This window comes from Streptomyces sp. NPDC030165, from assembly GCF_055573595.1.
The window spans coordinates 204087-260723 of record NZ_JBVIBD010000013.1; the positions used below are offsets into that span (position 1 = coordinate 204087).

A 56637-nucleotide genomic window follows, 5' to 3' on the forward strand; every position below is an offset into this window, starting at 1 on the left:
TGCCCCGTCCCGAGCCCCCGGTGCACGCCCCCGCACCACCCCCTCGGAAAGATCCCCGCCGAACCGGAACCGGGGACCCGCCCGCCACCGTCCCCAACGGCACCGGCATAGTGGGGACCTGCGCCCGGCTTTCCGGTGCATGACAAAACAGCAGATGCGGGCACGTCCGGGGCAAGAACGGCACGATCACCTTCGGCGCGGTACGGCCGCCCGGGGCCGGACGCGTGCCCACGGCAAGCCTGAACAGACCAGGGGGAGTTCACCCATGCGATCCATACGTCGGCCGGTCCTGGCCGCGGCCGCCCTCACCACCGTGGTGGCGCTGACCGCCACCGGCTGCGGGCCCGAGGGCAACCAGGCGGACGGCAAGCCCAGCCAGTCCGCGGAACAGGGCAGCGCGGGCGGGGGTGGCTTCACGATCCCCCAGGACATCCAGGACAAGCTCAAGGAACACGGCGTCGACCTGGACAAGTGGAAGAACGGCGAGTGGAAGAACTGGGACAAGGACAAGTGGCTCCGCGAGGCCAGTGAGTTCATCAACCCGATCATCAAGGGCCTGTGGGACCCGGACCGGGCGAGCAAGGCCAAGCCGCCGAAGGAGCCCACGCCCAAGGACATCTCGGGCGACCAGGGGCGGACCGACCCGGAGCCGCGGGCGGTGCAGGCCAAGGCCGTGAAACCGCCGTTCGGCCAGAACGCGCCCGGCCTCGGCAAGATCTTCTTCGACACCCCCGAGGGCCACGCGGTCTGCTCCGGCGCGGTGGTCAAGGACCCGGCGCACCCGGGCAAGTCCAACCTGGTCTGGACGGCGGGCCACTGCGTGCACGCCGGCAAGACCGGTGGCTGGTACCGCAACATGGTCTTCGCCCCGTCGTTCAACGACAGCGGCAAGTCCGCGGCCCAGCTGGAGAACGCCTCGCGTGAGCAGATGTTCCCCAAGGGCGTGTGGTGGGCCGACGGCGCGTCGACCTCCAACCAGTGGATCAGCCAGGGCGGTCCGCAGGGCAACAGCGTGCCGATGGCGCCGTACGACTTCGCCATCATGCACGTGACGCCGGAGAAGGGCGCGGGCAGCAAGTCCCTCGAAGAGGTCGCCGGCGGCGCCTACTCGGTGGACTTCAACGCCTCGGCGATCCCGGACATCTCCAGCCTCACCGCCCAGGGCTACCCGGCCGAGGCGCCGTTCGACGGCGCGACGCTCCAGCAGTGCACCGACAAGCCGGGCCGGCTCTCGCTGGACGCCAAGAAGCCGACCATGTACCGCATCGGCTGCCTGATGACCGCCGGTTCCTCCGGTGGCCCCTGGTTCGCCAAGGGCTCGGACGGCAAGCCGGCGCTGGTGTCCAACACCTCGATCGGCCCGCGTCCGGCCGGCTGGCTGGCCGGCCCGCACCTCGGCCCTGAGGCCAAGAGCATGTACGGCGCGATGAGCAAGAAGTTCGCGTCGAAGTAGGCGGCGTGAGCGGCGTGAGCGGCGGGCACCTGGTACGCGCCGGGTGAGCGCGCGGGCGGCCCCGTATCCGTACGGCGGGTACGGGGCCGGTCCCGCCGCCGCTCACGCAAGCAGAGCATGGCGAAGGCCCGCTCCCGGACTCCGGGGGCGGGCCTTCGTACTGCTTCGGTACTGCGGGGAGCCTGGGCCTACGGCCGTGGCATCACGCCGCAGGCACGTACGGCTGTCACGCCGCTGCCACGTACGGCTTGAGCTCGGCGGCCAGTTCCTCGTGCACCCGCGCCTTGAGGACCGTGCCCTCCGCGATGTGCTCCTCGGAGATCACCTCGCCCTCTGCGTGGGCCCGCGAGACCAGCGCACCCTGGGTGTACGGCACCAGCGCCTCGATCTCGACCTGCGGCCGCGGCAGCTCCTCGTCGATCAGCGCGAGCAGCTCGTCGATGCCCTGGCCCGTACGGGCCGAGACCAGCAGCGCGTGCTTCTCGTTGCGCAGCAGCCGCTGGAGGACCAGCGGGTCGGCGGCGTCCGCCTTGTTGACGACGACGATCTCCGGTACGTGGGTGGCGCCCACGTCGCGGATCACCTCGCGCACCGCCGCCAGCTGCTCCTCCGGCACCGGGTGCGAACCGTCGACCACGTGGAGGATGAGGTCGGAGTCGCCGACCTCCTCCATCGTGGAACGGAACGCCTCGACGAGGTGGTGCGGCAGGTGCCGGACGAAGCCGACGGTGTCGGCGAGGGTGTAGAGCCGCCCGCTGGGCGTCTCGGCCCGGCGCACGGTCGGGTCCAGGGTGGCGAACAGCGCGTTCTCCACCAGGACGCCGGCCCCGGTCAGGCGGTTGAGCAGGGAGGACTTGCCCGCGTTGGTGTAACCGGCGATGGCCACCGAGGGGACCTTGTGACGGCGGCGTTCCTGCCGCTTGATGTCGCGGCCGGTCTTCATCTCCGCGATCTCCCGGCGCATCTTCGCCATCTTCTCGCGGATCCGCCGCCGGTCCGTCTCGATCTTGGTCTCACCGGGACCACGCGTGGCCATACCGCCGCCCGCGGAACCGGAGCCACCGCCACCCATCTGCCGGGACAGCGACTGGCCCCAGCCGCGCAGCCTGGGCAGCATGTACTGCATCTGCGCCAGCGAGACCTGCGCCTTGCCCTCGCGGGACTTGGCGTGCTGCGCGAAGATGTCGAGGATCAGGGCCGTACGGTCGACGACCTTCACCTTGACGACGTCTTCCAGGTGGATCAGCTGGCCGGGGCTCAGCTCACCGTCGCAGACCACCGTGTCGGCGCCGGACTCCAGGACGATGTCGCGCAGCTCCAGGGCCTTGCCGGAGCCGATGTACGTGGCCGGGTCGGGCTTGTCGCGGCGCTGGATGACACCGTCGAGCACGAGCGCGCCGGCGGTCTCGGCCAGCGCGGCCAGCTCGGCGAGCGAGTTCTCCGCGTCCTGCGCCGTGCCCGTGGTCCAGACACCGACCAGCACGACGCGCTCCAGGCGCAGCTGGCGGTACTCGACCTCGGTGACGTCTTCGAGCTCGGTGGACAGCCCGGCCACCCGGCGCAGGGCGGCACGCTCGGTGCGGTCGTACTGCTCGCCGTCACGCTCCCCGTCGATCTCGTAACTCCAGGCGACGTCCTCTTCCATCAGGGCGTCGGCCCGGCGGCTCTCGGGGAGGCGCTGTCGGTCCTGTGGAAGGGAAGAAGAGGAGGTCATTTGATCCTTTGCGTCGTTGGGACGTCCCGTACGGGGCCGCGTGGCCCCGGGACTCTCGATCGTGACAACGTCCGGGCCGCCCGGGAGATTCCCGGCGGCGGCCCCGTCATCGGCCAGACGATGTTCGCACGACCGCTGGTCACCGTCACGTGGGTTTTCCGTGCGCGCGGCGTACAGCGGTGGACCGGGGCTTTCCGGCCCGAGCGGCATGCTTCCCGGCCTGCTCACCCGCGGGCTTTCGCGCCCGGCTTGCCCGGAGACTTCCCCGCGGGCTTCCCGCCCGGCTTACCCGCGGGCTTGCCACCCGGCTTGTGCGCCGGCTTGCCCGCGGGCTTCGCGCCCGGCTTGTGCGCCGGTGGCTGCGGGGTCCGGTAGTGGCTCTTCCAGTCCGGGTGCCCCGGCATCGGCGGCGTCTTCGCGTCGTACAGCCAGCTGCGGAAGAAGCCGCCGAGGTCCTGGCCCGAGACACGGGAGGCCAGCGCGACGAAGTCGGCGGTGCCCGCGACGCCGTCGCGGTGCCGGGCCACCCAGGCGCGCTCCAGCCGGTCGAAGGCCGCGTGGCCGATCCTGGCGCGCAGCGCGTACAGCACGAGGGCGCTGCCGTCGTACATGACCGGGCGGAAGATGCCGGTCTTGTTGCCGGGCGTGGGGACCTTCGGTGCCCCCGGCGGGCCGCCCTCGGCGCGCATCCGGTCCGAGACGCTGTAGGCGCGCCGCGTCCGCTCGTCCATGGACATCTTGGAGTGCTCGTGCGCGTACAGCTCTTCGTACCAGGTGGCGTGCGACTCGTTGAGCCAGGCGTCCGACCAGGTGCGCGGGGAGACGCTGTTGCCGAACCACTGGTGCGCCAGCTCATGGACCATGATCGCTTCGACGTACCAGCGAGGGTACTGCCCCGTGGTGAACAGCCGCTCCTCGAAGAGGGACAGCGTCTGGGTCTCCAGCTCGAAGCCGGTCTCGGCCTGGGCGAGCAGCACACCGTACGTCTCGAAGGGGTAGCGGCCGACCTTGCTCTCCATCCAGGCGAGCTGGCCGGGCGTCTTGGCCAGCCACGGTTCCAGGCGCTTGCGGTCGGCGGCCGGTACGACGTCGCGCAGCGGCAGGCCGTGCGGCCCGGTGCGGCGGACGACGGCGGAGCGCCCGATGGACACCTGCGCCACCTCGGTGGCCATGGGGTGGGCGGACCGGTACACCCAGGTGGTGGTGGCCGGGGCCGCCGCTGTCCGCCGTACACCCTGTCCTGTCGGTACCACGCTCCTGACCGGCACGGCACCCGGGTAGCGCGCCACCCGCGACCCGTTGGCGACGACCGTCAGGTCCTTGGGCGCGGTGACGCGGAAGGTGTAGAGCGCCTTGTCCGAGGGGTGGTCGTTGCCCGGGAAGACGCGGTGCGCGGCGTCGACCTGGTTGGCCATCACCAGCCCGTCCTTCGTACGCAGCCAGCCGACCTCCTTGGCCTTGCCGCCCTTGGGGGTCCGCGGGTCACTGGTGTGCCGGACGACGATCCGCACCGGGGTGCCGGCGCGCACGGTGCGGTGCGGCGTGACGATCAGGTCCTCGCCGCGGCTGACGTGGGGCGCGGGCCGGCCGTCGACCTCGACGGAGCGGACGATGCCGTGCGCGAAGTCGAGGTTGATGTGCTTCAGGCGGGCGGTGGCCCGTGCGGTGATCTTCGTGACGGCGTCGAGCGGCCGGTCATTGTGTCCGGAGTACCTCAGAGCGATGTCGTACGCGCGGACGTCGTAGCCGGGGTTGCCGAGGTGCGGATAGAGCCGGTCGCCGATGCCGAGCGGTGTGGCGTCCGGCAGGCCGGCGGCGACCAGTGAGGCGGCGGCGAGCAGGCCGAGCGCGCTCCGGCGGCGGGCAGCGGCCCCGGAGGGGCGGCGCGGACGGTTGCGGGACGGGACGCCTTCGGAACCCGGTCCGGGGCCGGGGGCGGGGTGGGACGAGGAAAGCGGCATGACAAACCGCTATCAGCGCGGCGTCCCCGCCCGTGGCCGACGCGACAGTACGGCACCCGAACGAGGGGATCTGTGCGTCCGTCGAGGCCGGACGGGCGCGGGTGGGCGCCGCATCGCGTGGGAACCGGACCCACGGCCACTCAGGACCGCGCCGCGACCCTCGGCTGCGCCCGCCCCGCCCGCAGCACGTCGAAGACGCCCGGCACCTGCCGCATCGCCCTCATCAGGGACGGCAGTTTGGCCGCGTCCGGCAGGTGGAGCGTGTACGTGTGCCGTACACGCTGCTCGCGGGGCGGTTCGACGGCCGCGGCGACCACGGCCGCGCCCTCGGCGGCGATGGCCTCGGTGAGGTCGGCGAGCAGATGCGGCCTGCTGAACGCTTCCGCGAGGAGGGTGACCCGGCAGCCCTGCGCGCGGTTTCCCGCGCCGCGCCAGCGTGCGCCGACCGGCTGCCGACCGGACGCGGCCATCCGGGCCACCACGGGGCACAGGGCCCGGTGCACGGTGACGATGCCGCCCCGTACGGCGAAGCCGGTGACGTTGTCCGGTGGTACGGGGGTGCAGCAGCCCGCGAGCCGCACGGTCGCGCCGGGGAGGTCGGTGGCCAGGGCGGTGGTGTCGCCGCCGTGGCGCCCGGTCGCCGCGGCGGCCCCGGCGCCCCGCGTCTCGCCGGCACCGCTCGGTGCGCCCGCCTCCACCTGGCCCTCCCCCGTTCCCGTGTCCGCCCCGGGGTGGGCGGTCAGCCAGCGGGAGATGGCGAGCCGGGCCGCCGGGGTACGGGTGTGGTCGAGCCAGTCCGGCGAGGGGCCGGCGGCGGAGTCGGGGGCCATGAGCAGGTGCAGGCTGTCGCCGTCGCACAGGATGGTGGAGAGCGTCGCCAGGCGCCCGTTGACGCGCGCGCCGATGCAGTGGTGGGCCCCTTCGCCGTACAGCGCGTACGCGGCGTCCACGCAGCTCGCGCCGGCGGGAAGGCCTACGGTGCCGGTGCCCGCCGCACCCGTGCCCGCACGCTCCGCGGTGACCGTGCCGCTCCCGTCGCCGAACCCGCCCTCCGCGCAGAAGACCGTGATCTCCCGGTCCTGGGCCAGGTCGGCGCGCAGCGAGGTCCAGAACGTGTCCGGGTCGGGGGTGGCGCGCTGCCACTCCAGGAGGCGGCACAGCCAGCCGGGCTGGGTCGGGTCGACGCGCTCGCCGTCCTCGGCCGGCTGCGCGCCCTGCGCGCCGTCCGGCACCGCCGCGGACGGGTCGGAGCCGTCCGCGGGGGCGTACGGGTTGCCCAGCGCGATCACCCCGGCCTCCGCGACGCGGTGCATGCGGTGGGTACGGATGAGCGTTTCGGCAATCGCGCCGTCCGCGTCGGAGACGGCGGTGTGCAGCGACTGGTAGAGGTTGAACTTCGGCGCGGCGATGAAGTCCTTGAACTCCGAGACGACCGGGGTGAAGCAGGTGTGCAGCTCGCCGAGGACCGCGTAGCAGTCGGCGTCCTCGGCGACGAGCACCAGCAGCCGGCCGAGGTCCGCGCCGGTGACCGTGCCGCGCGCCAGGCGCACCCGGTGCACGGAGACGAAGTGCCGGGGCCGGATGAGGACTTCGGCGTCGATGTCGGCCTCGTGCAGGACGGTGCGCACCCGTTCCGCGATGGCGTCGAGCGGGCCCGGGCGGCCGGCGTGGCCGAGGACCAGGGCGCGGGTGGTGGCGTACTCCTCCGGGTGCAGGATCGCGAAAACCAGGTCCTCCAGCTCGGTCTTGAGCGCCTGCACACCCAGCCGTTCGGCGAGCGGGATCAGCACGTCGCGCGTGACCTTGGCGATCCGGGCCTGCTTCTCGGGGCGCATCACACCGAGGGTGCGCATGTTGTGCAGCCGGTCGGCGAGCTTGATGGACATCACGCGGACGTCGTTGCCGGTGGCGACCAGCATCTTGCGGAAGGTCTCGGGTTCGGCCGCGGCGCCGTAGTCGACCTTCTCCAGCTTGGTCACGCCGTCGACCAGGTAGCAGACCTCCTTGCCGAACTCCCGGCCCACCTGGTCGAGCGTCACCTCCGTGTCCTCGACGGTGTCGTGGAGGAGGGAGGCGGTCAAGGTCGTGGTCTCGGCGCCCAGTTCGGCCAGGATCAGGGTCACCGCGAGCGGGTGGGTGATGTACGGTTCGCCGCTCTTGCGCAGCTGCCCGCGGTGTGAGGACTCGGCGAGCGCGTAGGCCCGGCTCAGGGTGTCCAGGTCGGCGTCCGGGTGGTGGGCGCGGTGCACCTTGGCGACGTGCTCCAGGGCGTCCGGCAGGCCGTCGCGGGGTGCCGGCCCGAGCAGCGCGGCCCGGCCGATGCGGCGCAGCCCGCGCAGCTCCAGGCGGGGGCGGCCGCGTTTGCGGTGGGAGGCTTCTCCCAGGTCGGACGGACCGGCCTGGGCAGGCGCGACGGGGTTACCAGGGTTCGTGGCCTCTGCGCTCATGGGCACCTCCGGCGGCGTCGACCGGCGGTTGGGCGCCCGCAGTCAGTCGCCCGGGCCGGTGCTTGATGCTACCGAGCCCATCACGCAGCGCTGTCCCGCTCTCGCCCAGCGTGAACCGGATCACCCATTCGAGCGAAGTCTCAGCCGAGGGCCGTGACCAGCCACGCGGGGTCCATGACACCCTGCGCGACGATCACCGCGGGGCCGGTCATCTCGACCGTGCCGTCCGGCTGCTCGGTGATGGTCAGGCTGCCGCCCAGCACGTCGACGGCGTACGTGACGGGGGTGCCGGTGACCGCGGGGTCGGTGCCGTCCCGGCGGGCGGTGGCGACGGCGACGGCGCAGGCGCCCGTACCGCAGGAGCGGGTCTCGCCGGCGCCGCGCTCGTGGACCCGCATCGCCACGTGGCGCGGGCCGCGGTCGGCGACGAACTCGATGTTGACGCCGTCCGGGTAGACGGCGGCTGGGCCGAACGGCGGGACGTCGCGCAGCTCTCCGGCGTGGTCGAGGTCCTCGACGAAGGCGACGGCGTGCGGGTTGCCCATGTTCACGTTGCGGGCGGGCCAGCTGCGGTCGCCGACGGTGACCGTCACGCCGTCCGGGAGCAGCTCGGCGCGGCCCATGGAGATCGTGACCTCGCCGGTCGCGGCCAGGCGCGCCGTCCGTACGCCGGCGCGGGTGGCGATGGCCAGCTCGCCCTCCTTGGCCAGGCCGGCGTGCTGGAGGTAGCGGGCGAAGACGCGGATGCCGTTGCCGCACATCTCGGCGACGGAGCCGTCGCCGTTGCGGTAGTCCATGAACCACTCGGCCTCGCCGGCCATGGCGCGGGCCTCGGGGTCGGCGGCGGAGCGCACCACGCGCAGCAGGCCGTCGCCGCCGATACCGGCCCGGCGGTCGCAGATCCGCGCGACGGCGTCCGCGGACAGCTCCAGGACGCCGTCCGGGTCGGGGACGATCACGAAGTCGTTCTCCGTGCCGTGCCCCTTGAGGAAGGCGATGCCCCGGCCGGAGCCGCCCGCGGCGGTCGTGGCGGCGCTCACTGCGGCCCCCGTGGCCTCTACGGTCCCCTGTGCGTCGGTCATGCCTGCATCGTACGGCGCACCAGTGACAGCCCGTGTCGCGGCCCCGGTCGCTGCGTGTCCGGGCCTCGGCCGCCCGAGCGTCGCCCGGGTGCGCCGCACCGCGCTCCCAGGGCGTAGGGGCCCCGGCCGTCAGCGCGGCCTGTGATCAGTGCGGCGGCCGCTCAGTGCAGCCGCGCGACCCGCCAGACCGCGAGCAGGGCCAGGACGGCCACGACCGCGGCGTACGCCAGCACGACGCGCCAGTCCGGGCGGCGGCCGGAGCCGCGGGCGGGCAGGCCGGGCCAGGTGTGGCCGACCCGGCGGGCGGCCATCATGCCCCAGCCCGCGGCGCAGCCGAAGAGCAGCAGGCCGAGCATGGAGATCACCGCGCCGCCGTCGCCGCCGAACTCGAAGGCGAGCGGGAAGGCGAACATCAGCGAGCCGAGGATGGCCAGGCCCACGATGGGCGCGAGCTGCCAGATGCGCAGCCTGCGGGGCGGGCGCAGTTCCCGGAAGGACTCGCCGCCCTCGGCCGCCTCCTCGGGACCGTCCCCGGCGTCCAGGGGTGCCGGGCGAACCGGTTCCCCCAGGGCGTCGGGGCCGTCGGGCCCGACGGCCGCGGCGTGGTCCAGGGCAGGCCCGTCCGGGCCGACGGCCCCGGGTCCGTCCTGGGTCAGCGGCTCCGTCGCGTCCCGCTGTCCGTCACGCGGCCCGTCCGGTTGCTGCGGTCTGTTGCGAGGGCCGGCCTCCATCGCCACGCGCCCTCCCCACTCCGACTGCACGCCTCGATCGAAGGTCGATGATGACACGCTCCCGGGGGCCCGGATGACGGGCGGAGCGTCCCGATGCCATGACGTGATCAGGCTGTGACCGGTCGTTCGACCAACGCCAGCGCCCGCCCCGGGAGTTCCGCGCGGTCCCCGGCGCCGCCGCTGAGCCAGTGGACCCGGGGGTCCCTGCGGAACCAGGAGTCCTGGCGGCGCGCGAACCGCTTGGTGGCACGGACCGTCTCGGCTCGCGCCTGCTCCTCCGTGCACTCCCCCGCGAGCTGGGCGAGCACCTGCTGGTAGCCGAGGGCCCTGGAGGCGGTACGGCCCTCGCGCAGCCCCTCGCCCTCCAGCCGCCGCACCTCGTCGACCAGACCCTCCTCCCACATCCGGTCGACCCTGCGGGCGATGCGGTCGTCCAGTTCGGGGCGTGCCACGTCGACGCCGATCTGCACGGTGTCGTAGACCGCCTCGTGCCCGGGGAGGTTGGCGGTGAAGGGGCGGCCGGTGATCTCGATGACCTCCAGGGCGCGCACGATGCGGCGCCCGTTGCTCGCCAGGATGGCGCGGGCGGCCTCCGGGTCGGCGGCGGCGAGCCGGGCGTGCAGGGCGCCGCTGCCCTGCTCGGCGAGCTCGGCCTCCAGCCGGGCGCGCACCTCCGGGTCCGTACCGGGGAAGTCGAGGGCGTCGATGGCGCCGCGTACGTACAGGCCGGACCCGCCGACGAGGACGGGAGTACGGCCTTCGGCGAGCAGGCGGTCGATCTCGGCGCGGGCCAGGCGCTGGTACTCGGCGACGTTGGCGGCCCGGGTGACGTCCCAGATGTCCAGGAGGTGGTGCGGAACGCCCCGGCGTTCGGGCACCGTCAGCTTGGCGGTGCCGATGTCCATTCCCCGGTAGAGCTGCATGGAGTCGGCGTTGACGACTTCGCCACCGAGATGGCGGGCGAGCGCGACGCCCAGATCGGACTTTCCGGCCGCGGTGGGACCGACGACGGCGATGACCCGGGGTGCGGGAACTGCGGTGTTCACCGGCCCAGTCTCGCAAACCTCGGGGCCTCATCTCGAACGAGCGACGTGACGGCTCGTCTCCGTGTTCGTTGCCTGATGCGAGGTTCCGGCCGCCGGTTTACGGACCGGGGCCCGCGGGCGGCGCAATGGGACGCTCCGGGCGCCACGGGATTTCGCCCACACGAGTAGGGTATGGAGTAGTTATGGGCGTGTTTTCACGGTTTCGTCGCCGCAAGAACGAGGCGTCGACGGAGGAGGCTGCCGCCGCCACACTGACGGCGGAAGCGGCGGCTCCGGAGGACGGGGAGCCCGCCGAGGCCGCCGCGGCAGAGCAGGGCGGGGCGGCTCCGCAGGACGGGAGGCCGTCCGCGGAGGAGGCGGGCGAGTCGGCGGCCGCGGAAGGCGTCGAGATCCCCAAGCAGCAGTCGGCCGGGGAGGCTGCGGACAGCGAAGCCGGGGAAGGCGCCCGCAAGTAACGCGCACGCCGTACGAAGGAAGACGAAGGAAGGCGCCCATGGGTCTGCTGGACAACCTCAAGGCCAGGCTCGGTCCTCTGAAGAGCAGGGCCGGTGACCTCGCGCAGCAGCACGGGGACAAGATCGAGCAGGGGCTCGACAAGGCCGCTCGGGCGGTCGATGCGAAGACCAAGGGCAAGTACAGCAGCCAGATCGGGACCGGCGCGGGCAAGGCGAAGGACGCCCTCGGCAGGCTGTCCGAGGAGTCCCGCCGCTCCGGCGGCCAGGGCTCCGGCGGCTCCGGCCCGCAGGGACCGGCCTCCTGACCTTCCCGCCGGGCCTGCGGCGGGGTGGCCCGGGCGGCACGACGGCCGCGGAGCGTGACGCTCCGCGGCCGTCGTGTGGGTGCCCGCCCGGCGGACACCGTTTCCGTACGTCTCAGGACCAGGCCGCCACAAAGTACCCCACTCCGTAGGGCGCCTCTTCGCGCAGCAGCTCGCCGCGCAGCCCGGCGCCCTGTGCGGCGCCTGCCAGGACCTGCCAGCAGGCCCGTCCGGAGGCCTTCAGCTCGTCCGCCAGCTCCGCGTCCAGCCCGGTCAGCGCCTCGGTGTCGGCGGCTGCCAGAGCGCGCCCCACGGCGGCGTCGAAGCCTTCGGCCCGCTCGTCGTAGTAGCCAGGTGCCTTCACCGTGCGGCATGCGCTGCCGTCGCCCATGACCAGCAGGGCGACCCGCTCCGACGATGCCGCGATCTCCCGGCCGACCTGGAGGCAGCGGTCGGCGGCCAGCGGTTCTCCGACGCCCAGCCCTTCCACCGGCGCGTCCGCCCAGTCCGTACGGGCCAGCAGCCAGGCGCCGACCGACAGCGACGGCGGAAGCGGCCGTTCCGGGGGCGTCCCGGCGGCGCCCAGGCTCACTTCCAGGTCCACGCCGAAGCCGCGGAACGAACCCACCGCGCCCTGCCCGTGCGGCCCGCGGCCGGCCTGTCCGGCGGGGCCGACGACGACCAGCCGGTCCGGCCGGGCCGCCGCGAGCACGCCGACCGCGTCGAGGGCGGCGGCCCGCAGGCCGTCCAGCTCGGGCGCAGCTGCGGAGGCGACCTCCGGGACGAGCACCGGCGGACACGGACAGACGGCGGCGGCGACAAGCATGGCTGGAACCCTAGCAAGGCCGCGCTGTGGGGGACGTGGGCTCAGGCGCGGGCGTCCCCCGACCGGTTCGCCCGCCCTCAGGCCCTCAGTCGCACCCGCAGCCCGCCGCCGGGGCCGGGGTGGGGGCCGGCGCGCCGATCGTCGGGAGGCCGAGCATGACGCCGGCCGGTTTGTCGGCCGGGGCGGCGTTGCGCTTCTCCCAGGCGTCGCCCGCGCGCGTACGGCGGACGGCCTTCGAGGGGCCCTCGGCGAGCAGGTGGTGCGGTGCGGCGTAGGTGATCTCGACGGTCACCATGTCGCCGGGGCGCACCGGCTCCTCGGGGCGCGTGAAGTGCACCAGGCGGTTGTCGGGCGCGCGGCCGGACAGGCGGCGCGTGGCGTCGTCCTTGCGCCCCTCGCCCTCGGCGACCATGACCTCCAGGGTGCGGCCGACCTGCTTCTTGTTCTCCTCCCAGGAGATCTCCTCCTGGAGGGCCACCAGCCGCTCGTAGCGCGCCTGGACGACCTCCTTGGGGATCTGGCCCTCCATCGTGGCGGCCGGGGTCCCGGGGCGCTTGGAGTACTGGAAGGTGAAGGCCTGCGCGAAGCGGGACTCGCGGACCGTGTGCAGGGTCTGCTCGAAGTCCTCCTCGGTCTCGCCCGGGAAGCCGACGATGATGTCCGTGGAGATGGCGGCGTCCGGCATCGCGGCGCGCACCTTCTCGATGATGCCGAGGAAGCGCTCCTGGCGGTACGAGCGGCGCATCGCCTTGAGGACCGTGTCCGAGCCGGACTGCAGCGGCATGTGCAGCTGCGGCATCACGTTCGGCGTCTCGGCCATGGCGGCGATGACGTCGTCGGTGAAGTCGCGGGGGTGCGGCGAGGTGAAGCGGACCCGCTCCAGGCCCTCGATCTTCCCGCAGGCGCGCAGCAGCTTGCTGAACGCCTCGCGGTCGCCGATGTCGGAGCCGTACGCGTTGACGTTCTGGCCGAGCAGGGTGATCTCGGAGACGCCCTCCGCGACCAGCGCCTCGATCTCGGCGAGGATGTCGCCGGGGCGGCGGTCCTTCTCCTTGCCGCGCAGGGCGGGGACGATGCAGAAGGTGCAGGTGTTGTTGCAGCCGACGGAGATCGAGACCCAGGCCGCGTACGCGCTCTCGCGGCGGGTGGGCAGCGTGGAGGGGAACGCCTCCAGCGACTCGGCGATCTCGACCTGGGCCTCCTCCTGGACACGGGCGCGCTCCAGGAGCACCGGCAGCTTGCCGATGTTGTGCGTCCCGAAGACCACGTCGACCCAGGGGGCCTTCTTGACGATGGTGTCGCGGTCCTTCTGGGCCAGGCAGCCGCCGACGGCGATCTGCATGCCCGGGCGCGCGGCCTTCTTCGGCGCGAGCTGGCCGAGGTTGCCGTAGAGCCGGTTGTCGGCGTTCTCCCGCACCGCGCAGGTGTTGAAGACGACGACATCGGCCCCGTCGGCACCCTGGGGCGCGGGCACGTATCCGGCGTCCTCCAGCAGGCCCGACAGCCGCTCGGAGTCGTGGACGTTCATCTGGCACCCGTAGGTGCGCACCTCGTATGTCTTCGCACTCATCTCAATCGACCAGGGTACGTGCTCCCGCCGCCGCCTCGCCCCTCCCTTTCCCGGTGCGGGGCTGGCAGGATCCCGCCCATGGTTTCCGTACTCCCCCGCACCGGCGGGCGCCGGGCGCTGCTCGCGGCGGCCGCGGCGCTGGCCGTGCTCGGCCCGCTGCTGTGGTGGCTGCTGCCGCTGGGCAGCCCGCCCACGCCCGGCGGGCAGCTCACGCTGACCACCGGCGTGCGCTCCGGCGTGTACGCGCGCTACGGGGAGCTCCTCAAGCAGGACCTGCGCCGGGACCTGCCGCGGGTCGACGTACGGCTGATGAACAGCGCGGGGTCGCTGGACAATCTGGACCAGCTGACGGAGGGCAACGCGCAGTTCGCGATCGCGACCGCGGACGCGGTGGCCGAAATGCAGCGCCTCAAGCCGCGGGAGGCGGCCCGGCTGCGGGCCTGCGCGCGGCTGTACGACGACTACATGCAACTGGTGGTCCGTGCGGACTCCCCGGTCGGTTCGGCCAAGGACCTCAGGAAGCTGCGCGTCGGTGTGGGGGCGGACGGCTCCGGCGTCCAACTGATCACCCGGCGGCTGATCGCGGCGGCCGGGCTCGACTTCGACCGGGACATCGAGGCGGTGCGGGTCGGCATCGACCGGATGCCGAAGCTGCTGGAGGACGGGGAGCTGGACGCCTTCTTCTGGTCGGGCGGGCTGCCGACCTCGGCCGTGCAGCAGGTGGCCCGGCGGCTGCCCGTACGGCTCGTCCAGCTCGGGGACCTGATCCCGGCGCTGCACCGGCAGGGCGGGCGGACCCGCCACTACCGGGCGGCCGTGATGCCGGCCGACGCCTATCCGCGGGTCCAGAAGGGGCAGGCGGTCAAGACGATCGCGGTCGCGAACCTGCTGGTGACCAGCGACCGGGAGGATGCGGTGCTGACGGAGGCGATCACCCGGACGGTGATAAGGAGCCGGGACCGGATCGGTACCGAGGTGCACGCCGCCCAGAAGGTCGATCTGCGGACCGCGGTGTTCACCGATCCGCTGCCGCTGCACGAGGGCGCGCGGCGCTATTACGTATCGGAGAAGCCTTAGGCGGGCCGGGCCCGGATACACGCCGGGGCGCGCACGGACTTCCGTGCGCGCCCCGGTGTTCGTGTCAGGCCTTGGGTGCCCGCGGGGTGCGCGGCCCCTTCTGAGCGCGGGAGGGACGGCGGGACGGGCGGCCGCCGCCCGAGGCGCCGGTGCCGCCGCCCGCCGAGCCGCCGCCGGAACCGCCGCGGCGCGGACGCCGCCGCCCCCCGCCGCCGCCCGCGGGCTTGGTCCGCTCCTGCTGCGCGGGGACGGCGATCACCACCGGCTGTCCGGTCGGTGTCTGCGCGCCCGTGATCCGTATCAGCTCACTGTCGCCCGGCCGGACCCGCGCCGTACCGGGAGTGATCTTCGCCCGGGCCATCAGCCGGGTCATGTCCCGGCGCTGGCCGGGCGTGACCAGGGTGACGACGGTGCCCGACTCGCCGGCCCGCGCGGTGCGGCCGCCGCGGTGCAGGTAGTCCTTGGCCTCGGTCGGCGGGTCGACGTTGACCACGAGGTCGAGGCCGTCGATGTGGATGCCGCGGGCAGCGACGTTGGTGGCGATCAGCGCGGTGGCCTGGCCGGTGCGGAACTGCTCCAGGGTGCGGGTGCGCTGCGGCTGGGACTTGCCGCCGTGCAGCGCCGCGGCCCGTACGCCCTGCGACAGCAGGTGCTTGGTGAGCCGGTCGGCGCCGCGCTTGGTGTCCACGAACATGATCACGCGGCCGTCGCGGGCGGCGATCTCGGTCGTGGTGGCGCGCTTGTCGGTGTCGTCCACGTACAGGACGTGGTGCTCCATGGTGGTGACCGTCGCGGCCGACGGGTCCACGGAGTGGGTGACCGGGTCGGTCAGGAACCGGCGGACGAGCTTGTCGACGTTGCGGTCGAGCGTCGCGGAGAACAGCATCCGCTGGCCGCCCGGGTCCACCTTCTCCATCAGGCGGGTGACCTGCGGCAGGAAGCCCATGTCGGTCATCTGGTCGGCCTCGTCGAGGACCGTGACGGCGACCTGGTCGAGCTTGCAGGCGCGGCGGTCCAGCAGGTCGGCGAGCCGGCCGGGGGTGGCGACCAGGATCTCGGCGCCCTTGCGCAGCGCGTCGACCTGGCGGTTGATGGAGGTGCCGCCGACGACCGTGGTCGTACGCAGGCCGACCGCCGTGGCGTACGGGGCGAGCGCCTGGGTGACCTGGGTGGCCAGCTCGCGGGTGGGCACGAGCACCATCGCCAGGGGGCTCTTGCTCTCGGCGCGGCGGCCCGCCGTACGGCTGAGCATCGCCAGTCCGAAGGCCAGGGTCTTGCCGGAGCCGGTCCGGCCGCGGCCGAGCACGTCCCGGCCCGCGAGGGTGGCGGGCAGCGTAGCGGCCTGGATGGGGAACGGCTCGGTGACGCCCTGCGCGCGCAGCGCGGTGAGAAGAGCCGGTGCCAGCGGCAGCTCGTCGAAGGAGACGGCAGGCGGCTGACTGGCCGTCCGCGGGGACGGCGTGGATGCGGCGCTCTGTCGCGGTGCGGTCGCTCGGGTCACTGAAAGCCCTTCTGTGGCGGGGAGGCCGAGCGCGTACGGCACGGTGCCGTGCGGTCTCGGGGCCGCGTGGGTACGGGACGTACGCACACGAGGCGTGCTGCTGCGGTGCGGCCGGGCGGGGACGGCCGGGACGGCCGGCGAGCCGTACGGTGACGCCCTTGCGCCGGCCGGCCGTACGGATACGGACGGGGCCCGCACCGACCGGTGCGGGCCCCGTCCGCGGACGCGCGGTCCGTCAGGCGGGGATGATGTTCTCCGCCTGCGGGCCCTTCGGGCCCTGGGTCACGTCGAAGCTGACCTTCTGGCCCTCCAGGAGCTCACGGAAGCCCTGAGCCTGGATGTTCGAGTAGTGGGCGAAGACGTCGGGGCCGCCGCCGTCCTGCTCGATGAAGCCGAAGCCCTTTTCCGCGTTGAACCACTTCACGGTGCCGGTGGCCATGTTTTTCTCCTTCTAGGGGCAAACCGGAGACCGCACTTCGCGGCCTCCTTGTCGCCGAGATGATCGCCCCACACCGGAGAAAGGTCCGGAAAACAAGGAACGCCCGGGGCTTCCAGCCTCCGGGCGCGCACAAAGTTCATGGGTACCACAACTGCAACACCATCAACGGTAACACACGTCCACGGCGGCGAACGGCCGTACGGGGACAGCACCGGAACCGGTGGTCAGGGCGCTGTGCGCGGCAACACCACGGTCACCCGCAGCCCGTGCGGCCGGTGCGGCGCGAAGGAGATTGTGGCGCCTCCGGCGGCGAGCAGCGCGCGGGTGATCGACAGGCCCAGGCCGGAGCCGGAGACGTTCTGATGGCGGCCGCTGCGCCAGAAGCGGTCACCGATCCGGGCCAGTTCGTCCTCGGTGAGGCCCGGCCCGTGGTCGCGGACGGTGATGCGTACGCGCTCGCCCTCCGGCGCCACGCCGACGGTGACCCGTTCCCCGGCGGGCGTGAACTTCAGGGCGTTGTCGACCAGCGCGTCCAGGGCGCTGGACAGCGCGACCGGGTCCGCCCAGCCCGTCACGGCCCGCTGGCCCTCGTAGGACAGCAGCACGCCCTTGTCGTCGGCCAGCGGGCGCCAGGAGTCGACACGTTCGGCGGCGAGCGCGGCGACGTCGGTGAGCTGGAGGTCGGCGGCGGCGTGCTCGGCCAGCGCCAGGTCCAGGAGGTCGTCCAGGACCCGGGCCAGACGCTTGCCCTCCGTACGGACGGAGGCGATCTCCTCGTTGCCCTCGGGGAGTTCCAGGGCGAGCAGCTCGATGCGCAGCAGCAGGGCGGAGAGCGGGTTGCGCAGCTGGTGGGAGGCGTCGGCGACGAAGGCGCGCTGCTGCTCCAGCACGTCCTCGACGTTGTCGGCCATCTCGTTGAACGAACGGGCCAGGCGGCGTAGTTCCGGCGGCCCGGAGGCGGCGGCGACCCGGGACTTCATCCGGCCGGTGGCGATGTCGTGGCTCGCGGCGTCCAGGACGCGCACCGGGCGCAGCACCCACCCGGTGAGCCGGAAGGCGGCGGCCACCGCGACGAGCATGGCCGCGCACTCCCCCGCCCCGATCAGCAGCCATCCGTGCAGGATGCGGGAGCGCATCTGCCCGGTGGGCGAGTCGGTGACGACGACGGCCACCACGTCGCCGTCCCGGATGACGGGCGAGGCGACGGGGATCCGGCCGTCCTCGTTCCAGGGCATGATCCGGCGGGGATCGTGGCTGCGGCGGCCCGCCAGCGCCTCGCTGAAGGCCCGCGCGCCCTCGCCCCGCTCCGGTACGCGCCAGTCGGCGGGCGCCGCCGCCATGGGGGTCCGGTCACGGAAGAAGACGCCGACGCGGATGCCGTACAGCTCGTGGTAGCGCTTGAGTTCGGCGCCGAGCGTGGACTGCCGTTCGTCCTCGTCGGGGGACTTGCGCCCGGCGCCCGGCCGGGCGGTGACGTACTGGGCGAGGGACGCGAAGCGCGCCGCGTCGTCGATCCGGTCGACGACCACCCGCTGCTGTTCGACGGCGGCGGTGATGCCGGCGAGCGGGAAGCCGAGCGCGAGCAGCACCCCGGCCAGCAGGACGATCAGGAGCGGGAGGAGTCGGGTGCGCACGGTGCGGTGCCGCCGGCCGTCAGGAGGCCGGGCCGGCCGGCGAGACGGCGGCGGGCGGTGCCACGAGCCGGTAGCCGACGCCGCGCACCGTCTCGATCAGCGCGGGCATCCCCAGCTTGGCGCGCAGCGACGCGACGTGCACCTCCAGGGTCCGGCCGGTCCCCTCCCAGCTGGTGCGCCACACCTCGCTGATGATCTGCTCGCGCCGGAAGACGACGCCCGGCCGCTGCGCGAGCAGGGCGAGCAGGTCGAACTCCTTGCGGGTCAGGGGGACGGTGGTGCCGTCCACGGACACCTGCCGGGTGGACAGTTCGATGGTGACGGCGCCGAGCCGCAGCCCGTCGCGCGGCATGCCCTCCTCGGCGGGCGGCTCCCCCGCGGCGGCCGGCGCGGAGGTGCGGCGGCGACTGACGGCGTGGATACGGGCGAGCAGTTCGCCGGTGTCGTAGGGCTTGACCACGTAGTCGTCCGCGCCGAGGTTCAGTCCGTGGATCCGCGACCGTACGTCCGCACGCGCTGTCACCATGATCACCGGAGTGCTGCCGATCCGCCGGATCCGGCCACAGACCTCGAAGCCGTCCTGGTCGGGCAGGCCGAGGTCGAGCAGCACCACCCCGAAGGGCTCCCGGCCACCGGGGAGCAGAGCCTGGAGCGCCTCCTCCCCGCTGCGCGCATGGGTGACGTCGAAGCCGTGCCGGGACAGCACGGCGGACAGGGCGGCCGCGACATGGTCGTCGTCCTCCACGAGCAGCAGCCGCACCGGCCCCCTCCTCACGATGTGTGCCCGGCCGCGCATACCTGGACGCGCGGGCGCATGGATGTACGACCGCACGCGGGCGCGTACGGGCACGGGCCGTCCGCGGGGCGGCCAAAAGGCATCTACGGCGATGGACGGCACGCACGTCAAGGGGGTATTCCCGGAAGGACGGTTCCGTTATGCAGCCGGTACAACGGGGCGCCCGGCCCGCGCACCCCGTTCACGCCGCGTGTCCCTCCGCGGCCGTATCGTTATGCTCAAATCCCGCTCAGATGTAATGACGCTGGTCGCAGGGCGTTACTAGGGTCCTCCCCAACCGAGGAGGACGGAGCTGTACGCCGATGAGCGAAGTATCGGTGACCAAGAGCGACAAGGGGCCCGCGCCGGCGGGCGACCCGCTGGTCGTGCTGGACAACGTGAACAAGCACTTCGGCGCGCTGCACGTACTCCAGGACATCGACCTGACCATCCGGCGCGGTGAGGTGGTCGTGGTGATCGGGCCCTCCGGGTCCGGCAAGTCGACCCTGTGCCGCACGATCAACCGGCTGGAGACCATCGACTCCGGCTCCATCACGATCGACGGCAAGCCGTTGCCGCAGGAGGGGCGCGAGCTGGCACGGCTCCGCGCCGACGTGGGCATGGTCTTCCAGTCCTTCAACCTCTTCGCGCACAAGACGGTGCTGGAGAACGTGATGCTGGGCCAGACCAAGGTCCGCCGCACGGACAAGAAGGCGGCCGAGGAGAAGGCCCGGGCCCTGCTGGACCGGGTGGGGGTCGGCGTCCAGGCGGACAAGTACCCCGCCCAGCTGTCCGGCGGCCAGCAGCAGCGGGTGGCCATCGCCCGGGCCCTGGCGATGGACCCCAAGGTCATGCTTTTCGACGAGCCGACCTCCGCACTCGACCCGGAGATGATCAACGAGGTGCTGGAGGTCATGCAGCAGCTCGCCCGGGACGGCATGACGATGGCCGTGGTCACGCACGAGATGGGCTTCGCCCGGTCGGCGGCCAACCGGGTCGTCTTCATGGCGGACGGGCGCATCGTCGAAGAGGCCGAGCCGAACCAGTTCTTCAGCAACCCGCGCAGCGACCGGGCCAAGGACTTCCTTTCGAAGATCCTCCACCACTGACCACGCGGCCGGTCATCATGATTGCCAACTTCCGCTGAACCGAAGGATGTTCACCATGAGGATTCGTAAGACGGCCGCGGCGGGTGCGGTGGTGCTCGCGCTGACGGCGACGGCGACCGCATGCGGCGGCGAGTCGGGCACGGCCGGCGACAAGGCGTCCGGCGGGGACGTCTTCAGCGGCACGTACGCGGTCAACGACAAGGCGAACGTGAACTCGCCGGCCTGGAAGAAGGCCAAGAAGGCCGGGAAGATCACCATCGGCGCCAAGGCCGACCAGCCCTACCTCGGCTTCCAGGACACCACCGGCAAGCGGTCCGGCTTCGACATCGAGATCGCCAAGATGATCGCCGCCGACCTGGGCTTCTCCGAGAAGCAGATCGAGTTCAAGACGATCGACTCCAACGTCCGCGAGACCGCGATCTCCAAGGGCCAGGTCGACTACTACGTCGGCACGTACACGATCAACGAGGAGCGCAAGAAGCAGATCGACTTCGCGGGCCCGTACTACACCGCGGGCGCCGACCTCCTGGTGCGCAAGGACGACAAGTCCATCACCGGCCCGGACACCGTCAAGGGCAAGAAGGTCTGCTCGATCGTCGGCTCCACCCCGCTCCAGGAGATCAAGAAGCCGAAGTACGGCGCGGTCACCACCGAGCTGGCCAAGTACTCGCTGTGCGTCAAGCAGCTGCTCGACGGCCAGGTGGACGCGGTCACCACGGACGACGCGATCCTCAAGGGGTACGCGGCCGAGCGCCGGACCAAGCTGCGGGTGGTCGGCCAGAAGTTCACCAAGGAGCCGTACGGCGTCGGCCTGCAGAAGGGCGACAAGGCGCTGCGGGACGCGATCACCGACGCGCTGGAGAAGCACATCAAGAACGGCGACTACAAGAAGGCGTACGAAGGCACCCTCGGCAAGTCCGGGACCAGCTTCGTCACGCCCGAGACGCCGCTGCCGCGCGGCTGACCCGGTCGCACACCCGCTGTCCGCTGCCGCACGCCCCGTACGCCGCCCCGGCGGGCGTACGGGGCGTGGGTGCCTGACGGTCCACGCGCCGGGCCGCCCCTGCGCACGCCGTCGCGGGCCACGCCCGCACCCCCGGCCGTACCCCCGTACGCCGCGCACGAAAGTGCCCGCACGCCGGGCCGAGCTCCCGTACACCGCGCGCCGCACACACCCCGCGCCGGACCGTCCACCCGCCCGCCGCTGACCCTGACCGCTACCGCGGAGAACCCATGAACGTACTCCTCGACTATCTCCCCGAGTTCCGCACCGGGTTCCTCGGAACCGTGTCGCTCACCGCGGCCAGCGGGGTGCTCGCCCTCCTGCTGGGCCTGCTCATAGCCGGTTTCCGGGTCTCGCCGGTGCCCCCGCTGCGCGCCTTCGGGACGGCCTGGGTGACGCTGCTGCGCAACACCCCGCTCACCCTGCTGTTCCTGGTCGCCTTCTTCGTCGTCCCGCAGATCTTCTTCCCGGGCATCAGCCCGTTCGTGCTCGCGACCCTGGCGCTGGGCTTCTACACGTCCTCGTTCATCTGCGAGGCCGTGCGCTCGGGCATCAACACCGTGCCGCTGGGCCAGGCGGAGGCCGCGCGCAGCATCGGGATGACCTTCGTCCAGACCCTGCGCATCATCGTGCTGCCGCAGGCCACCCGTACCGTGATCCCGCCGCTGAGCAGCATCCTGATCGCGCTCACCAAGAACTCGGCCATCGCGGGCGCCTTCAGCAACGCCGAGCTGTTCAACGTCTCCAAACTCCTGAACGACCAGGGCCGGCCGATCGGCTGGATCTTCCTCTGGATCGCCCTCGCCTACTTGATCATCACGTTCGCCATCAGCGGCATCTTCCGGCTGCTCGAACGCCGCCTGGAGGTGGCCCGATGACCAGCGTCCTGTACGACGCCCCGGGGCCCAAGGCCAAGGTCCGCAACCGCGTCTACACCGTCGCCGGCGCACTCGCCGTCGTCGGCCTGCTCCTCTTCGCCGTGCTGCGGCTGGCCGCCAAAGGCCAGTTCGAGCCGGAGATGTGGAACATCTTCAACAACGCGGGCGTACGGACCAACATCCGCAACGGCGTCCTGACGACCCTCCAGGTCTTCGCGGTGGCGGCCGTGCTCTCCCTCGCGCTCGGCGTCCTGCTCGCCGTGGCCCGGCTCTCCGACCACAAGCCGGTGCGCTGGCTGGCGACCGGGTTCATCGAGCTCTTCCGGGCCGTCCCGCTGCTGATCACGATCTACGCCCTGTGGGTGATCCTGCTCTCCTACAAGGAGGAGCTGGGCCTGACCGGCGACAGCCCGCAGTTCTGGGCGCTGGTCGTCGGCCTGACCGTCTACAACGGCTCGGTGCAGGCGGAGGTGCTGCGAGCCGGCATCAACGCGGTGCCCCGGGGGCAGCGCGAGGCGGCGTACGCGCTCGGCATGAGCAAGACGCAGGTCATGACGACGGTGCTGATGCCGCAGGCCGTCCGGGCGATGCTCCCGACGATCATCAGCCAGCTGGTGGTGACCCTCAAGGACACCTCGCTCGGCTACGTCATCACCTTCGAGGAACTGCTGTACACGATCCAGCAGATGGCCAGCACCGTCGTCGTCAACGACGAGAACCCGTACGTCCCGATGATCATCGTGGCCGGCGCCATCTACGTGGCGATGTGTATGGCGCTGTCCGCGCTGGCCAACTGGATCGAGCGGCGCGGCCGCCGGGCCAAGACCGGCATCGTGATGGCCGAGGCGGCCGAGCCGGTCACCGCGTCGGACGCGCTGGAAGGAGCCGACGGCACGCCCGGCGGCCCGGCCGACACCCGGCGGCCGCCGGACATCCACCCCGGGGGCGGCGCCGGGGGCTGACGGTGTGACACCGTGGACGGGGGCAGTGCCGCGTGCGCCGCTGCCCCCGTCACTTGACGCGGGCGCCCGCAATGGGTTGCATACGCTGTGTGATCGCGCACCGGGCTCCAACTGCCAGTTCCTGTACGTCTCGTAAGTACCTGCGGCCCGGAGCCACGCCGTGGACCCGGTGATCGTCGTCGGGGCCGGCCCCGTCGGCCTCGCGCTCTCCCTCTCGCTCGCCCGCCTCGACGTACCGTGCGTGGTCCTGGACGAAGCCCCCGGTGCGGTCGACCCGCGGCCCGCCCGCACCGTCGTCCTGCGGCCGGACACCGCCGCGTTCCTGGAGCGCCTGGGCTGCGGCCCGGCCCTGGAGTCGGCGGGCACCCGCTGGACCGCCTGGCGCTCGGTGCGCCGGCGGCGGCTGCTGGAACGGGTGGAGTTCGGCCCGGAGAACCCCTCCCCCGTACACGTGCCGCAGCACGCGCTGACCCGGGCCCTGCGCACCGCGCTCGCGGCGGAGCCCGGTGTCCGGATCGTCGCCGGCAGCCGGCTCGACGAGCTGCGGCAGGACGAGTACGCGGTCAGCGCCCACACCCGCGGCACCAACGGCGCGTGGTGGCGTGCCGGTTACCTGGTCGGCTGCGACGGCCCGCGCTCGACGGTCCGTAAGCTGCTGGAGATCCGCTTCCCCGGCCGTACGGCGGTCGAGCGGCACGCGGTGGCGGCGCTGCGTACGGAGCTTCCCTGGCCCGGCGAGGCGTTGCTGCACCGCTCGCCCGCGCGGCAGGGCGGTGGCGGGTCCGGGGGCGAGGTGACGGCCCGGCCGCTGCCCGGCGGGGTGTGGCGGCTGGACTGGCTGCTGCCGCCCGGCCGCGACCTGGTCACCCCGGACGCGCTGGTGGCCCGGATCCGCGACTCGCTGGCGGTGTGGTCCGCGGAGGCGGGGGCCGGGGCCGGGCCGTCGCACGGTGCCGGGGGCGGTGCCGGGGGCGACGTGCGCGTTCCGGCCGTACCGCCGTACGAACTCCTCGACACCGGCGTGCACACGGTGCACCACCGGCTGGCGCGGCGCTGGCGGCGCGGGCGCGTCTTCCTCGCCGGTGACGCCGCCCACCTGCTCGGCGCGCTCGGCACCCAGGGCCTGGACGAGGGCCTTCGGGACGCCGAGAACCTCGCGTGGAAGCTGGCGTCGGCCTGGCACCAGGGCGCTTCGGAGGCCCTGCTGGACAGCTACCAGGCGGAGCGCAGGGGCGCCGTCACAGCCCGGCTGCGCGCCGCCGACCGGGCACTGCCGCTGCTGCGCGACGGCGAGCGGGGCGGCCGGTGGCGGGCCGTGCTCCCGGGGGCGGCGCGCGGGCACACGGCCATGCTCACCGACGGCCACTTGGGGCGCGGACCGCTCGGCGCGCCCCCCGCGTACGCCCGCTCCCCGCTCGCCCCCGCCACCGACCCGTCGTGCGTGATGACGGTGGGGACGCAGGCCGGCGCGCCGGTCGCGGACGTCCCCGTGACGGCCTCGGACGGCTCCCAGGTGCCGCTCCGCACCCGGCTGGGCCGGGGGCTGCTGGTGGTGCTGGTGGCGCCGGGTACGGGCGTGTGGGACCGGCGGCACTGGAAGTCGGCCGGCCTGATGCCACGCCTGTCGAAGACGGTGGACGCCCTGCCGATGCCCGCCGAGGTCCTGGTCGCCGAGGCCTACCCGGGCGCGGTCGCGCACACCGTCCTGGTCGTACGGCCGGACGGCCACCTGGTCACGGCCATGGGCGGCGTCCGCCCGGCCGAACTGTACGCGTGCGCCGACGCGGTACGGGGCGGGGGCGCGGGAGGCTGCACGGAGGGCGGGAAGACGGCGGGGGCTGCGGGGGCGGCGGAGGCTGCTGCGATGGGCGGGGGCGGTTCTGGGGCCGGTGGCGGGTCCGGTGGCGGGTCCGGCTCGGTGGGGGAAGGACCGTTCCCGGAGGCGGCACGGCCGTCCAGTGGGCCGCCGCCCGCCGAAGAGGTGTTCCCGCAGGCCGGCAGGGACGCGGCCCGGGGCGTGCCGGAGGGAGAGGTCCGACCGGCGGTTGACCCTGTGGGAAGCCGCGTGCTTGACTCCGGAACGTGACGGAGAACGGTTCGCGATTCTGGCGGAGGGTCCACCTGGACCTGGTCCGCTACGCGGGCTGCGTGTGTCGTCCGTCCTGCTGATCCGCATTCTCTTCCCCTGCGCGCCGCCGTGCTGCACGCTGCCCGCGCGCCTCTTCGCGATCACTCAGGACGGTTCCTGTGCCCGACGTACGTATCCCCGCGCGCCCGCGCCCTGCCGCCACCGGCGGCCCCAGCGCCGCCGAACTCCTCGACTTCGCCCGCCGTACCTCCGCCGACACCGCACTCGTCGCCTCCCTGCCCCTCGACCCCGAAGGCCGTACGTGGATCCGCCTGGACGGCCCCGGCGGCAGTGAGGCGTGGCTGATCGGCTGGCCGCCCGGTACGGGCACCGGCTGGCACGACCACGGCGGCTCGCACGGCGCGTTCGCCGCCGCCGCGGGCGAGCTGACCGAGCAGTCACTCGCCGCCCAACTGCCCACCGAGGGCTGGAAGACGCTGGAACTGGCGGACGGCGTGGACCGGCAGCGGACGCTGGCCGGCGGCCGCGGCCGCGCCTTCGGCCCGCACCACGTCCACCAGGTGCTCAACCTCTCCGAGGACACCCACGCCGTCTCGGTGCACGCCTACTACCCGCCGCTGCCGCTGATGCGCCGCTACAGCCGTACGGGTCCCGTCCTGCGCCTCGAAGAGGTCGAGCGCCCCCAGGACTGGCGGTGAGCGCCGTCGACGCGCTCCTGGTGGCGGCACGCGCCGAACTGGACCGGGTGTCCCCCGAGCAGGCCGCGGCGGTCCAGCGGGACGGCGGGCTCCTGGTCGACATCCGCTACGCGGCCCTGCGCGAACGGGACGGCACCATTCCGGGCGCGCTGATCGTCGAACGCAACGAACTGGAGTGGCGCCTGGATCCCACCGGCGCCCACCGCGCCCCCGAAGCCACCGGCCACGACCTGGCGGTGGTGATCGTCTGCAACGAGGGCTACGCGTCGAGTCTCGCGGCCGTCTCCCTGCGACAGCTGGGCCTGTACCGGGCGACCGACCTGGTGGGCGGCTTCCAGGCGTGGCGGGCGGCGGGCCTGCCGGTCCGCGGATGAGGTGACGGCGGGCCCGCCGTCGGCTCAGGAGGCGGCGTCGAACTGCCGGACCACGAGCGGCAGGGCCTTGCGTACCGTCCCGTTGTGGTCGAGGTTCCCGACGTCCGTGAGCTGGTGGACGGCCCCGTTGGCGGCCAGCTGGCGCTGACAGTGGCGGGCGTTGCTGAATACCACGTCCTTGTCGCCCTTGGCGTGGTAGAGGTGCACCGGCACGTCCGGGTGCCAGTCGCAGGTGGTGTTCAGCGCCTTCAGCCGCTGCCGCAGCTTCCCCCGCGGGCTGCGGATCATGTCGAGGAACTCCGGGGTGAACAGGTCCTTCGAGGTCGCCGGCAGCGCGGCCGCGATCTCCGACGCCTGGTGGTCGCCGTCGAAGAGGGCCTCCACCGTTCTGTCGTACGGTGCGCGGAACGCCTGCCCCGGTGTGTCGTACAAGCCGTACATCCGGTCCCACGCGGTCGCGAAGTAGGCCAGGTAGAGCGACGACCGGACGATCTTGTCGTCGGCCGCGGCGGCCTCGAAGCCGCTCAGGTCGAAGGGCCCGGCGACCGGGGCGAGCGCCCCCAGGCGGAAGTACGGATCGACGCCCCGCTGCAGGGCCCGGCCGACCATCATGGTGGCCGGCCCACCCTGCGAGAAGCCGCTGACCAGCACGTTCCTGTCGAGGGTGCGGTGCTCCTGCCGGGCGAACGCTCGGGCCGCCCGCAGCGCGTCCACCGAGGCGGTGACGGTCGCCCGCGGATGGCCGTACGGATGGGTGCCGGGGCCCTCGCCCAGGCCGAGGTAGTCCGGCGCGGACACGGCCCGGCCGGTCGAGGCGAAGAGCAGGGCCGCCGCCCGGTCGGTGGACCGCTCGTTCACCGAGGCCACGTCCCCCCGGTACACGGTCGTGCCGTGCAGCCAGGACACGACCCGGAGGGCGCGCTTGCCGTTCTCGGGTGTGGCGACCAGCTGGCTGGCCGTGGTGGGCTGGCCCTGGAGGCCGCGGGTGCGGTAGACGATGCGGTGGGCACGTACGCCGTAGCGGACCTGGGCCGCGTCGATACCGGCCTTGGCCAGGCACGCCGCGACCTCCTTGGCATCCAGGTCGGCGACGAGGGTGACGGATACGAGCGATCCGGGCGCGGGTACGGACACGGGCACCGCCTGCTGCCGGGCGGCGACGGCTTCGGCCGCGATTGCGGTCGCGGGCGCGGTGACGGGCGCGGTGACGGGCACGGGAGCGGTTCTCGTGCCCGGGACCGTGCCCTTGGGTGTCGCTGTCGCCGTGGTCGTCGCTGCGGTCGCCGTGGCCAGTACGGCCGCGGCGCATCCCAGAGCGAGGGCGCCGGGCGCGTTGAACCGTCCACGAAGTCGAGTGAAAATCATGCACCGCACTCTGCCGACCTCGACATACCCGGCACATTGGAGCCAGCCTCCTTGCCGGAGGGAGGTTCTCCCCCGGAAGGCGGTCGGCGGTGCCCTCCTCCGGTCCGGTCTTGGCCGGGGCTTTCCTCCGGGCGGGTCTTGGCGAGGCCTCCGCCCCGGTCTCGTCGAAGCCCTCAGCCCCAGCCCCAGCCCCGGCGAGCCGTCCTCGGCCCAGTCTCGGCGGAGCCCTGACCCTCCTCCGCCCCGATCTCCGCCGGAACCCACCTCCGACCCAGCCTCAGTGAACCGTCCTCGGCCCAGTCTCGGCGGGGCCCTCCTCCAGCCCGGTCCCCCACCGACCCCCCGGTCAGCCCTCCGCCGAGTCGCCCCTCCGCCAGATCACGCCTTCCCCCAGATCACGCCTCCCCGCCACCTCACCCCTCCGGCAGGTGGTACTCCATCAGCTCCGGGTCTTCCCCCTCCTCCTCCAGCGCCTGCCGGACCACCCGTAGGGCGAGGCCCTCCGGGTAGCCCTTGCGGGCCAGCATCCCGGCGAGACGCCGTATGCGCTTTTCCCGGTCCAGGCCCCGGGTCGTGCGCAGCTTGCGGTCGACCAGTTCGCGGGCCGTGCGTTCCTCCTGTTCGGAGTCCAGCTGCCCGAGGGCCTCGTCGACCGTCGCCGGGTCGACGCCCTTGGTGCGCAGTTCGCAGGCGAGCGCGCGGCGGGCCAGGCCCCGGCCGTGGTGCCGGGACTCCACCCAGGCGCCGGCGAACTTCGCGTCGTCGATCAGCCCCACCTCCTCGAAGCGGGACAGCACCTCCTGTGCGGCCTCCTCGGGGATGCCCCGCTCGCGCAAGGCGTCCCCGAGCTGCTTGCGCGTCCGCGCGGACCCGGTGAGCAGGCGCAGGCAGATGGCCCGCGCCTGCTCCTCGGGCGTACGCGGCGGTCCCGCCTCGGCCCTCGACGAGGAGGAACCACCGCCGTCCTTGCGTTTCCTACGGTTCTCGGCGCCGCCCGCGGCGCTGCCGCTGCCGCCCCGGCCGTCGTCGTCACGCCCCCCGAGGTGACCGACTCCGGTGCCGGGGCCGCAGCCATGGTCGCCGGGCCATTCCGTTCGCCGCGTCACGACGGGCTAGCTCTTGGCCGCAGCGGCCTTGGAGCCCTTGGCGCCCTTGGCGGCCGGTGCCGGAACGGACTTGGCCGGGGCCTCCGCGTCGGCCGCCGCACCCGCCGCGTCCGCGCCGGGCTCCGCCAGCTCCTCCGGCTTGACGCCGATGCCCAGCTTCTCCTTGATCTTCTTCTCCACCTCGTTGGCGAGGTCGGGGTTGTCCTTGAGGAAGTTGCGGGCGTTCTCCTTGCCCTGGCCGAGCTGGTCGCCCTCGTAGGTGTACCAGGCGCCGGACTTGCGGATGAAGCCGTGCTCCACACCCATGTCGATCAGGCCGCCCTCGCGGCTGATGCCCTGGCCGTACAGGATGTCGAACTCCGCCTGCTTGAAGGGCGGGGCGACCTTGTTCTTGACGACCTTGCAGCGGGTGCGGTTGCCGACCGCTTCGGTGCCGTCCTTGAGGGTCTCGATACGGCGGATGTCGATCCGCACCGAGGCGTAGAACTTCAGGGCGCGGCCACCGGTCGTGGTCTCCGGCGAGCCGAACATCACGCCGATCTTCTCGCGGAGCTGGTTGATGAAGATCGCGGTGGTCTTGGACTGGTTGAGCGCACTGGTGATCTTGCGCAGCGCCTGGCTCATCAGGCGGGCCTGGAGACCCACGTGGGAGTCGCCCATCTCACCCTCGATCTCGGCCCGGGGCACCAGCGCGGCGACCGAGTCGATCACGATGAGGTCGAGCGCGCCGGAGCGGACCAGCATGTCCGTGATCTCCAGGGCCTGCTCGCCGTTGTCCGGCTGGGACAGGATCAGCGCGTCCGTGTCCACGCCCAGCTTCTTGGCGTACTCGGGGTCGAGCGCGTGCTCGGCGTCGATGAAGGCGACGGAGCCGCCGGCCTTCTGCGCGTTCGCCACCGCGTGCAGGGTCAGGGTCGTCTTGCCGGAGGACTCCGGGCCGTAGACCTCCACCACACGGCCGCGCGGGATGCCGCCGACGCCGAGCGCGACATCGAGTGCGGTCGACCCGGTGGGGATGACCTCGATGGGCTCGTTCGGGCGCTCGCCCATCCGCATCACGGCGCCCTTGCCGAATTGCCGTTCAATCTGTGCGAGCGCGGCGTCCAGCGCCTTCTCGCGGTCAGTGCCTGCCATGGCTTCCACCCGGTTTGCTTGAGTCGATCGCTTCACGTCCATGACGCTAACGCCTGCCACTGACAATGCGCCCGGACCCGGCTCCGGCCTGTGGATAACTCCCGGGAACTCCGGGCGGAAACACGGGTCGGACGTCTCATAAGAATAGATGTTCGATTTTGGTGTCAAGCGCACCACGCGCGGCCGGCGGGCTCGGTGCCGGGGCAGTGCCTGCCTGCCCCGGACGCCTCACTCCCCGGTGCCGCCCGTGCCGCCCTTGCCGGGCTCGTCCCCTTCACGTCCGCCCCGCCCGCCGGTACTCGGCCCACCGGCCTCCGGCCCGCCGGCGCCCCGCTCGTCCCCGTCCCGCTCACCACCGGTCCCCCGGCCCTCCAGCGGCGCGGCCGGCGGCTCGTCGTGCAGGGACCGCCGCAGCCGCCGCAGGGCCGAGGACGCGCGGCGGCGCCGGCTGCCGCCCCGTACCCGTGCGTCGTCCGTGACCTCGTACCGCTTCACGTACGCCCCCAGGAACGCCTGCAGCGTCGCGGTCGCCGGAATGGCGATCAGCGCGCCGACCGCGCCCATCAGCGCCGTACCGGCGATCACCGACCCGAAGGCGACGGCCGGGTGGATGTCCACGGTCTTGGCCGTGATGCGCGGCTGGAGCAGGTAGTTCTCGAACTGCTGGTAGACCACGACGAACCCGAAGACCCACAGCGCGTACCAGGGGTCGACGGTGAAGGCGATCAGGATCGGCAGCGCGCCGGCGAGGTAGGTGCCGATGGTGGGGATGAACTGGGAGACGAGCCCGACCCACATGCCGAGCGCGGGGGCATACGGGACGCCCAGGATCTCCAGCAGGACGTAGTGCGCGATGCCGGAGATCAGCGCCATCAGGCCGCGGGAGTAGAGATACCCGCCGGTCTTGGCGACCGCGATCTCCCAGGCGCGCAGCACCTCGGTCTGCCGGGACGGCGGCAGGACCGAGCACAGGGCGCGGCGCAGCCGGGGGCCGTCGGCGGCGAAGTAGAAGGAGAACAGCGCCACCGTCAGGAGATTGAACAGGCTGCCCAGAACGGTCGCGGAGACGGCGAGCACGTTGTTGGCGCTGTCCTGGACGTACTTCTGCAGCCAGTCGGACCTCAGCAGGTTGTTCTGCACCTCGACCCGCGAGAGGTGGGTGTGGAAGGTGGTGTTGATCCAGCTGATGACCGAGTCCAGGTACTGCGGGAACTCCTGGACCATGGTGGCGATCTGGCCCGCGAGCATCGAGCCGAGCAGCGCGAAGAACCCCGCGGTCCCGACGAGTATCCCGAGGAAGACCAGCCCGGTGGCGGCCCCTCGGCGCATCCCGCGGGCCGCCATCCAGTCCACGGCCGGCTCGACGGCCAGCGCGAGGAAGAAGGCGATCAGCACGTTCAGCAGGAGCGAGATGAGCTGGTGGAACGCCCAGCTGGCGAGCTGGAAGCAGGCCACGAGGGCGAGCGCCAGCACCATGGCGCGGGGCAGCCACCGCGGCATCCGCTGGGCGGGTCCTCCGGGGCGTGGGTCGTCGTGGCGGGTGGGATTCTCGGTCGCTGACACGGGCCCAGTGTCGCTCACGGGTCCGACAACTCCCGCCCTGCCCCGCTCACCGCGTCCGCCCGCCACCGACCCGGTACCTCCGTGCGGCTCTCCGGTGCTCGGTGCCCCCTGTGCGGCTCAGGCGTCCGATGCCCCTGTGCGGCCCGCAGCCGCTCCGGGGCCGCCGCCGGTGTCAGCGCTTGTCGTACGGCACGTCCATCGTCGTGCAGACCACCCGCCACACGTCCTTGGCCTCCCACCCGTCCGCGAGCGCCTGGTGCACGGTCCGCCCGCCGAGCCCGGACATCACGTGATCCCGCGCGAACGAGTCGGCGTACGTCTCACCGAAGTGGTCCGCCATCCGCTCCCAGAAGACCGTCAACCGCATAAGATCCACTCCGCACTCGCTGTGACCTGCACGTTTCCCGTATCGCGCACGTCGCGCGACCGTCAGGGGACACGCGCCCCCGGCGGCGCGGCCCCCGGGGCGGCGCGCAGTGCGTGCATGTACGCAGCGTAGATCCTCACCGGCCAGCTCCCCGAAGAGGAACCGCGATGCCACAGGACACCCTGGTCCCACCGGCCACTCCGGTGTGCCCCCGACCGCTCCGGCACCGGCGCTTCCTCGTGTACGTCGTGGTGGCCAAGGACACCGGCGGGACGGTCACCGCCCCCGGCCTCCCCACCGCATCGGCCGACGCCCTCTACCGCATCGGCCGACGCCCCCGACAGCGGCCGAGTGCCCGCCTCCGCGTCATTCCCGCCGGGCGGCCACCCGCCGGCCCGCTTCCCGGATGGTTTCCTCGCGGATGGTCCGGAGGAAGGGCAGCAACAGCAGCGCGCACGCGAGCGCTCCGAGGGCGAAGACGGGACGGGGCCCCACCCATTGGGCCAGCAGGCCGGCCAGGGCGGCTCCCAGGGGCATGCCGCCCCAGCCGATGAGGCGGCTGGCGCTGCTGACGCGGCCGAGCAGTTCGTCGGGGATCAGTTGCTGGCGCAGGGTGACCACGGTGACGTTCCACAGCCCGCTGCCGAAGCCGCCCAGGAACGTCGCCACCCCGATGAGCCACGGCTCTGCCGTCAGCGCGGGCGTGCCGAGCATGAGTACGCCGGTGATCACGTCGACCGCGAGGAGATTGCGCGCACCGAGGAGCTTGCGCGCGCGGCCCGCGACGAGTGAGCCCAGTACGCCGCCGACCGCGAGCGTGGTCAGCAGCAGGCCGTATCCGGTGCCGCTCAGGCCCATGGGGCCGGGCGTCACGGCGTACAGCACCAGGACCGCGCTCCAGCCGCTCCACGCCGCCGCCATGACGCAGACCATGATGGCGAGGTTCCACAGGACCGGCTGCCGCCGCAGGTACCGCAGCCCTTCGGCGAGCTCGTCCCGCAGGCGGGGCTTGGCGGTCGGGGGACCCGCCCCGTCCCGCGTGGAGCGCGGGCGGGGGTCGTAGCGGCCGCGCAGGAGCAGGAGCACCGCTCCGGCCGCCACGACGTAGAGGCCGGCCGTGCTGAGCGTGGCGGTGACGGCGCCGAGGGAGACGAGCAGGCCGCCCAGTGGCGGGCCGGCGAACTCGTTCAGTGACGAGCGGGTGCTCTCCAGGCGGGAGTTGGCTCCGTCGAGACGGTGGCGCGGCACGATCATGGGCAGTACGGAGGTGGTGGTCAGGTCCGCCACGAGTTCGGCCGTACCGAGCAGGAAGGCGACGACGTACAGGGCGGGCAGCGGCGCCGCGTCGCCCGTCAGGGCGAGCGCCAGCAGGCCGAGGGCGGCGGCGCGCAGTACGTGTGCCCACAGGATCAGGCGGCTGCGCTCCGTCCGGTCGATGAGGATGCCGATGGCCAGCGTGCACAGCACGTACGGGAGCGTCTGCGCCCACTTCACCCCGGCCACGAGCCCGGGCGACGAGGTGAGGGTGAGGGCCGTCAGCGGCAGGATGATCATCACGAGGCCGTCCGCCAGGCTGCTCAGCCCGTAGGAGGCCCAGAGTCCGGCGAAGTCCCGCCGCGCGGCGGGCGGTGCAGCTGTGCTCATCCGCGGCCTTTCTCGGGTTCGCTCGGCCCGTGCCGGTGGGGGCCCGTGGGCGGCGTCTCCGGGGCACAGGGAGGACCGCCCCCGACGTATCGGGGGCGGCCGTCAGGACGTACTGCTGGGGCGACTTTCAACAGAGGAGGGCGCAGGTGGCGCGGGTGAACGTTCCCTCGCCGTGGCTGCGCACGGTGTGGGCGAAGGCGGCCCGGTGGTTGGCAGGCGCCGGAACGGCCCCTTCCGCCTTCATGCCGAGGGGCGCGATCACGGCGCGGCTCTGCTCGCCGACGCAGTGGACGCCCCTGTTGGCGAGGATGGTGTCGGCCAGCCGGCCGCCGAGCCCGTCGAGCGACTCGCCCGACCAGGTGGACACCGTGTACCGGCCGTCCTCGGCCCGCTCGAAGAAGCGGACGTGGGCCTGTCCAGCGCTCTCCGTGAGGAGGATGAAGATGCGGCGGTCCGGGAGTTCCATGTCGAGGCCGTCCATCTTGTGGAGGATGGCTTCCGGGTCGCCGTAGAAGTCGTGTACTTCCGGGGTCCAGGAGTAGGAGAAGCAGCCGAGTGCGGTCTCCGCCTGCTGGGTCTGCGTCGCAGCCTGCGCCGTTGAGGTCACCGTGGGCTCCAATCATCGGGTGCCGCGGTGCGGCACCGAGTGGCCAGTGCGCGCAGGTCCATACTTGTGGGTCGCCGACGGGAGGTACAGACCGGTTCCCGCCGGTGCCCGTCCTTCAGGCGGAGCGGGCTTCCGGCCATCTGTACGCGCGCGGTGTGCCCTCTTCTGACGGGTGGGCTCGGACCGGACCGCTACGTTGCAATCTGTTGCCGTGCACCTGGTTTGCGACAGCGCTTGCAGGGTCGCGTCTGGCGGATTCTGGTGGTTGGGGAGCGCCTTCCTTCCGGTGTGAGGAGGAGGCGGTGACAGCGAGGTGGCCGGGGCGGCGGGCCCGTCCGCCGCCGGGCGGCCGTCAACCGCACACGTCCGGTATCCCGCCCCTGAGAGTGCAGCCCCGTCCGCGCCGGTGCCGGGCGGCGCGGACGGCCCTACCGTCGGTCCATGGCGGAAAACGGAGCACCACAGCCGACCTCACTGGCGCGTGCCGAGCGTTTCATCTGGCTCACTGCCCGGGTGCTCGAACAGCGCCGTTTCGCGTACCACTTCCTGGGCGGGAGCGCGGACGGTGTCGACGCCGCGCTCGCCGCGTACGCGAATCCCGACGGCGGTTACGGGCACGCCCTGGAGCCCGACCTGCGCGGACCGGTCAGCCAGCCGCTGCACACCGCGCACGCCCTGTACGTCCTCGACCTCATCGGGCGCTGCGGCGGCCAGCGGGCCCAGCGGATCTGCCGCTATCTGACCGAGGTGTCCACCCTGGAGGGCGCGCTGCCCGCCGTGCACCCTTCCTCGCGGAGCTTTCCGGCCGCGCCGTGGCTGCCGGTGCCCGACGACCCGCCGAGCGCCCTTCTGGCCACCGGGCCCGTCGTGGGCCTGCTGCACCGCAACGAGGTGTGGCACGCGTGGCTGTTCCGGGCCACGGACTTCTGCTGGCGGGAGGTGGAGTCCCTGGAGCGGACCCATCCGTACGAGGTCCGGGCGGCGCTCGCCTTCCTGGAGGGCGCGCCCGACCGGCCGCGCGCCGAGGCCGCGGCGCAGCGCCTGGGTACCGTGGTACGCGATCACCGGCTGGTCCTCCTGGACCCGGAGCGGACCGCGGACTCACCGGTACCCGACGGCTACGCGCCCGGTGAGCACCATTTCGCGTACGACTACGCGACCACGCCGACCTCGCTCGCCCGCCGCTGGTTCACGGACACGGAGACGGACCGGGCGCTGGACCATCTCGCCGCCCTCCAGCGGGAGGACGGCGGCTGGCCCGTGAACTGGCGTGTGTGGGCCCCCGGAACGGCTCTGGAGGGCCGCCCGGTGGTCACGCTCAAGGCGCTGCTGACGCTGCGTGCGTACGGGCGTCTCACCGCCCGGTAGCGGGCGGCGGCGAGCCGGGGACGTCCGCGTCGCCGGCGTCCTCGGCGTCCCCCGGGCCCTCCGCGTCGCCCGCGTCCTCCTGGCGCAGCAGCAGGGCCGTCAGGGCGAGCGCGGTGCCGCGCGGCGACGTCAGGTCGAGGCCGGTCAGTTCGCTGATCCGGGTGAGCCGGTTGTCCACCGTGTTCGGGTGCAGTCCGAGGGCGCGGGCGGTCGCCCGGCGGTCCTGCCGCTGCTCCAGGTGGGTACGGAGCGTCCCGGTCAGCTCGGGGCGGCCGGCGAGCGGGTCGAGCAGCGCGGCTATGGGGCCGCTGCTCTCGTCGCGGCGGGAGAGGTGGTATTCGAGCAGGACGTCGTCGAGCCGGTGGAGTCCGGCGGGCCGGCCGCAGGCGTGGGCGATGCGTACGACTTCGGAGGCGGTACGGGCGGCGTACGGGATGCCCCCGGGACGCTCGGCGCGGGCGGCGGCGCACCGCACCTCCACGCCGCACGCCCGGTGCAGCCGCTCCCCCAGGCCGTCACGGACAGCGGCCCCACCCGGTACGAGGGCGTGCCCGCCGTCGGCGTCCATGAGAGAAAGCACCTCGGTGGCGAACTCCCGGTCCAGTGCGGTCTGCAGGCGCCGCAGCCGCCTGCGGACGGCTACGGGGGAGGGCGCGGCCCGGCCCGGGCCCAGGGCCTCGGACGGCGCCGGGCCGAGGCGTACGGCGATCACGGTGGCCGGTCCGTGCAGCCCCAGCTCCTCCAAGGCGGCCGGATCCCGGTGCGGTACACCGTCGAGGAGGCCGCGCGCCAGCGTACGGCGGTGTTCGCGCCGCTCGGCGTCCAGGGCCGCCCGCTCGTCCAGGTAGGTCTCGGCGACCGCGCCGAGGATGCCGCCCTGGGCCCGGAAGAGGAAGTCCCCGAGTTCGACGAGCGCCTGCGCCTCGTCGGGGCCCGCCTCCTGGCGCAGTGCCTGCCACAGCGCGTACTCCCCCAGCGCATGGGTGCGCAGCAGCAGGTGCAGCGACATGCCCTCCTCGGCACGCTGCGCGGCGCGCTCGCGGAACACGCCGTAATCGCCGTGCCGCCCCTCAGGGTCGCGGACCCGGCGCAGGAAGAGGCGCAGGCCGTGCCGGACCGTGGCGGCGACCTCCATGTCCTTCAGGTCGGCGGGCAGCTCGGCGTATCCGGGAAGGTCCTCGAAGGCGCCTCGCGCCATCCGCCGGGCCAGTTCGTTGACCCGGGGCTCGCAGCGCAGGGCGAGGGCGCGGGCGGCGTCGGACAGGGGCACGGCGGCTCCTTCGCTGCGGTGCGGGGACTGTGACGCGTCACAGTACGCAGCGGGTACGGGTGTGACACCGGCGGGTGCCGCCGGGCCCTGCGGGAGATCAGACTCGTGCCTACGGGGACCGACCGGAGGACCGATCAACGGGCGGCTGACCAGCGCGGACGCCCGGCGTACACGAGGAGCCGCTCGGCATGACGGATGGTATGACGCAGCACAGTCCGCAGGCAGGCACCACAGGGGACGGAACCGGAGCGCCCAGGGCCGGGGTGCCCGCAGCCGGGGCACCCGGTACGGGAACTTCCCTGGCCGGGGCCGCCTCCGGGTACCTCGCGTACGCGGACCGCGTCTGGACGGGCGAGGAGACCCTGCTGGCCCACTTCACGGGCGCGTACGCCGGGGAGGGCCTCATCCGGGTCGGAGAGCGCACCGGCTTCTTCCCCGCCTTCGCGAACGTCGCGGTCTTCGACACCGGGTCCGAGGGCCTGGTCATGGTGGACTCCGGCGAAGCCCGTACTGCGGACCGGTTGTACGCGGCCGTGTCCGCGTTCGGGGGCCCTGGAAGAGAGGTCCGTACGGTCGTCCACACACACGGCCACATCGACCACGTCTTCGGCGTCGGCCCCTTCGACGCCGCGGCGCGGGCCCGCGGCACCGCACTGCCCGAGGTCGTCGCCCATGAGGCCGTTTCCGCGCGCTTCGACCGCTACACCGCGACGGCCGGGTACAACTCCTGGATCAACCGCCGCCAGTTCGGCGTGCCCGGCATCGAATGGCCCACCACGTACCGCTATCCGGACACCACCTACCGGGACCGGCTCACTCTGCGCCGCGGCGAACTGACCTTCGAGCTCCACCACGCGCGCGGCGAGACCGATGACGCCACGTACGTGTGGGTGCCGGAACTCAAAACCCTCTGTACGGGTGATCTGTTCATCTGGAACGCCCCCAACGCGGGCAACCCCCAGAAGGCGCAGCGCTACCCGGAGGACTGGGCACGCGCGCTGCGCGCCATGAGCGCCCTGGGTGCGGAGGTGCTGCTTCCGGGGCACGGCGTACCGATCCGGGGAGCAGGCCGCGTCGCGACCGCGCTGGACGACTGCGCCGAGCTGCTGGAGTCGCTGTGCACGCAGACCCGCGAGCTGATGAATGCCGGGCTGCGGCTGGACGAGGTGATCCACCGGGTGCAGGCTCCGGCCGGACTGCTGGACAAGCCGTACCTGCATCCCGCCTACGACGAGCCGGAGTTCGTCGTCCGCAACCTGTGGCGCCTGTGGGGCGGCTGGTACGACCAGAACCCGGCCCACCTCAAGCCCGCCCCGGAACGGGCGCTGGCCGCCGAACTCGCCGACGCCGCGGGCGGCGCCCTGGTCCTGGCCCGCCGCGCCCGGTGGCTGCTGGCCGGCGACGAACAGCGGCTGGCCGCCCACCTGGCGGAGACCGCGGCTCTGGCCGCGCCCGAGGACCGCGAGGTCGCGCGCATACGGGCCGAGGTGTACGCGGCGCGGGCCGCCGCCGAGCCGTCCACGATGGCCCGGGGGATCTTCAGCTGGGCGGCGGCGGAGTCGGCGGCAGTGGCGGAAGGGACGAATGTGGCGACCGAGTTGACGCGCAGCGAGGAAGGGCGGCGGCGGGCCGCCGGCGCGATCAGCGTGGGCGTGGTCGACGAGGACGCGTGCTCCTGCGGAGGAGGCGGCAGCCGGGAGGACGGCAGCGGGACCGGCGGCACGGGACCCGACGGGGGGACCGTCCGGTGACCCGCACGGCCGGGGCCGGGGCGCGGCCCGGCGCACTGTCCGGAATGACCGCCTCCGAGCACCGGCGGGCATGGCGCACCACCTGGCTGCTGGTCGCCTTCATCCTCATCAACTTCGCCGACAAGACGGTGATGGGCCTGGTCGCGAACCCGGTGATGACCGAACTCCACCTGACCCGCGAACAGTTCGGTACGGCATCCGCCGCGTTCTTCGCACTCTTCAGCCTGGCGGCGCTCGGCGGCTCCTTCCTCACCCGTACGGTACGCACCCCGGTCCTGCTGCTCTGTATGGCGCTGCTCTGGTCCGCCGCCCAGCTGCCGATGCTGCTCGGCATGGCCGGCTTCGGCGTCCTGATCGCCACCCGGGTGCTGCTGGGTGCGGCGGAGGGCCCGGCGACCCCGGTGGCGGTGCACCACCTGCACGGCTGGTTCGAGGAGCGCGACCGTACGCTGCCGACCGCGGTCTTCCTCGTCGGCGCGGCGGTGGGGGTCGCCGTCGCGGCGCCGGTGCTCGGCGCGGTCACCGCCGCGTGGGGCTGGCGCTGGGCGTTCGGCGTGGTGGGCCTCGTCGGCCTGGTGTGGGCGGCGGTGTGGCTCCGGTACGGCGAGGAGGGCCCGCTGGCGCCCCCGGTGGGGCGGCGGTCCGCCGGTCGCGCCTCCGTGAGCGGCGGCTCCGTCCCGTACCGCAAGCTGCTGCTCTCCGGGACCTGGCTGTCCGCGGCCCTCGGCGCGTTCGCCGCCTTCTGGACGGTGTCGGCCACGCTGACCTGGGCTGCGGACTACTTTCAGGAGGTGGGCGGGCTGGGGCTGCGCCAGGCGAGCCTCCTGATCATGCTGGCGGCCCTGGCCAAGGGCGCCGCGATGCTTGTCCACGGCCTGCTCGTACAGCGCGCGGGCAGGCGCGCGGCAGCCGGTCTGCGCCCCCGCATCCCGCTCCCCTCGGGTGTGAAGAACGGGCTGGTGCTGCTCTTCTCCGGTGCGGCCACCTTCGCCTTCGCCGCCACGGACGCACTGTGGCTGAAGGCCGTCCTGCTGCTCGGCCCGATGGCCGTCTCGGACATCATCATGACGGTGGCCCAGACCTCGGTCTCCCGGATCTCCCCCGCGGACCGGCGCGGCGTCGCCCTCGGCACGCTGACCTGCGTCTTCGCCCTCGCGGGCATCCTGGCGCCCGCGGTGACGGGACGGCTGGTGGACGCCGGGGGGACCATCGCGGACGGGTACCTCGGCGCGTACGGGACGATGGCGGGCCTGACGGCGCTGGCCGGAGTGGCCGTCCTGCTCTTCCTGCGCCCCGAACGGGACGCACGGCGGCTGGGGGTGGCGGAGGCGACGGTGGTGAGGGGGTGAGACGGGGAGCGCGACGGGCCTTCGAGCGCCGGGCCCCGCCTTCGACCGCGCTCATCCGCCCAGCGCCCCGGACCACCGTCCTCAGCTCCCCTGGCGCCCGCACCGCCCGCCCTCAGCCGCCCAGCGCCCGAACCCCCGCCGTCGCCGCCACCGCGACCGCCACGACCAGCAGGAACGGCGCACGCAGCAGCAGCGCGACGACCGCGGCGCCGACGCCCGCCACCTTGGCGTCGAACAGCAGCTGATGCCCGTCGCTGAACGTCTCCTGAGCGGTGAGCGCGGCGAGCAGCGCCACCGGCAGCAGGGCGGCGAGGCGCTTGACGAGCGGCCGTTCCAGGGCGCCCGCCGGTACGAGGAGGCCGAGGTACTTCACCAGGTAGCAGCCCACGGCGGTGACGCCGATCGCGATCCAGACACTCATCGTGCGTCCGCCTTCCGTGTGCCGGTACGGGCCCGGCGCCCCTCCAGGTACAGGACGGCCGGGGCGGCGAGCGCCGCGGCCAGGACCGGCACGCCCGCCGGCAGCGACGGCAGCGACACCAGGAGGAGCACGGCCGCGGTCCCCGCGACGGCGCGTTCCGCCGCCGACCTCAGCATGGGTGCCAGCAGCGCCACGAAGACCGCGGGACCGGCCGCGTCGAGGCCCCAGGCCGCCCGGTCGCCGAGGGCGTCGGCGCCCATGGCCCCGGCGAGGGTGGTGAGGTTCCACAGGAGGTACATGGTCAGCCCCGTGACCGTGAACCCGAGGCGCGCGCTGCGCCGGTCCGGCTGGGCCAGGGCGACGGCCGAGGTCTCGTCGATGACCCAGTGGGCGGCGAATGGCTTGGCCGCGCCCCGGAGTCCGAGGAGGCCGGACAGCCGCAGGCCGTAGAACGCGTTACGGGTGCCCAGGAAGAACGCCCCGGCCGCCGCCGTGAACGGGTTGCCGCCCGCGGCCAGCGCGCCGACCAGGGCGAACTGCGAGGCTCCGGTGAAGACCAGCAGGCTCAGCGCGCAGGCCTGCCACACCGTCAGCCCCGCGCCCGCGGCGGTCACGCCGAAGGCGAAACCGGACAGCCCGACGGCGACGCCGACGCCGAGCGCGTCCCGGACGACCGCGGAAGGGGGTTTGGCGTCGGCCGTGAGCCGCGGCGCCGGCCGCGGTATGCGCTCCTCTCGCTCCACCTGGTCCGTTTGCGGTGTTCGTTGCGTCTGCTGCGTCTGTTCTGTTCGCTGTGCCACGCCCCGGACCCTAGGAAGCCCCTCCCCAGCGGTCTTGTACGTTCTTGCGCCGCCCGCCCGCGCACGTCGACACGCGCACGCCCGCTCTCGCCGTCACGCGCCCTCCCGCGCACGCCGGTAAGCGCCCGGTGGCACGCCGACGATCCGGGTGAAGTGGCGGTTCAGGTGCGGCTGGTCGGTGAACCCGACGGCGACGGCGGCCTCCGCCGGGGCCGTACCGGCCTCCAGGAGCCGGCGCGCCCGGCGCACGCGGGCGTCCGTGAGCCAGGCGTGCGGCGGCATCCCGTACGCGGCCTTGAAGGCGCGCAGCAGGGCGAACGGGCTGGTGTCCAGCTCCCGAGCCAGCCCCTCCAGGGTCGGTGGTGCGGTGAGCCGCTCCTCCAGGAGCGCTCTGGCGCGTTCGGCGGTGCGTGCTCCCGCCGTGGCGGGCGTACGGGCCGGCATCGGGCCGCCGTGGCGCCGCAGCAGCCGGGCCACCACGATGCGCAGCAGGCTGTCGGCGGCCAGCGCGTTGCCTTGCTCGGCTGCGCGGTGGACGCCGTCGACGAGGCGTACGGCGTGAACGTCGGCCACGAGGGTCTCGGTGAACGCGGCGGTGCCGGTGAGGCCGGCCGTCTCGGCCGCGATGCCCGCGACGAGCTGTTCGCAGGGGTAGAGCGTGGAGTACGACCAGCCCTCCGGCGTGCCGGCCTGCGCGGTGTGCGGCACTTCGGGGTTGATCATGATGATGCCGCCGTGCCCGGCGTCCGTGGCGCCGTCCGGCAGCCCGACCCGCTCCACGCCGCCGGTGACGGCGCCAAGGACGTAACCGTCGTGGGAGTGGCGGGGGAAGGAGTGGCGTACGTAGCGGGCGCGCAACAGGTCCAGGCCGGGGAGGTCCGCGTACTGCCAGTGCCGGGCCCACTCACCGCCCTTCCGGCCGGTGTGCGCGGCGACCGGTCCTGCGCCCGTACCGACGCCCTCGCCCGCCGCCCTCGCGTCCTCCGCGCCCCGCGCGTCCTCGGCCCCGCTCCCCGTCATGGCGTCATTGTGCTGCGGCGGGGCCCGCCGCGGTCGCCCCGTCCGGCACGTGGACGCCGCAGCCCGCCGGCATCACCGCAGGTGAACGGCGGGTCACCGCCGATTGTCAGTGGTCCGTTGCACGATGGGGGACATGGCCAAGGCAGCACTCGACTCATTCTCCCCCGCGACCCGCGACTGGTTCACGGGGGCGTTCCGCGCGCCCACCGCCGCGCAGGAGGGCGCCTGGCAAGCCATCGGTGAGGGCTCGGACGTGCTGGTGGTCGCGCCGACCGGCTCCGGCAAGACCCTGGCGGCCTTCCTCGCCTCGCTCGACCGGCTCGCGAGCGTCCCCCCGCCCGCCGAGCCGAAGAAGCGCTGCCGCGTGCTGTACGTCTCCCCTCTGAAGGCCCTGGCGGTCGACGTCGAGCGCAATCTGCGCAGCCCGCTGACCGGCATCCGCCAGGAGTCCGTCCGCCTCGGGCTGCCCGAGCCCGACATCCGGGTGGGCATCCGCTCCGGTGACACCCCGGCCGCCGAGCGCCGGGCGATCGCCAACCGGCCGCCCGACATCCTCATCACCACACCCGAATCGCTCTTCCTCATGCTGACCTCCTCCGCCCGGGAGGCTTTGGAAGGCGTCGAGACGGTGATCGTGGACGAGGTGCACGCGGTCGCGGGCACCAAGCGCGGCGCCCATCTCGCGCTCTCCCTGGAGCGGCTCGACCACCTGCTGGAGCGCCCGGCCCGGCGTATCGGCCTGTCGGCGACCGTACGCCCGGTGGAGGAGGTCGCCCGCTACCTGTCGCCACAGCGCCGGGTGGAGATCGTCCAGCCGCCGTCCGGCAAGGAGTTCGACCTGTCGGTGGTCGTCCCCGTCGAGGACCTGGGTGAGCTGGGCGGCTCGCCCGTCCAGGAAGGCGACACCGGTGAGAAGCCCTCCATCTGGCCGCATGTCGAGGAGAAGATCGCCGACCTGGTCCAGGCGCACCGCTCGACGATCGTCTTCGCCAACTCCCGGCGCCTCGCCGAACGCCTGTGCAACCGGCTGAACGAGATCGCGTACGAGCGCGCCACCGGCGAAGCGCTGCCCGAGAACCACTCCCCCGCCGAGCTGATGGCCGAGGCCGGCGCCGCCAAGGGGGCGCCCGCGCTGCTGGCCCGCGCCCACCACGGCTCGGTGTCCAAGGAGCAGCGCGCCCAGGTCGAGGAGGACCTGAAGGCGGGCCGGCTGCCGGCCGTGGTCGCCACGTCCAGCCTGGAGCTGGGCATCGACATGGGCGCGGTCGACCTGGTGGTGCAGGTCGAGTCCCCGCCGTCGGTCGCCTCCGGCCTCCAGCGGGTCGGCCGTGCGGGCCATCAGGTCGGCGCGGTGTCCCGGGGCGTGGTCTTCCCCAAGTACCGCGGCGACCTGGTGCAGGCCGCGGTGGTCACGGAGCGGATGCGCGCGGGATCCATCGAGTCGCTGCGCGTCCCCGCCAACCCGCTGGACGTCCTGGCCCAGCAGCTGGTCGCGATGGTCTCGATGGACACCTGGGACGTGACGGAGCTGCTGGCCCTGGTCCGCCGGTCTGCCTCCTTCACGGCCCTCCCGGAGTCGGCGTTCAACGGCGTGCTGGACATGCTCGCGGGGCGCTATCCCTCCGACGCCTTCGCCGAGCTGCGGCCGCGCGTCGTCTGGGACCGCGTGGCGCAGACGGTCACCGGCCGCCCCGGCGCGCAGCGGCTGGCCGTCACCTCCGGCGGCACGATCCCCGACCGGGGTCTCTTCGGTGTCTTCCTGGCCGGTGCCGATCCCAAGAAGGGGGGCGGCCGGGTCGGGGAGCTGGACGAGGAGATGGTCTACGAATCCCGCGTCGGCGACGTCTTCACGCTCGGTACGACGTCCTGGCGCATCGAGGACATCACCCGCGACCGGGTGCTGGTCTCCCCGGCCCCCGGCGTCCCCGGCAGGCTGCCCTTCTGGAAGGGCGACCAGCTCGGCCGCCCCCTCGAACTGGGCCGCGCGCTGGGCGCGTTCCTCCGCGAGATCGGCTCCCTCGCCCCGGAGGCCGCCCGCGAGCGGCTGTCCGCCGCCGGCCTCGACGACTGGGCGACGGGCAACGTCCTCGCGTACCTCGCCGAACAGCAGCAGGCCTGTGGCCATGTGCCGGACGACCGCACGATCGTCGTCGAGCGCTTCCGTGACGAGCTGGGCGACTGGCGGGTGGTGGTGCACTCCCCGTTCGGCGCGCAGGTGCACGCCCCCTGGGCGCTCGCCCTCGGCGCCCGCCTCTCCGAGCGCTACGGCATGGACGCGCAGGTCATGCACGCCGACGACGGCATCGTGCTGCGCCTGCCGGACGCCGACCTGATGGGCCTCGACCTGCTCGACAGCGACACCGGCGACTTCGACCCGGTGGCCCGCGGCATGGAGTACGACCCCGAGCAGTCACCCGTGGGCGCCGCCGACGTCGTCTTCGACCAGGGCGAGGTCGACCAGGTGGTCACGGACCAGGTGGGCGGCTCGGCCCTGTTCGCCTCCCGGTTCCGCGAGTGCGCGGCCCGCGCGCTGCTGCTGCCCCGCCGCACCCCCGGCAAGCGCACGCCCCTGTGGCAGCAGCGCCAGCGCGCCTCCCAGCTCCTCCAGGTGGCGGGCGAGTTCGGGTCGTTCCCGATCGTTCTGGAGGCCGTCCGCGAATGCCTCCAGGACGTCTTCGACGTACCGGGCCTGACGGAACTGATGGGTGACATCGAAGCCCGCCGGGTCCGCCTCGTCGAGGTCAGCACGCCCGAGCCGTCCCCGTTCGCCCGCTCCCTGCTGTTCGGGTACGTGGCCCAGTTCCTGTACGAGGGCGACTCCCCCCTCGCCGAGCGCCGGGCCGCCGCCCTCTCCCTGGACTCCCGGCTGCTGGCCGAACTGCTCGGCCAGGCCGAACTGCGCGAGCTGCTCGACGCCGACGTCCTGGCCGAGCTGGAGAGCGAGCTGCAGTGGCGCACCGACGACCGCCGGGTCAAGGACGCCGAAGGCGTCGCCGACCTGCTGCGGATGCTCGGCCCGCTCACCGACGACGAACTGGCCGAGCGCGGCGCCGAGTCCGGGTGGGTACGGGAGCTCGCGTCGGCCCGCCGGGCCATCACGGTCCGTATCGCCGGCCGGGACCACTGGGCCGCGATCGAGGACGCGGGCCGGCTGCGCGACGCCCTGGGCACGGCCCTGCCCGTCGGCGTCCCCGAGTCGTTCACCGAGCCCGTCAAGGACCCCCTCGGGGACCTCCTGTCCCGCTATGCCCGTACGCACGGCCCGTTCACCTCCGACCAGGCCGCCGCCCGCTTCGGCCTCGGCACAGCCGTCACGGACGGCGCCCTGCAACGGCTGGCGGCATCCGGCCGAGTCGTACAAGGTGAATTCCGCCCACCCGTCGCCCACCACCCTTCATCGGAAGCGCCGCGCGCCGACCCTTCTCCTGGCACCGGCCAGGAATGGTGCGACGCCCAGGTGCTGCGCCGCCTGCGCCGGCGCTCCCTGGCCGCGCTCCGGCACGAGCTGGAGCCCGTACCGCCCGCCGCCCTCGCATCCTTCCTCCCGCAGTGGCAGCAAGTGGGCCCCCTGGCAGCCAAGGCGCCGTACGGATCGGGGACGAACCGTACGGGAGCGCACCGATCGGGGGCACAGCGCGGCAGCTCGTACGGCCTGCGTGGCATCGACGGCCTGGTCCGCGCCGTCGAACAGTTGCAAGGGTCGTCCGTGCCCGCCTCCGCCCTCGAAAAGCTGGTCCTGCCCTCCCGGGTCGGCGACTACACCCCGGCCCTCCTCGACGAACTGACCGCCACCGGCGAAGTGCTGTGGGCCGGCGCGGGAGCCCTGCCCGGCAAGGACGGCTGGGTGTCCCTCTACCTCGCCGACACCGCCCCGCTGCTCCTGCCACCGCCCCACCCGCTGGAGCTGTCCCCGCTGCACCAGTCCGTCCTCCAGGCCCTCGCCCCCGGTTACGGCCTCTTCTTCCGCCAGCTCGCCGACCAGGTCCGCGCCACCACCCACCCCGAAGCGACGGACCCCCAGCTCGCCGACGCCCTATGGGACCTGGCCTGGTCCGGCCGCCTCACCAACGACACCCTCGCCCCGCTCCGGTCCCTCCTCGGCTCCGGCCGTACGTCCGGCGCCACCGCCCACCGCGCCAAGCGCGCCGTCCCCCGCGGCCGGTACGGCACCCTGACCGCCGCCACCGGCCGTACGGGCCGCCCCACCGCCTCCCGCTCCGGCCCCCCGACCGTCGCCGGCCGCTGGTCGCTGCTCCCCGCCCCCGAACCGGACCCCACCCACCGCGCCCACGCCCGGGCACGCGCCCTCCTCGACCGCCACGGCGTCGTGACCCGCGGCGCCGTGTCCGCCGAGGGCGTCGAGGGCGGCTTCTCCGCCGCGTACCGCGTGCTGGCCGCCTTCGAGGAGACCGGGCAGGCCCGGCGCGGCTATGTGGTCGAAGGGCTGGGCGCCGCGCAGTTCGCTATGGACGGGGCGGTCGACCGGCTCCGCGCCGTCAACACCAGCCGCGAGCGCGTCGCCGGCGAGTACGCTCCGGAGGGCCCCGGAGACCGCCGCTCCACCGGGCCGCAACGGGCCCTGGTGCTGGCCGCCGCCGACCCGGCGAACGCGTACGGAGCCGCCCTGTCCTGGCCCGAACCGCCCGACGGCGCCACCCACAAGCCGGGCCGCAAGGCGGGCTCCCTCGTCGTCCTCGTCGACGGCGAACTGACGCTGTACATGGAGCGCGGCGGCAAGACGCTGCTGGCCTGGACACAGTCCGCCGACGGCACCGCGCCCGACCACGGCTCCCCCGCCGGCACCCGTCTGCGGCTCGCCCTCGAAGCCCTCACCGACGCCGCCCACGCGGGCGCCCTCGGCACGATCACCGTGGAACGTGTCAACGGCACCGCAGCCCTCACCGCCCCACTCGCCCCTGCCCTGGAGGCCGCCGGATTCCACCCCACCCCACGCGGCTTCCGCCTCCGCCCCTGACCACCACGACGGAACGCCCCGCACCCGCACCGGGTCACCGCACGCCCACACCCGGCCACCCCACACGCGCACCCGGCCACCGCACGCCGGCACCCTGCCGCCGCATGCCCCCGGTGACCGCCCGACACCCTGCCGCCGCGTGCCCGCACCCGGTGACCGTCCGCCCCACGCCCCGCCGTCGCCCGCCCCCACCCGGCACAATGTCCCCATGCCCGAAGGCGACACCGTTTGGCGCACCGCCCGCCTCCTGCACGCGGCGCTGGCCGGTAAGGCACTGACCCGCACCGACCTGCGCGTGCCGAAGCTCGCCACCACCGACCTGTCCGGCCGTACGGTCCTGGAGGTGGTCCCGCGCGGCAAGCACCTCCTCACCCGTGTCGAGGGCGGCCTGACCCTCCACTCGCACCTGCGCATGGACGGCGCCTGGAAGATCTACGCCCCCGCCGAACGCTGGCGCGGCGGCCCCGCCCACCAGATCCGCGCGATCCTCGCCACCGCCGACCGCACCGCCGTCGGCTACCGCCTCCCCGTCCTCGACCTCCTGCGCACCGCCGACGAGGACGATGCCGTGGGCCACCTCGGTCCCGACCTGCTCGGCCCCGACTGGGACCCCACCGAGGCTCTGCGCCGCCTGCTCGCCGACCCCGCCCGCCCCCTCGGCGAGGCCCTGCTCGACCAGCGCAACCTGGCCGGCATCGGCAACGTCTTCAAGTGCGAACTCTGCTTCCTGCTGCGCGCCTCCCCCTGGCTGCCGGTCGGCCGCCTGCCCGCCCCGGAGCGCGCGACCGCCCTCGCCAAGAAACTCCTGGAAGCCAACAAGGACCGGCTCGCCCGCGTCACGACGCCGAGCGCCCGCCCGGACCGCCGCCAGTGGGTCTACGGCCGCGCCGGCCGCCCCTGCTTCCGCTGCGGCACATCGATCCGTACGGGAGAACAGGGCCCGCCCACCCAGGAGCGCGTCACCTACTGGTGCCCCACCTGCCAGCCGGAGGACGGCACAGCCCCGGGGGACCGCAAGGAAGCGCCGGAGCAGCAAACCTGACGCTACGTCACCCCTCATGCCACCGCCGAAACAATTCTCCTCGCGCCCCGCTCCCGGGTCTTACCCCCTTCGGCCGATCGGGTGACCCCGCCACCCTCGCCCCTACGAGCGGCCGCCGGAACCCCTACCCCGCGCGCGCCACGCCCTGACCACCCCACCCCTCAACACGCCCCCAGGACCGGAAAGCCGACCCGCACCCCCTCTCCCACTTCCGCCCCTTCCATCCCACCGCTCACCCCTGCCTCCGCCCCTGCCCCGCGCCCGCTCCGCCCACGGCACGCAGTGCACCGGCAACAGGCTCAGCCCCCATCCCCCGGCCGCCACCGCCCCCTCGACGATCCCCGGCGTGCCAGGCCACAGCGTCAGCCGTAGCACCGCCCACCACCACAGGCTCGCGGCAGCGGCCCTGGCCGCCATCCGGGCCGGAGATATGCCGAACCGGGCGAGGAAATCGCGCCTAGGGGGTGTCCGATGGGCCAGGGGCGGACAGGCCGCGGCGTCTGGTGCGGGGCACCGCAAGGCGCTGGAGCGTCCTGATAGCGGAGCTACCTGGGCGTTTCGGCAACGCTGCGAGGTGCCGTGCCAGACGCCGCGGCCCCGGCCCTGCCCCATCGGACACCCCCTAGCCATGGCTGCCTCCTCCGGTCGACGCTAGACGGGCGCAGCCGTCCAGCGGGAGGGCGCACCGGGGCACAACCGGCGCGAACATGTCGACGGGGCTCGTTCGTCCATCCCCGTTCCCACGGATCTCTGTCTCCCGGTATTTTCGCCCGTCACCACCCGGCCCGCATCCAGACGGCCCACGGCCGCCGCCCGGCGCGGCAGGCGCGCGCACCGGTACGGCCGCCCCCTGCCACCCCCGCACACCAGCTCGAACCCGTATCTACCCGGCCCGTCGGCCGGTGTCTCTTACGCTGCACTGAATGATCACTGCCCGACGGCGGGCACCGCCCGAGATCCACGAACGGAGACCGCCCGTGAGCGCCGATTTCCCCGCCCGCGAGCTGCGCATCGGCACCCGTACGAGCCCCATGGCCCTCGCCCAGACCGCCCAGGTCACCCGGCTGCTGCACCAGCTCGACCCGCGACTGCGGACCGTGACCGTCCCGGTCCGGGCCGAGGCCGGTCCCTGGCACGGCGACCTGTCCGGCAGCGGTGGGAAGGGGCTGTTCGTCAAGGCTCTCGACGCGCAGCTGCAGAGCGGTGCCATCGATCTCGCGCTGCACTGCCTCAAGGATGTGCCCGGCGACGTGCCGCTCCGCGCGGGCCTGGTCGTCGCCGCCCACCTGGAACGTGCCGACGTCCGGGACGTCCTGGTCGTCCCCGAGCACTCGGCGGTACGCCACCTCGACGACCTCCCGCCGGGCGCCCGGGTCGGCACCGCCTCCGTACGCCGCCGGGCCCAGCTCCTGCGCGCCCGCCCCGACCTGCGGATCGTTCCCGTACGCGGCGCGGTGGGCACCCGCCTGGACCTCCTGGACGGCAAGCGGAACGCACCAGCCGAACAGGAACAGGAACAGGACGCGCCCACCACTTTCGACGCCATGGTCCTGGCGAGCGCCGGGCTGGCGCGGCTGGGCCTGACCCACCGGGCGCGGCAGGTGTTCGAGACCGAGGAACTGCTGCCGGCCGTCGGGGCCGGCGTCCTGTCCCTGGAATGCCGCCGCGACGACAGCACCGTCGCCGCCCTTGTGGAACAGCTCAACCACGAGCCCACGCTCACCGAGGTGACCGCCGAACGCGTCATGCTCCAGGGCTTGCGCGGCCACTGCAACAGCCCCATCGCGGGCTACTGCGTCACCGGCCCGGACGGCCGGCTCTCCCTGCGCGGCATGGTCTTCTCCCCGGACGGCACCGCCTTCGCGCAGGTCCACCTGTGCAGCGACGCCCCGCACGACCCGGCGGCACTCGGCGCGCACGCCGCCACCGAACTCCTCAGCCAGGGCGCACGCTCCCTGATCGACACCGGAGTTCCCCTCTGAACCGCCTTCGCCTCCTCGGCATTTCGCAGACCGGCCCCGGCCGAAATGCCCGGCGAAGGCAGGCGTACGCTCCGATCATGGAGGGGCGTAAGGCGCTTCGGCGCCGTATTCGTATCTGGCTGGCCGTCTTCATCATCGGTCTCGTACTGAGCGGGCTGACGGCCTTTCCGCTCGTCACCGAACTCCGGTGGGCCGACACACTGCTACGGTCCGACGCGTCACCGCTCGCCGGGCATTTCCCGGGACTGGCGGAGTGGATCGGCAGGGCCAGGGAGGGGCTGGAGGCGACCGACGCGAAGTATCCGTTCCTGCTGTACGGCACGGACTGGCTGGCATTCGCGCACCTGGTCATCGCGGTGGCGTTCTACGGTCCGTTCCGCGATCCGGTCCGCAACATCTGGGTCATCGACTTCGGCGTGATCGCCTGCGCGGGAATCATCCCACTGGCCCTCATCTGCGGGCCGGTCCGCGGAATTCCGTTTTACTGGCAACTGATCGACATGTCCTTCGGCATCTTCGGCGTGATTCCGCTCCTGGTGGTCCGCCGAATGATCAAACGCCTGGAAGCGTACGAACTCGCCGCCTGAAAGCGGAAGCGCCCGCCCGGCACAGGAGCAGACGGCGCCACTTGCAGCCCACCCACGACAAAAGACCTCCCCCGGGGTTTGCGGTTTCCGAAATCCCGGGGGAGGTCCCGCACATGACCCTCAGCCGGCCTGGCTGCTGTCCTTGTGGCTCCCCCATCCGTGCCAGCGGTCGATCTCGATCCAGGCGCTGACCCGGCCGCGATCTCGCTGCGGATAGGGATTGCCCATGTAGTGCCGGGCCAGCCGGTCGATGTCGGCCAGGTCCTTGTCGTCACGGAATTCGGTGACACGGCCGATGATGCTGATGTGGGTGTACCAGCTCGACTCGTCGAGAACGGTGATCGTCACCCGGGGGTCGTTGCGCAGGTGCTGCAGACGCTTACGGCCCTCGTCCATGTTGACCAGCACCCGGCCGTCGTCCCAGAGGTACCAGGTCGCCGTGGAGACCGGCTGGCCGTCCGACCGCAGGGTCGTGATGACGGCCGGGTTGGCCTTCTGCAGCATGTCGACCGCCTCTTGCGGCAGCGGGGGTTTCGACATAGCGGACACTCCTCCATACGTTGCTGATCCGGCGTTCGTCTCCCCAACATGATCGTCTGCGCACACCTTCCCGAATCACAGACACGCCACTACGGCGCCACCTCCACGCGGCGCGGACAGCCGCGTCACCGTCCGCTACCTTCGGCAGCTCGGACCACGACCACCAGGGGCCCCGGACCACCAGTGACCCACACCTCCCCCACCCCGACCCCCGCCTCCAGACCCTCCTATCCCAAGTAACCACCACACTCGGCCACCCCGTCCCACCCGTCTGGGCCCAAGCCCTCCGAGCCGTGCCCCGTGACCTGTTCCTGCCCGGCCGGGTCTGGCTCCGCGACGGGGACGGCGGGTACGTGCCCTGCGACCGCGGCGTGGACCCGGTCCGCTGGGCCGAAGCCGCGTACAACGACGTGCCGCTCGTCACGCAGATCACCGAGGACGACGACGGGTTCCAGGAGCCCACCTCGTCCGCTTCCGCGCCCGGCACGGTGCTGCGCATGCTTGAGGACGCCGCGCTCGCCGACGGACACCGGGTACTGGAGATCGGTACCGGCACGGGCTTCCACGCGGCCCTGCTCGCTCACCGGCTCGGGTCCGGGAACGTCGTGAGCGTCGAGATCGACCCCGAACTCGCCGAAACCGCCCGCGCCGGCCTGAAGGCCGCCGGCTACGCTCCCGTGGTCATCACCGGCGACGGAGCCCACGGCCACACCGCTGCCGCCCCGTACGACCGGATCATCTCCACCTGCTCCGTACGGTCCGTCCCCGCGGCCTGGCTCGCGCAGACGGCGCCCGGCGCCCGTCTCGTCGTGCCGTGGAGCACCAGCTGGATCACCTACGGAACGCTCGTGCTCACCCGTCATCCGGACGGCACGGCCACCGGGCAGTTCGCGGGCTACGGCTCGTACATGGTGATGCGCGGCCAGCGCGCGGCCGCCGATCTCGACCGCGACCTTCTGCGCGCGGGGCAGCGCCCCAGCCGTTCCACTACGGCCTTGTCCCCCTGGGCGGTGGCCGGCAGCAGCCTGGACGCACAGTTCGCGATCGGTCTGCGTGTGCCCGATGTGTGGCACTCCTGGGACACCGACACGGGCACGGACGACGCCCACACCCGTCTGTGGCTGGCCGACGATGCCGCGACCTCGTGGGCGTCGGTGGATTACGACGGCCGGCAGACCGCCGCCTACCGCGTACGGCAGCACGGTCCGCGCCGGCTCTGGGACGAGGTCGAGGCGGCCCACCGGCGATGGGTACGCGCCGGCGAACCGGGGGTCGCCCGCCACGGCCTCACCGTCACTCCCGAAGGGCAGCGGGTCCGGCTTCACGGCCCGACGAGCACCAGCGCCCCCCTGACGGCGTCAGAGGGGCGCTGAAGCGGCCTGTCGCACAGGCCAGAAGAAGATCACGACCGGTCTAGGCGGACTCGGCCTGGAACATCCAGTGGTGCTTCTCCAGGTCAGCGGTCAGGCCGATGAGAATGTCCTGGGAGACCGGGTCGGGCTCGTCCGTGACGCGGATGCGCTCACGCATCCGGGCGATGACGGCGCCGAGCGCGTCGGTCACGACGCGGACCACCTCGGCGTCCTTGATCCAGTTGTCCTGCACCGTGTCGATGCCGCTGGTCTTCGCGACCGTCTCGGCCCGGCCGTCTGGGGAGACGCCGATCGCCGAGGCGCGCTCGGCCACCGTGTCGGCGTAGGAGCGAGCCGTGTCCACGACATCGTCGAGCTGGAGATGTACGGACCGGAAACGCGGGCCGATGATGTTCCAGTGGACCTGCTTCGCCACGAGCGAGAGATCCACCAGGTCGACGAGGGCTCCCTGCAGTGCGTCCCCGACCACCTTGCGGTCGTCGTCGGACAGCGTGCTCTTGACGACAGACATCCATTTACTCCTTTTCAGGGCGAATGACTCCGCTTCGCCCACCGTACAACCGATTGGTCCTGTCTGTACGGATCGGGTACCCAGATGCACTGCGGTAATGCGCGGGTACCCCCAGCCGACGACGGAAGTCCCGGCCGTCCCCTCCGTTCGGCCCGGCCGAACGGCCCGGGAAAGCCTTGAGCCCCGTCCGGCGGCTACCGGACGGGGCTCAAGGAAGTCGAGGGGGAGCTTCGAAGGGGTTCCAGGACCCGACAGAAAGCTTTCGGCACTCGCCACAGCACGGCGAGCCCGAGGAGGACACTTCTCGTCCACAGGAGGCACAGGGGAGGCGTCCGTCAGGGTGGGCACGCAAGCCCGGCCCGGCCCACCGCCTCCGCGGCCTCGGACCGCGGCACCGGCCTCAGGCCGCGACGACGTCCACGGCCTCCGCGGGCGCCTTGATCGTCACGCGATCCTCCGGGACCCCGGCCAACGAGGTCACGGACACCGAGTTCAGCTTGGGACGGACCGGTGCGGGCACCGGGTCGCTGGCGGCGGCGGACCGTGCCAGCTCCGCGAGCGCCAGCTCGTCGCTGACCTCCCGCATGAGCTCGGACATGCGCACGTCCAGCGCGTCACAGATCGCCGAGAGCAGTTCGGAAGAGGCTTCCTTCTGTCCCCGTTCGACCTCGGACAAGTAGCCGAGCGACACCCGGGCGGAGGAGGAGACCTCGCGCAGGGTGCGGCCCTGGCGCTGACGCTGTCGGCGCAGCACGTCACCCAGCAGGCGACGAAGCAGAATCATCGCTGGCTCCCTCCTCGGACCTCGGATCCGGATCCTTCTCGCCCCACCGTACCGCCTCGGGCCTCGGCCGTGCGGGGCGCGAGTTCGTGTTCACTCAGGGCTGCAAACATCAAAATTCCCCCCGTTGTTCCGTATCCTGTGCCGCCGCGTTCTCTGTCAGTTGGCTCACCAGCAGCCGGAGCACCGCCGTCACCGTGTCCCGGCGGATCCGCCGGCGGTCGCCGTCCAGCGTGAGACGTAGCACACCGCCTGCGCCGCCGGGCCCGTCGGCCGCGACGAAGACGGTGCCCACGGGCTGTCCGTCCTGGGGGTCAGGGCCGGCAACCCCTGTAGTGGCGATACCCCAGTGCGCGCTCAGCACACGCCTTACACCACGGGCCATCTGGCGGGCAACCTCCGCGTCCACGGCGCCGCGCGCGTCGAGCAGCGGCCCGTCGACACCGAGAAGGTCCCGTTTGAGCTCGGTCGCGTACGCCGTGACCGAGCCCCGGAAGACCCGGGAGGCTCCGGGTACCCCGGTCAGCGCTCCGGCAACCAGCCCGCCCGTAAGGGACTCGGCCACCGCCAGACTCTCCCCGCGCTCCGCGAGCACGTCGAGCGCCCGCGCTGCCGTGGACAGCACCTCGGAGCACGCGACGTCCTCGTAAGCCGGATCCAGGATCCCCTCGCCGGGTGGCGCGCTGCCGCCCTCAGGGGCCTCTACGCCCGCTGCCCGCCCGGTTTCAGCGTGCATTTCCGCAGCCACTTCGGAAGGTCGCCGGGGCGGCCGTCTCCGGCCTCACCGTACGGGTTTCCCGTCGTCCGCCGCGGTCCCGGACCGGTCCGCGGCCGCCGTGCTCCCGGCAGGGCCGTCGCCGCGCGCCTCCGCGGCCGTCCTGGCCCGCTCCTCGGCCTGTACGGCCCGTGCCTCGGCCAGCCCGGCCCGCCGCAGGACGACCGCCTGCCGTACGTAGTCCAGGCCGGTCACGACGGTCAGCACCACGGCCACCGCCATCACCCACCACCGGAACGTCGCCAGCGGCCCGGACAGGATGAGCACGTACATGCCCACCGCGGTGCCCTGCGCGAGCGTCTTCAGCTTCCCGCCGCGGCTGGCGGGGATGACCCCGTGCCTGATCACCCAGAACCGCATCAGCGTGATGCCCAGCTCACGGAAGAGGATGACACCGGTCACCCACCACGGGAGGTCGTCCAGCACGGACAGGCAGATCAGCGCCGCGCCCATGATCGCTTTGTCCGCGATCGGGTCGGCGATCTTCCCGAAGTCCGTGACCAGGTTGTACTGGCGTGCCAGGTGGCCGTCGAACAGGTCGGTGATCATGGCGATGGCGAACGCGGCCCAGGCGAACGAGCGCCAGGCCGGGTCGTAGCCGTCGCCGTGCATCAGCAGCAGCACAAAGGCCGGTATGAGCAGCAGCCGCACCATCGTCAGGACGTTGGCGATGTTCCACAGTCCGGCCGTCCGGACGGCCGGCGCCGGGCGGTGGTGCCCACCGGCCGCGGAAGCCGGGACTCCGGTCATCTGCCCGCCTCCTCAGTACACGGCGCGCCGTCCGGCGACAGCACCTCGGCCACCAGGTCGACGCCTTCACTCGCTACGACCTTTGCTTCGACCATACGACCCGGCGCAAGGTCGAGTGAGGTCCGCAGCAGGGTCACGCCGTCGGTCTCGGGGGCCTGGTGCGCGGCGCGCCCCACGACCCCGTCCTCCTCGTCGACGCTGTCCACCAGGACGGTGAGGGTCTCGCCCAGCCGCTCCTCGGCGCGCTGCGCGGTCAGCTCCTCGGCCAGCCGCGAGATGTGCGCGAGACGCTCGGCGACCTCGTCCGGGTCGACCTTCTTGTCGTACGTGGCGGCCTCGGTGCCGTCCTCGTCGGAGTAGCCGAACACGCCGATCGCGTCCAGCCGCGCCCCGGTCAGGAAGCGCTCCAGCTCGGCGATGTCGTCCTCGGTCTCGCCGGGGAAGCCGACGATGAAGTTCGAGCGGGCGCCGGCCAGCGGCGCCTTGCCGCGGATCTGCTCCAGCAGGCCCAGGAAGCGGTCGGTGTCGCCGAAGCGCCGCATGGCGCGCAGCACGCCCGGCGCCGAGTGCTGGAAGGACAGGTCGAAGTACGGGGCGACCTTGTCCGTCTGCGTCAGCACGTCGATCAGGCCGGGGCGCATCTCGGCGGGCTGCAGGTAGCTGACCCGGATGCGCTCCAGGCCGTCGACGGCGGCCAGCTCCGGCAGCAGCGTCTCCAGCAGGCGGATGTCGCCCAGGTCCTTGCCGTAGGAGGTGTTGTTCTCGGAGACCAGCATGATCTCCTTCACCCCCTGCTCCGCCAGCCAGCGGGTCTCGCCGAGCACGTCGGAGGGGCGGCGCGAGATGAAGGAGCCGCGGAAGGACGGGATGGCGCAGAAGGAGCAGCGGCGGTCGCAGCCGGAGGCCAGCTTCACGGAGGCGACCGGGCTGGTGCCCAGGCGGCGCCGGAGCGGCGCACGGGGCCCTGAGGCGGGCGCCACGCCCTCCGGCAGGTCCGCGGGGGCGGGGACCGGCCCGTCCGCGCCGTGGCCGGGCAGGGCGACGCCTGTGGCGTCCTGGCGCTCGGCCGGGCTGATCGGCAGCAGCTTGCGGCGGTCGCGCGGGGTGTGCGCCTCGACGCTGCCGCCGCTCAGGATCGTCTGCAGCCGGCCGGAGATGTCGCCGTAATCGTCGAAACCGAGGACGCCGTCGGCCTCCGGCAGCGCCTCGGCCAGCTCCTTGCCGTACCGCTCGGCCATGCAGCCGACGGCCACCACCGCCTGGGTGCGGCCGTGGTCCTTCAGGTCGTTGGCCTCCAGGAGGGCATCGACGGAGTCCTTCTTGGCGGCCTCGACGAAGCCACAGGTGTTGACGACGGCGACATCGGCATCGGCGGCGTCCTCGACGAGGTCCCAGCCGTCCGCTGCCAGGCGGCCTGCGAGCTCCTCCGA

Annotated in this window: 49 protein-coding genes (1 of these 49 cut by a window edge); 20 read left to right on the forward strand and 29 right to left on the reverse strand. The window is 73.1% G+C overall.

Features of this window, described 5'->3' with window-relative positions; genetic code table 11:
* The first annotated feature begins 265 nt into the window (after nt 1-265).
* Nucleotides 266-1453: a trypsin-like serine peptidase gene (locus tag ACZ4Z1_RS24665; protein WP_468488773.1), complete on the forward strand. Its 1188-nt coding sequence runs from the start codon at nt 266-268 to the stop codon at nt 1451-1453.
* A 226-nt stretch (nt 1454-1679) separates the two neighbouring features.
* Here the strand turns inward: ACZ4Z1_RS24665 and hflX are convergent, their stop codons facing one another.
* From hflX to miaA, 6 genes are all read right to left on the reverse strand, one after another.
* Entirely contained in the window at nt 1680-3167 is a 1488-nt protein-coding gene (gene hflX / locus ACZ4Z1_RS24670; RefSeq protein ID WP_468488774.1) for a GTPase HflX, read from the reverse strand.
* Between the two features lie 224 nt (nt 3168-3391).
* Nucleotides 3392-5128, reverse strand: coding sequence for a M1 family metallopeptidase (locus ACZ4Z1_RS24675; RefSeq protein ID WP_468488775.1), 1737 nt, complete (start codon nt 5126-5128; stop codon nt 3392-3394).
* A 140-nt stretch (nt 5129-5268) separates the two neighbouring features.
* Nucleotides 5269-7575, reverse strand: coding sequence for a RelA/SpoT family protein (locus ACZ4Z1_RS24680; protein WP_468488776.1), 2307 nt, complete (start codon nt 7573-7575; stop codon nt 5269-5271).
* 140 nt (nt 7576-7715) lie between these two features.
* Nucleotides 7716-8657: a diaminopimelate epimerase gene (gene dapF / locus ACZ4Z1_RS24685; protein WP_468488777.1), complete on the reverse strand. Its 942-nt coding sequence runs from the start codon at nt 8655-8657 to the stop codon at nt 7716-7718.
* 161 nt (nt 8658-8818) lie between these two features.
* Nucleotides 8819-9388, reverse strand: a complete 570-nt coding sequence (locus ACZ4Z1_RS24690) for a hypothetical protein (RefSeq protein ID WP_468488833.1) — start codon at nt 9386-9388, stop codon at nt 8819-8821.
* 107 nt (nt 9389-9495) lie between these two features.
* Nucleotides 9496-10434, reverse strand: a complete 939-nt coding sequence (miaA, locus tag ACZ4Z1_RS24695; protein ID WP_468488778.1) for a tRNA (adenosine(37)-N6)-dimethylallyltransferase MiaA — start codon at nt 10432-10434, stop codon at nt 9496-9498.
* Nucleotides 10435-10616: 182 nt separating this feature from the next.
* On the opposite strand from miaA, the gene ACZ4Z1_RS24700 reads away from it, so the two are divergent.
* Together ACZ4Z1_RS24700 and ACZ4Z1_RS24705 are read left to right on the forward strand one after the other, a co-directional pair.
* Nucleotides 10617-10889 (forward strand): hypothetical protein, encoded by a 273-nt coding sequence (locus ACZ4Z1_RS24700; protein WP_468488779.1) that lies wholly within the window; start codon nt 10617-10619, stop codon nt 10887-10889.
* Nucleotides 10890-10927: 38 nt separating this feature from the next.
* Nucleotides 10928-11194, forward strand: coding sequence for an antitoxin (locus tag ACZ4Z1_RS24705; protein WP_468488780.1), 267 nt, complete (start codon nt 10928-10930; stop codon nt 11192-11194).
* Nucleotides 11195-11306: 112 nt separating this feature from the next.
* Here ACZ4Z1_RS24705 and ACZ4Z1_RS24710 read toward each other — a convergent pair whose 3' ends face one another.
* On the reverse strand, nt 11307-12017 hold the full coding sequence (locus ACZ4Z1_RS24710) for a class III extradiol dioxygenase subunit B-like domain-containing protein (RefSeq protein ID WP_468488781.1): 711 nt from the start codon (nt 12015-12017) through the stop codon (nt 11307-11309).
* An 85-nt stretch (nt 12018-12102) separates the two neighbouring features.
* On the reverse strand, nt 12103-13587 hold the full coding sequence (gene miaB / locus ACZ4Z1_RS24715; protein WP_468488782.1) for a tRNA (N6-isopentenyl adenosine(37)-C2)-methylthiotransferase MiaB: 1485 nt from the start codon (nt 13585-13587) through the stop codon (nt 12103-12105).
* A 78-nt stretch (nt 13588-13665) separates the two neighbouring features.
* Between miaB and ACZ4Z1_RS24720 the strand changes: the two genes are divergently transcribed.
* The gene (locus tag ACZ4Z1_RS24720) at nt 13666-14664 is read left to right on the forward strand and encodes a TAXI family TRAP transporter solute-binding subunit (protein ID WP_468488783.1); all 999 of its coding nucleotides are present in this window, start codon (nt 13666-13668) and stop codon (nt 14662-14664) included.
* Nucleotides 14665-14728: 64 nt separating this feature from the next.
* Here ACZ4Z1_RS24720 and ACZ4Z1_RS24725 read toward each other — a convergent pair whose 3' ends face one another.
* The 4 genes from ACZ4Z1_RS24725 to ACZ4Z1_RS24740 form a co-directional block, all read right to left on the reverse strand.
* Entirely contained in the window at nt 14729-16252 is a 1524-nt protein-coding gene (locus ACZ4Z1_RS24725; RefSeq protein ID WP_468488784.1) for a DEAD/DEAH box helicase, read from the reverse strand.
* A 148-nt stretch (nt 16253-16400) separates the two neighbouring features.
* Nucleotides 16401-16604 (reverse strand): cold-shock protein, encoded by a 204-nt coding sequence (locus ACZ4Z1_RS24730; protein WP_031008163.1) that lies wholly within the window; start codon nt 16602-16604, stop codon nt 16401-16403.
* A gap of 224 nt (nt 16605-16828) precedes the next feature.
* Nucleotides 16829-18238, reverse strand: a complete 1410-nt coding sequence (locus ACZ4Z1_RS24735; RefSeq protein WP_468488785.1) for a sensor histidine kinase — start codon at nt 18236-18238, stop codon at nt 16829-16831.
* A 19-nt stretch (nt 18239-18257) separates the two neighbouring features.
* The gene (locus tag ACZ4Z1_RS24740; RefSeq protein WP_468488786.1) at nt 18258-18998 is read right to left on the reverse strand and encodes a response regulator transcription factor; all 741 of its coding nucleotides are present in this window, start codon (nt 18996-18998) and stop codon (nt 18258-18260) included.
* Nucleotides 18999-19336: 338 nt separating this feature from the next.
* On the opposite strand from ACZ4Z1_RS24740, the gene ACZ4Z1_RS24745 reads away from it, so the two are divergent.
* The 8 genes from ACZ4Z1_RS24745 (at nt 19337) to ACZ4Z1_RS24780 (ending at nt 26126) form a co-directional block, all read left to right on the forward strand.
* Nucleotides 19337-20122, forward strand: a complete 786-nt coding sequence (locus ACZ4Z1_RS24745; RefSeq protein WP_468488787.1) for an amino acid ABC transporter ATP-binding protein — start codon at nt 19337-19339, stop codon at nt 20120-20122.
* Nucleotides 20123-20177: 55 nt separating this feature from the next.
* Nucleotides 20178-21086, forward strand: a complete 909-nt coding sequence (locus ACZ4Z1_RS24750) for a glutamate ABC transporter substrate-binding protein (protein WP_468488788.1) — start codon at nt 20178-20180, stop codon at nt 21084-21086.
* A 269-nt stretch (nt 21087-21355) separates the two neighbouring features.
* Entirely contained in the window at nt 21356-22003 is a 648-nt protein-coding gene (locus ACZ4Z1_RS24755) for an amino acid ABC transporter permease (RefSeq protein WP_468488789.1), read from the forward strand.
* The gene (locus tag ACZ4Z1_RS24760) at nt 22000-22965 is read left to right on the forward strand and encodes an amino acid ABC transporter permease (RefSeq protein ID WP_468488790.1); all 966 of its coding nucleotides are present in this window, start codon (nt 22000-22002) and stop codon (nt 22963-22965) included. Before ACZ4Z1_RS24755 ends, ACZ4Z1_RS24760 begins: the two co-directional genes overlap by 4 nt.
* A gap of 160 nt (nt 22966-23125) precedes the next feature.
* A complete protein-coding gene (locus ACZ4Z1_RS24765) occupies nt 23126-25051 on the forward strand; it encodes an FAD-dependent oxidoreductase (protein WP_468488791.1) in 1926 nt (641 codons plus the stop codon).
* Complete coding sequence (locus ACZ4Z1_RS24770) at nt 25048-25134, forward strand: putative leader peptide (protein WP_324607239.1); 87 nt, start codon at nt 25048-25050, stop codon at nt 25132-25134. The genes ACZ4Z1_RS24765 and ACZ4Z1_RS24770 overlap by 4 nt, the downstream gene beginning before the upstream one ends.
* Nucleotides 25135-25212: 78 nt before the next feature.
* Nucleotides 25213-25752 carry a cupin domain-containing protein gene (locus tag ACZ4Z1_RS24775; protein WP_468488792.1) on the forward strand — a complete coding sequence of 180 codons (540 nt, stop codon included), beginning with the start codon at nt 25213-25215 and terminating at the stop codon, nt 25750-25752.
* Complete coding sequence (locus ACZ4Z1_RS24780; RefSeq protein WP_468488793.1) at nt 25749-26126, forward strand: rhodanese-like domain-containing protein; 378 nt, start codon at nt 25749-25751, stop codon at nt 26124-26126. The genes ACZ4Z1_RS24775 and ACZ4Z1_RS24780 overlap by 4 nt, the downstream gene beginning before the upstream one ends.
* A gap of 24 nt (nt 26127-26150) precedes the next feature.
* On the opposite strand, the gene ACZ4Z1_RS24785 is transcribed toward ACZ4Z1_RS24780, so the two are convergent.
* The 7 genes from ACZ4Z1_RS24785 to ACZ4Z1_RS24815 all read right to left on the reverse strand — a co-directional run bounded on the left by ACZ4Z1_RS24785 (nt 26151) and on the right by ACZ4Z1_RS24815 (nt 33912).
* Nucleotides 26151-27491 (reverse strand): hypothetical protein, encoded by a 1341-nt coding sequence (locus tag ACZ4Z1_RS24785; RefSeq protein WP_468488794.1) that lies wholly within the window; start codon nt 27489-27491, stop codon nt 26151-26153.
* A 413-nt stretch (nt 27492-27904) separates the two neighbouring features.
* Nucleotides 27905-28597, reverse strand: coding sequence for a recombination regulator RecX (recX, locus tag ACZ4Z1_RS24790; protein WP_468488795.1), 693 nt, complete (start codon nt 28595-28597; stop codon nt 27905-27907).
* Between the two features lie 6 nt (nt 28598-28603).
* The gene (gene recA, locus ACZ4Z1_RS24795) at nt 28604-29731 is read right to left on the reverse strand and encodes a recombinase RecA (protein WP_468488796.1); all 1128 of its coding nucleotides are present in this window, start codon (nt 29729-29731) and stop codon (nt 28604-28606) included.
* A 228-nt stretch (nt 29732-29959) separates the two neighbouring features.
* Nucleotides 29960-31294: an AI-2E family transporter gene (locus ACZ4Z1_RS24800; RefSeq protein WP_468488797.1), complete on the reverse strand. Its 1335-nt coding sequence runs from the start codon at nt 31292-31294 to the stop codon at nt 29960-29962.
* Between the two features lie 172 nt (nt 31295-31466).
* A complete protein-coding gene (locus ACZ4Z1_RS24805; RefSeq protein ID WP_468488798.1) occupies nt 31467-31661 on the reverse strand; it encodes a DUF3046 domain-containing protein in 195 nt (64 codons plus the stop codon).
* A 366-nt stretch (nt 31662-32027) separates the two neighbouring features.
* The gene (locus ACZ4Z1_RS24810) at nt 32028-33305 is read right to left on the reverse strand and encodes an MFS transporter (protein WP_468488799.1); all 1278 of its coding nucleotides are present in this window, start codon (nt 33303-33305) and stop codon (nt 32028-32030) included.
* A 127-nt stretch (nt 33306-33432) separates the two neighbouring features.
* Nucleotides 33433-33912, reverse strand: a complete 480-nt coding sequence (locus tag ACZ4Z1_RS24815) for a hypothetical protein (protein ID WP_468488800.1) — start codon at nt 33910-33912, stop codon at nt 33433-33435.
* Nucleotides 33913-34353: 441 nt separating this feature from the next.
* Between ACZ4Z1_RS24815 and ACZ4Z1_RS24820 the strand changes: the two genes are divergently transcribed.
* The gene (locus ACZ4Z1_RS24820) at nt 34354-35280 is read left to right on the forward strand and encodes a hypothetical protein (RefSeq protein WP_468488801.1); all 927 of its coding nucleotides are present in this window, start codon (nt 34354-34356) and stop codon (nt 35278-35280) included.
* Here the strand turns inward: ACZ4Z1_RS24820 and ACZ4Z1_RS24825 are convergent.
* Nucleotides 35267-36550 (reverse strand): PucR family transcriptional regulator, encoded by a 1284-nt coding sequence (locus tag ACZ4Z1_RS24825; RefSeq protein WP_468488802.1) that lies wholly within the window; start codon nt 36548-36550, stop codon nt 35267-35269. The two genes, ACZ4Z1_RS24820 and ACZ4Z1_RS24825, sit on opposite strands and share 14 nt — an antisense overlap.
* 188 nt (nt 36551-36738) lie before the next feature.
* Between ACZ4Z1_RS24825 and ACZ4Z1_RS24830 the strand changes: the two genes are divergently transcribed.
* Both ACZ4Z1_RS24830 and ACZ4Z1_RS24835 read left to right on the forward strand, forming a co-directional pair.
* Complete coding sequence (locus tag ACZ4Z1_RS24830) at nt 36739-38301, forward strand: alkyl sulfatase dimerization domain-containing protein (RefSeq protein WP_468488803.1); 1563 nt, start codon at nt 36739-36741, stop codon at nt 38299-38301.
* Nucleotides 38298-39650, forward strand: coding sequence for an MFS transporter (locus ACZ4Z1_RS24835; RefSeq protein ID WP_468488804.1), 1353 nt, complete (start codon nt 38298-38300; stop codon nt 39648-39650). Before ACZ4Z1_RS24830 ends, ACZ4Z1_RS24835 begins: the two co-directional genes overlap by 4 nt.
* Before the next feature lie 112 nt (nt 39651-39762).
* On the opposite strand, the gene ACZ4Z1_RS24840 is transcribed toward ACZ4Z1_RS24835, so the two are convergent.
* From ACZ4Z1_RS24840 to ACZ4Z1_RS24850, 3 genes are all read right to left on the reverse strand, one after another.
* Complete coding sequence (locus ACZ4Z1_RS24840; protein WP_468488805.1) at nt 39763-40071, reverse strand: AzlD domain-containing protein; 309 nt, start codon at nt 40069-40071, stop codon at nt 39763-39765.
* Entirely contained in the window at nt 40068-40814 is a 747-nt protein-coding gene (locus ACZ4Z1_RS24845; RefSeq protein ID WP_468488834.1) for an AzlC family ABC transporter permease, read from the reverse strand. The genes ACZ4Z1_RS24840 and ACZ4Z1_RS24845 overlap by 4 nt, the downstream gene beginning before the upstream one ends.
* 150 nt (nt 40815-40964) lie before the next feature.
* A complete protein-coding gene (locus tag ACZ4Z1_RS24850; RefSeq protein WP_468488806.1) occupies nt 40965-41891 on the reverse strand; it encodes an AraC family transcriptional regulator in 927 nt (308 codons plus the stop codon).
* 133 nt (nt 41892-42024) lie between these two features.
* Here ACZ4Z1_RS24850 and ACZ4Z1_RS24855 point away from each other — a divergent pair, with 133 nt between their 5' ends.
* The 4 genes from ACZ4Z1_RS24855 (at nt 42025) to ACZ4Z1_RS24870 (ending at nt 50477) form a co-directional block, all read left to right on the forward strand.
* Nucleotides 42025-46866, forward strand: a complete 4842-nt coding sequence (locus ACZ4Z1_RS24855) for an ATP-dependent helicase (RefSeq protein ID WP_468488807.1) — start codon at nt 42025-42027, stop codon at nt 46864-46866.
* Nucleotides 46867-47074: 208 nt separating this feature from the next.
* Nucleotides 47075-47908, forward strand: a complete 834-nt coding sequence (locus ACZ4Z1_RS24860) for an Fpg/Nei family DNA glycosylase (protein WP_468488808.1) — start codon at nt 47075-47077, stop codon at nt 47906-47908.
* Between the two features lie 977 nt (nt 47909-48885).
* Entirely contained in the window at nt 48886-49890 is a 1005-nt protein-coding gene (gene hemC, locus ACZ4Z1_RS24865; protein WP_468488809.1) for a hydroxymethylbilane synthase, read from the forward strand.
* A gap of 77 nt (nt 49891-49967) precedes the next feature.
* Nucleotides 49968-50477: a hypothetical protein gene (locus ACZ4Z1_RS24870; protein ID WP_468488810.1), complete on the forward strand. Its 510-nt coding sequence runs from the start codon at nt 49968-49970 to the stop codon at nt 50475-50477.
* Nucleotides 50478-50597: 120 nt separating this feature from the next.
* Here the strand turns inward: ACZ4Z1_RS24870 and ACZ4Z1_RS24875 are convergent, their stop codons facing one another.
* A complete protein-coding gene (locus tag ACZ4Z1_RS24875; RefSeq protein ID WP_468488811.1) occupies nt 50598-51017 on the reverse strand; it encodes a PPOX class F420-dependent oxidoreductase in 420 nt (139 codons plus the stop codon).
* 293 nt (nt 51018-51310) lie between these two features.
* On the opposite strand from ACZ4Z1_RS24875, the gene ACZ4Z1_RS24880 reads away from it, so the two are divergent.
* Nucleotides 51311-52390 carry a methyltransferase domain-containing protein gene (locus ACZ4Z1_RS24880; RefSeq protein ID WP_468488812.1) on the forward strand — a complete coding sequence of 360 codons (1080 nt, stop codon included), beginning with the start codon at nt 51311-51313 and terminating at the stop codon, nt 52388-52390.
* 40 nt (nt 52391-52430) lie between these two features.
* On the opposite strand, the gene ACZ4Z1_RS24885 is transcribed toward ACZ4Z1_RS24880, so the two are convergent.
* From ACZ4Z1_RS24885 to rimO, 5 genes are all read right to left on the reverse strand, one after another.
* Nucleotides 52431-52901, reverse strand: a complete 471-nt coding sequence (locus tag ACZ4Z1_RS24885; RefSeq protein ID WP_468488813.1) for a Dps family protein — start codon at nt 52899-52901, stop codon at nt 52431-52433.
* A 400-nt stretch (nt 52902-53301) separates the two neighbouring features.
* Complete coding sequence (locus ACZ4Z1_RS24890; RefSeq protein ID WP_030024638.1) at nt 53302-53685, reverse strand: helix-turn-helix domain-containing protein; 384 nt, start codon at nt 53683-53685, stop codon at nt 53302-53304.
* A gap of 109 nt (nt 53686-53794) precedes the next feature.
* Nucleotides 53795-54304, reverse strand: a complete 510-nt coding sequence (locus ACZ4Z1_RS24895) for a CinA family protein (protein WP_468488835.1) — start codon at nt 54302-54304, stop codon at nt 53795-53797.
* Between the two features lie 159 nt (nt 54305-54463).
* Nucleotides 54464-55207 (reverse strand): CDP-diacylglycerol--glycerol-3-phosphate 3-phosphatidyltransferase, encoded by a 744-nt coding sequence (gene pgsA / locus ACZ4Z1_RS24900; RefSeq protein ID WP_468488814.1) that lies wholly within the window; start codon nt 55205-55207, stop codon nt 54464-54466.
* Nucleotides 55204-56637: the 3' portion of a 30S ribosomal protein S12 methylthiotransferase RimO gene (gene rimO, locus ACZ4Z1_RS24905; RefSeq protein WP_468488815.1), read on the reverse strand. The gene runs 60 nt beyond the window's last position; 1434 of the gene's 1494 nt are visible here — the last part of the coding sequence; its start codon lies beyond the right edge, outside the window — the gene reads right to left on this strand; the stop codon is at nt 55204-55206. The genes pgsA and rimO overlap by 4 nt, the downstream gene beginning before the upstream one ends.

Excerpts from the sequence above, each read along its gene's own strand:
- ACZ4Z1_RS24665 (WP_468488773.1), top strand. The coding sequence starts at position 266 with ATGCGATCCATACGTCGGCCGGTCCTGGCCGCGGCCGCCCTCACCACC.
- hflX (WP_468488774.1), bottom strand. The coding sequence starts at position 3,167 with ATGACCTCCTCTTCTTCCCTTCCACAGGACCGACAGCGCCTCCCCGAG.
- ACZ4Z1_RS24675 (WP_468488775.1), bottom strand. The coding sequence starts at position 5,128 with ATGCCGCTTTCCTCGTCCCACCCCGCCCCCGGCCCCGGACCGGGTTCC.
- ACZ4Z1_RS24680 (WP_468488776.1), bottom strand. The coding sequence starts at position 7,575 with ATGAGCGCAGAGGCCACGAACCCTGGTAACCCCGTCGCGCCTGCCCAG.
- dapF (WP_468488777.1), bottom strand. The coding sequence starts at position 8,657 with ATGACCGACGCACAGGGGACCGTAGAGGCCACGGGGGCCGCAGTGAGC.
- ACZ4Z1_RS24690 (WP_468488833.1), bottom strand. The coding sequence starts at position 9,388 with ATGGAGGCCGGCCCTCGCAACAGACCGCAGCAACCGGACGGGCCGCGT.
- ACZ4Z1_RS24700 (WP_468488779.1), top strand. The coding sequence starts at position 10,617 with ATGGGCGTGTTTTCACGGTTTCGTCGCCGCAAGAACGAGGCGTCGACG.
- ACZ4Z1_RS24705 (WP_468488780.1), top strand. The coding sequence starts at position 10,928 with ATGGGTCTGCTGGACAACCTCAAGGCCAGGCTCGGTCCTCTGAAGAGC.
- ACZ4Z1_RS24710 (WP_468488781.1), bottom strand. The coding sequence starts at position 12,017 with ATGCTTGTCGCCGCCGCCGTCTGTCCGTGTCCGCCGGTGCTCGTCCCG.
- miaB (WP_468488782.1), bottom strand. The coding sequence starts at position 13,587 with ATGAGTGCGAAGACATACGAGGTGCGCACCTACGGGTGCCAGATGAAC.
- ACZ4Z1_RS24720 (WP_468488783.1), top strand. The coding sequence starts at position 13,666 with ATGGTTTCCGTACTCCCCCGCACCGGCGGGCGCCGGGCGCTGCTCGCG.
- ACZ4Z1_RS24730 (WP_031008163.1), bottom strand. The coding sequence starts at position 16,604 with ATGGCCACCGGCACCGTGAAGTGGTTCAACGCGGAAAAGGGCTTCGGC.
- ACZ4Z1_RS24745 (WP_468488787.1), top strand. The coding sequence starts at position 19,337 with ATGAGCGAAGTATCGGTGACCAAGAGCGACAAGGGGCCCGCGCCGGCG.
- ACZ4Z1_RS24750 (WP_468488788.1), top strand. The coding sequence starts at position 20,178 with ATGAGGATTCGTAAGACGGCCGCGGCGGGTGCGGTGGTGCTCGCGCTG.
- ACZ4Z1_RS24755 (WP_468488789.1), top strand. The coding sequence starts at position 21,356 with ATGAACGTACTCCTCGACTATCTCCCCGAGTTCCGCACCGGGTTCCTC.
- ACZ4Z1_RS24760 (WP_468488790.1), top strand. The coding sequence starts at position 22,000 with ATGACCAGCGTCCTGTACGACGCCCCGGGGCCCAAGGCCAAGGTCCGC.
- ACZ4Z1_RS24785 (WP_468488794.1), bottom strand. The coding sequence starts at position 27,491 with ATGATTTTCACTCGACTTCGTGGACGGTTCAACGCGCCCGGCGCCCTC.
- recA (WP_468488796.1), bottom strand. The coding sequence starts at position 29,731 with ATGGCAGGCACTGACCGCGAGAAGGCGCTGGACGCCGCGCTCGCACAG.
- ACZ4Z1_RS24805 (WP_468488798.1), bottom strand. The coding sequence starts at position 31,661 with ATGCGGTTGACGGTCTTCTGGGAGCGGATGGCGGACCACTTCGGTGAG.
- ACZ4Z1_RS24810 (WP_468488799.1), bottom strand. The coding sequence starts at position 33,305 with ATGAGCACAGCTGCACCGCCCGCCGCGCGGCGGGACTTCGCCGGACTC.
- ACZ4Z1_RS24820 (WP_468488801.1), top strand. The coding sequence starts at position 34,354 with ATGGCGGAAAACGGAGCACCACAGCCGACCTCACTGGCGCGTGCCGAG.
- ACZ4Z1_RS24830 (WP_468488803.1), top strand. The coding sequence starts at position 36,739 with ATGACGGATGGTATGACGCAGCACAGTCCGCAGGCAGGCACCACAGGG.
- ACZ4Z1_RS24840 (WP_468488805.1), bottom strand. The coding sequence starts at position 40,071 with ATGAGTGTCTGGATCGCGATCGGCGTCACCGCCGTGGGCTGCTACCTG.
- ACZ4Z1_RS24850 (WP_468488806.1), bottom strand. The coding sequence starts at position 41,891 with ATGACGGGGAGCGGGGCCGAGGACGCGCGGGGCGCGGAGGACGCGAGG.
- ACZ4Z1_RS24855 (WP_468488807.1), top strand. The coding sequence starts at position 42,025 with ATGGCCAAGGCAGCACTCGACTCATTCTCCCCCGCGACCCGCGACTGG.
- ACZ4Z1_RS24860 (WP_468488808.1), top strand. The coding sequence starts at position 47,075 with ATGCCCGAAGGCGACACCGTTTGGCGCACCGCCCGCCTCCTGCACGCG.
- ACZ4Z1_RS24870 (WP_468488810.1), top strand. The coding sequence starts at position 49,968 with ATGGAGGGGCGTAAGGCGCTTCGGCGCCGTATTCGTATCTGGCTGGCC.
- ACZ4Z1_RS24875 (WP_468488811.1), bottom strand. The coding sequence starts at position 51,017 with ATGTCGAAACCCCCGCTGCCGCAAGAGGCGGTCGACATGCTGCAGAAG.
- ACZ4Z1_RS24885 (WP_468488813.1), bottom strand. The coding sequence starts at position 52,901 with ATGTCTGTCGTCAAGAGCACGCTGTCCGACGACGACCGCAAGGTGGTC.
- ACZ4Z1_RS24890 (WP_030024638.1), bottom strand. The coding sequence starts at position 53,685 with ATGATTCTGCTTCGTCGCCTGCTGGGTGACGTGCTGCGCCGACAGCGT.
- pgsA (WP_468488814.1), bottom strand. The coding sequence starts at position 55,207 with ATGACCGGAGTCCCGGCTTCCGCGGCCGGTGGGCACCACCGCCCGGCG.